Origin of the sequence: Streptomyces sp. NPDC032472, assembly GCF_040636955.1 — a bacterium.
In the GTDB taxonomy this organism is placed as follows: Bacteria; Actinomycetota; Actinomycetes; order Streptomycetales; family Streptomycetaceae; genus Streptomyces.
The window spans coordinates 1-55423 of record NZ_JBEZVK010000034.1 but is presented as its reverse complement, the minus strand read 5'-3'; the positions used below and the strand labels follow the sequence as shown (position 1 = coordinate 55423).

Below are 55423 nucleotides of genomic sequence, written 5' to 3'. Positions count from 1 at the left end.
ACCGCCCGCCACCACGGCACGGCCGCCACGGGCGGGGAGACGGCGGCGACCTCCTCGGAGAGGAAGGCCCCGAAGGTGAAGGAGAAGCCGAAGCGCTCGGCGTCGGTGGTGTGGCCGGTGGCCTTGACGAAGGTGGCGAACTGGGCGTTGGTCACCGTCGTGGCCGCGATCCGGAAGGGCTCCACGACCACCTCGCGGACCGGCCCCTCCACGTCCGCGGGGAAGCCTTCCGGGTCGTCGGTCCCCATGAGGAAGCGGCCGCCGGGCAGGCTGAGCAGCTGCCGTGCCGCGCGGGAGGGCGGGGACGAAGGGGGCGGCGGCGCGAGGGTGAGCGTCAGGGCGTGGCTGTGGCCGGGGGTGCAGCATGCGGGCATGGCGGCTCCGTCGGGACGATGGGCGGCCGGGCGGCCGTGCCTCGCGGTACGGGCGCCCGGCCGGCGGTTCGGTGGCACGGGTCAGGCCGCGCGGTCGGCGGCGAGCCGCGCGGCCAGGGCGGGGATGCCGAGGGCCTGCTCTTCGGCCTGGGTGGCCTGGTGGAGCTTGCCGGTCTGGTAGGGGTCGTTCACCAGGTCGTAGTACTCCGTGTACTGCTCGTCCTTGGCGACGTACGAGGACCAGGTCGGCAGTCCCCCGGTGGCCCGTTGTCGCCGATGTAGATGACAAGGGTGTTGTCCAGCTGGCCCACCAGGATTCCTGCTGCCATGGCGACGAGAGTAGGGGAAGCGGAACCGCGGCTCCATGTACGGCAGATGAAATGGTCGGCAGGTGGACCGCCAGCGACGGGTGCCACCCGCGTCGCCCCCGCCACACATTGCCTTCGCTGACAGTCATTGCAATGCGGTGTTGCGTTCGACTGCCTGCCATTGCATCAATTTACCGCTGTCTAACTGGAGATATGCACTCACGCGATTGACGGCATCCTGAACGCAACGTAGCGTTCAGCAAACATCAAACACGCAGTATCGCGAGACGAGGCATGATCATGAGCGAGTACGTCCACACCGTCACGGCGCTGCCGACGGAGCGTCAGCGCGGCTGTCCCTTCGACCCGCCGGCCGAGCTGACCGAGGCCCACCGGCACGGCCCGATCAGCCGCTACACCCACCCCGGCGGCAAGCCCGGTTGGCTGATCACCGGATACGACCTGGTCAGGTCGGTCCTGGCCGACCCGCGGTTCAGCTCGCGCAAGGAGCTGATGAACATCGCCGACTTCGAGCTTCCTCCGGCCCCACCCGGCGAGTTCCTCCTCATGGACGAGCCGCAGCACAGCCGCTACCGCAAGCCGCTGGTGGGCAAGTTCACCGTGCGGCGGATGCGGCTCCTGACCGAGCGCATCGAGCAGATCACCACCGAGTGCCTGGACGCCATGGAGAAGGCCGGTCCGCCGACCGACCTGGTGACCGCGTTCGCCAAGCCCATCCCCACCATCGTGATATGCGAGATCCTGGGCGTGCCGTACGAGGACCGCGCTTCCTTCCAGGAGCAGATCGACGCGTTCATGGGCGGGGAGGTGAGCGACGAGGAGCTGATCGCGGCCTACACCGCGACCCAGGAGTACCTCGCGGAGCTGGTGGCCGCCAAGCGCGCGAACCCCACCGACGACGTACTCAGCGAGCTCGCCGAAAGCGACCTGACCGATGAGGAGCTGAAGGGAATCAGCCTCATCCTGCTCGCCGCCGGCTTCGACACCACCGCCAACATGCTGTCCCTCGGCACCTTCGCGCTGCTGCAGAACCCGGAGCAGCTGGCCGCGCTGCGCGCCGACCCCGCGCTCACCGACGGGGCGGTGGAGGAGCTGCTGCGGTACCTCAGCGTCGCCAAGACGTTCCACAGGACGGCTCTGGAGGACGTCGAGGTGGGCGGCCGGACCATCGAGGCCGGCACGACGGTCGTCCTGTCGTACAACACCGCCAACCGCGACCCCCACCGCTTCGCCGACCCCGACGTGCTCGACCTCCGGCGGCCGTACGACGGGCACCTGGCCTTCAGCCACGGCATCCACCAGTGCCTGGGCCAGCAGTTGGCCCGTGTCGAGATGCGGGTGGCGTTCCGCGCCCTGGTCGACCGCTTCCCGAACCTGCGCCTGGCCGTACCTGCCGACGAGGTCCGCCTGCGCCCGGAGACCGCGGACATCTTCGGGGTGAAGAGCCTTCCGGTCACCTGGGACAAGAAATGAGCGCACCCCGCCTGAGCGTCGACCGCGAGCGCTGCATCGGCGCCGGGATGTGCGCCATGACCGCCCCCGAGCTGTTCGACCAGGACGCCGACGACGGCCTGGTACTCCTGCTGCACGCCGATCCGGCCGCCGACCGCCTCACGGCGGCACGGATGGCTGCCGGCGTGTGCCCCTCGGGGGCGATCACCCTCAACGAGCCGGAATCCCCTTGAGCCGGTATCCGGGGCGGGTGATCCCACCGTCCGCCCCGTCCGCGCAAGCCTGTCGGCAGCGAGTGCTCCGCACCACCCTTCACCCGGCCGGGTCCTTGCCGGCGACAGGAGCGAGGTAGGCGTACACGTCACCGTCCAGGTGCACCAGCTTCCAGGTGCGGGCATAGGACGGCGGCCGGCCGCCCCGGGCGGTCAGGATCGCGACCGGGGTCCGCTGGGCGGTCCGGGCGAGGGCGGTCGCGGTGGTGTTGGTGTTGGGACCGCTGGTGTCGGCGGAGGCGCACCCGGCGTAGAAGGCGATCGGGATGTCCGGCAGCTTCGCGTCGGCGCGGCTGAGGACGCACGGCGGCCGCACGCCGTGCCGGTGCAGCGCGGCCGCCGTCCGCGCCCAGCCGCCGTGATCCTCGACCGTGCGGTCCACCAGGCGCCACAGCACAGCGGACTGCACCGCCAGATGCCCGGCCAGCCCGACCGCCACTGCCGTCGCGACGAACGACCGCCAGGCCCCGCGCGGCGCGGTCACCGCGAAGAAGAGCGCGTCGGCGACCGGGATGGCCAGCAGGGCGTAGGCGGGCAACAGGAAACGGGGAGCGGCATAGCCGATGAGGAACAGGTAGGGGAAGGCGGCCGTCGCTGCGCACGCCAGTGGCAGCACGGTGACCGCCGCACGCCGGGCCTTGACCGCGACCGCCAGTGCGACCACGGCCAGTATCGGCAGCACGAACCACCAGGCGAACATCGCCACGGGCGGCATCCCGCCCGTGCACGGACGGCACAGCGTACGTCCGATCAGGCTGCGCATGTGGTCGTCGACGGCGATGTTCCAGCCCAGCCCGCCCTGGATCCGGGAGGCCTCGGACAGCCGCTCACCGAGGCCGCCGTAGCCGAGGTACGCCTCGATCACCCATTCGGCGGCTCCGGCCACCAGCCCCGCCACGAGCGCGGCCGGCAACCACCCGTGCCGCCACCGGCGGGCGACCGCCAGGACGACGAGCATGGGCAGACACACCCACACCGCATCGGTGGGCCGCATCAACGCCATCAGCGCCGCGCTCGCCGCCAGCCCCCACACGGGTCCGCGGTTCGTCCGGTCGGCCTGGGCACGCAGGAAGCAGCCGGCACCGGCCAGAGCGCAGACCGCCACCCAGTAGTTCGGCATGGCCTGCGAGCCGTAGAACACCGTCACCCACAGCGAGGCGAACAGCGCCCCGCCCAGCGCCACCACCCCCGCCGGAAACAGACCGCGCCAGGCCCGCAGGGCCAGGAACAGGGCGAGGCCGGACAGCAGCGCCAGATACACCCGCAGCAGCGCTGTGGACGACGACCAGGAGGCGATCGGCGCCACCAGCAGGGAGACGCCGCGAGCGCGCGGTGCGCTGAAGTACGCCGCCGGGGCGTGGCCGCTGACCTGGCTGACGTACACCGTCTCGTCCCAGCCCAGCCCCATACCGGGCCGTACGAGCACGAGCTGGGCCAGGACGAAGGCAGCCGCGACCGCCGCCGCCAGGACCTCGCCACCCCGATGGTCCGGCCGGGTGGTGACAGAGAACGGCGGTGTGGGGTGAGCGCGTGGGGTGCGCAGGGATCCGGTCGTCATCGCTCACCCTTGCCGAGAGGTCGGGTCAAACATGGTCAAACTAACCCGAACTCCTCAGGAGTGCAGTGCGGAAGCGGACACCTCGGCTCGGGTGACGGCGAGGGAAGGCGAGTGGCACCAGAGCCGCACAGATGCGTCGATTCCGGATGGGACGCCGCCCGCCGCCGCCATGCGTGCACGCTCAGGAAACCCCTGTACGACCATCCGTTCACCGGGCATTTGCCGATGGCTGTTGATCTGTCGCCTGTTGATGGCCGCATCCCCTCGCAAGCTGTTCCAAGGAGCCGTATCCATGCCCAGGCCCACGCGCCGCCACCTCACGATCGCCACTGCCCTGGTCGCCGCGACCGCGGCCGCCGCGGCCGTCACCTCCACCGCCGGCGCGTCCGACACGGCGCAGCTGGCGAACGGAGCGATCCAGGGCGGGAAGGCGAAGAACGTCATCCTGCTGATCGGCGACGGCATGGGCGACTCCGAGATCACTCTCGCCCGCGACTACACCGTGGGCGCCAACGGCCGCCTGAACATGGACAAGTTCCCGCTGACCGGCGCCTACACCACGTACTCGGTCCACGAGGACGGCACGCCCGACTACGTCACCGACTCCGCGGCCAGCGGCTCCGGCTGGGCCACCGGTGTGAAGACGGTCAACGGCCGCATCTCCAAGACGCCCGGCACCGACAAGGCCGTCCCCACCCTCCTGGAGCTGGCCCAGAAGAAGGGCTACGCCACCGGCAGCGTCACCACCGCCGAGCTGACAGACGCCACCCCTGCCGTGCTCGCCTCCCACACCACGGACCGCTCCTGCCAGGGCCCGACCGACATGGCCAAGTGCCCCACCGACACCATCGCGGCCGGCGGCCCCGGCTCCATCGCGGAGCAGTCGGTCAACCACAAGGTCGACGTCCTCTTCGGCGGCGGCAAGAAGCGGTTCGACCAGAAGGTCACCGACGGCACGTACAAGGGCCTCACCGTCACCGAGCAGGCGCAGAAGCTCGGCTACCAGGTGGTCACGGACAACGCCGGCCTGCAGGGTGTGAAGCCCGGCCAGCCGGTGCTCGGCCTGTTCGCCACGGGCAACGTGCCGGTGGAGTGGACCGGCAAGCCGGCCGCGGTCGGCGGCACGGACCCGCAGCGGTGCACCACCTCCAACCCGGGCCGTCCGGCGACGACGCCGAGCCTCGCCGACTCCGCCACGAAGGCGATCGAGCTGCTGGAGGCCAAGCAGAAGCAGAAGCACTCCAAGCAGGGCTTCTTCCTCCAGGTCGAGGGCGCCTCGATCGACAAGCAGGACCACGCCGCCGACCCGTGTGGCCAGATCGGCGAGACGGCCGCCTTTGACCGCGCGGTGAAGGTCGCCCGCGACTACGCCGCCAAGCACCCCGACACCCTCGTCGTCACCACCGCCGACCACGGCCACACCAGCCAGATCGTCCCGCTCGAGGCGACCCCGCCCGGCCTGTCGTCCACCCTGGTCACCAACGAGGGCCAGCAGCTGAAGGTCAACTACTCGACCAACACCCCGGGCCAGTCCCAGGAGCACACCGGCGTGCAGGTCCGCATCGCCGCCCAGGGCCCCCTGGCCTACCGCGTCCTCGGCGTCACGAACCAGACCGACCTGTTCACCACGATCAGCGAGGCGCTCCGCCTGCGCTGAACCCGTTGAACCGAGGGAAAGGGGAGTCCGGTGACGGACTCCCCCGACGCTTCAGATCCGGAGCCCGCCGGCCGCCAGGGCGTCCTTGACCTCCCGCGCCACACGGGCCGCGTCCTCGGCGTTGTTGACCACATCAGTGCGGTTCATGTCGATGACGAGGACTTCGCTGGCGGTGTAGTGCTTGTGCACCCAGTCGTCGTAGCCGGACCACAGGATGCGGTAGTACTCGACGAGGCTCTCGTCCTGCTCGAACGCCCGTCCCCGCAGGCCGATGCGGTGCAGCACCGTCTCGAAGTCCGCCTTGAGGTAGACCATGAGATCGGGTGCCTTGCGGTACGGCAGGCCGTCGATCTCGCGCATCATCTCGTCGAGCAGCCCCTCGTACACCTGCATCTCGAGGGAGCTGATCCGGCCCAGGTCGTGGTTGACCTTGGCGAAGTACCAGTCCTCGTATATGGACCGGTCGAGGACGTTATCGCCCTGCTTGTACGCCTGCTTGATCGATGCGAACCGCGTCTGCAGGAAGTAGAGCTGGAGCAGGAACGGGTAGCGCTTCGCCTGGATCTCCTCGGGGCTCGCCGTGTAGAAGAGCGGGAGGATCGGATTGTCTTCCACGCTCTCGTAGAAGACTTCGCTGCCCAGTTCCTTGGCCAGCAGTTCGGCAACGCTCGTCTTGCCGAGTCCGATCATGCCTCCGACGCAGATCACTGGCATACCTCACTTCTCCCTGGGGATCTTCTGTTCGCAGGCGGCCGGGCCGGGCGCCCAATGCCACGGAGAGGGCAGGTCGGCGGTCAGTCGATTCCCCAGGATCTTCAGATCAGCTTCATGCGGTCCCCGTCCAGACCGAGACCGATGCGGCCGCCTCCTCGGCAGGCCGGACTGGCCGCAGTGCCGCATACAGCGGGCCACCGTCCCGCGGCCGCCTCGAAGCATATCGGGGGAGGTCGGGGGCGCGGAATCGGAGGGCCGTCGTGGCCCCCTGCCTCGCCGAAGCGGGCGCCGGTCATCCAGTCCTCGGGGCTGGACGATCTCCTCGTGGCCTCCGGCCGAGGGGGCGTCTCGCCGCTGAGGAGCTCAGCGGAGGCGCTCGTCCTTCCCGGACCGAACAGGCGCCGACGAGGCCCTCGTTCGAGAAAATATGCGGCTCGGGTTCGCTGTCGCAGATGTTTTTGCAGTGATCCATTGACCGGGGCCGAGGCGCCCGGATAGAAAGATCGCGATCAGGACCGCGATCACGAGTCCGGTCCACACAGCTCTGCCCGGGGGATTTCGCTTTGCCGCACACAGATGCACTTCGTCCTGCCCGCGTCCTCGTGGTCGAACCCGCCTCCTCCGGGGGCGCCACCCTGATCGGCGTCGCGGCCGAAATGGGACTGCGGGTCGTCGTCGCCACCGCCGACGCCGGCGACCGCCGGCTCTCCGACACCGTGCGCGCGGCGGCCGACTCCGTGCTGACGGTGGAGACCAACGACCAGGCCGCCCTCGAAGCGGCCGTGCTCGAAATGCACCGGGCCGAGCCGTTCGAGGCGGTGCTGCCCGGCTCCGACATCTATGTGACGGCGACCGCGCGCGTCGCCGCGGCACTGGACCTGCCCGGCCTGCCCGTGGCGACCGTCGACCGGGTCCGGGACAAGAGCGTCATGCGGGCAGCCGTGGCGGAGGCCGGGCTGCGCACCCCGCGGTTCGCCCAGGCGACCACCGACGCCGAGCTGCGGGCCGCGGCCGAACGGGTCGGCTTCCCCTGCGTGCTGAAGCCCGTCGCCTGCTCCGGCAGCATCCACGTCAGCCGCGCCGACGACCTCGACCAGCTCACCGCCGCGTTCCAGCGGCTCGTGACCGACCCGGAGCCCGACATGGGCAAGCTGCACGAGCACCGGGTGCTCGTCGAAGAGTATGTCCGAGGCCCCGAGTTCAGCGCCGACGGCTACGTTCTGGAAAGCGGCGAGGTCACCGTCGTCGCCCTCAGCCGCACGCTGCTCGGCCCCGAGCCCGACTTCGTGGAACTGGGCCACCTCACCCCGGCCCTCGTCGACGACGCCACCCTGAAGAGCGTCGAGGCCTACGTCGGAGACGTCGTCCGCGCCGTCGGCATCACCAGCGGCCCCTTCCACTGCGAACTGCGCCTGGCCGCCGACGGTCCGGTGCTCATCGAGATCGGCGCCCGGCTGCCGGGCGACCGGATCGTGGAGCTGCTGCGGCTCGTGACCGGCGTCAGCCTGCCCAGGGTGGCCGTCGCCACCGCGCTCGGCCTCGACCTGGAGACGGTCGGCGCCTTCGCGCGACCGCAGGCCGAGAGCGCCGGCATCCGCTTCTTCTCCGCCGCGGGCCGCTCCTCGTACCGGGAGCTCTCCGGGTGGCCGGAGCTGGAGGCGATGCCGGAAGTCACCGAGACCGCCGTGTACTTCGCGCCGGGCGAGACCATCCCGGGCGTCGAGGACTGCCGCTCGCGCCTCGGCCACGCCCTGTTCACGGCCGACTCGCCGCAGGGCGCCCTCGACCGCTGGCAGGCACTCGGCGACCTCGTCGTCCCGGCCTGACCCGGCGGATCCCACCATGGACGCACAGATACTCGACTACGCGGCCGTCGGCATCGGCCCCGCGAACATGAGCCTCGCCGCGCTCGCGCATCCGGTCGACGGACTGCGCGGCGCCCACCTGGAACGCCGTGAGAGCTTCTCCTGGCACCCCGGACTCCTGCTGCCCGAGGCCACCCTGCAGGTCTCGCTGCTCAAGGACCTGGTGACCCTGGTCGATCCGACCAGTCCCTTCTCGTTCCTGTCGTTCCTCGCCAGTGAGGGCCGGCTCTACCGGTTCCTGGCCGCGGACTTCCCGGCCGTCCTGCGCGCCGAGTTCGACCAGTACCTCCAGTGGGTCGCCGGGCGGCTGCCGAGCCTGACGTTCGGGGCGGACGTACACAGCGTGGACTTCCACCACGGGGCCTTCCACCTCCGGACCGCCGAGCAGGAAGTGACGGCACGCCATCTCGTGCTCGGCACCGGGCTCACCCCGTCCGTCCCCGAGCCGTTCCGCCCCTTCCTCGGCCCCACCGTCTTCCACTCCGGGGAGTTCCTGCTGCGGGCCCCCGAGGTGACCGGACGGCGGGTCGTCGTGGTCGGCGGCGGCCAGAGCGGGGCGGAGATCGTGCGCCACTTGGCGGCCGGCGCGGCCCCCGAGAGCATCACCTGGGTCAGCCGGCGCTCATCGTTCCTGCCGATGGACGACTCGCCGTTCGCCAACGACCTCTACACGCCCGACTACGTACGCCGCTTCCACGCGCTGCCCGCCGACCACAAGGCCCGGCTCCTGGAGCAGCAGAAGTACACCAGCGACGGCGTCGACCTCCAAGTCCTCCAGGACATCTACCGGTTGAGCTACCGCGACGAGTTCATCGAGAACAACCCCGGCAGGCTGCGCTTCATGGCGGACTGCGCGGTCACCGCGATCGAGGGTGGCCCCGAGGAATGGAAGCTCCTCGTCGAGTCCTCGGGCCCGGACGCACCCGCCGTGCTCGCCGCCGACATCGTGATCCTGAGCACCGGATACGCCTACGCGCTGCCGGACTTCATGGCTCCGCTGGACGCGCGGCTGCGGCGGGACGGCGGCGGGATGCTCGTCGTCGGCGACGACTTCTCGGTCGCATGGGACGGGCCTGCGGAGAACCGGATCTACCTGCAGAACGGCGCCCGGCACTCCTGGGGCGTCGCCGATCCCAATCTCAGCCTGCTCGCCTGGCGCAGTGCGGTCATCCTCAACAGCATGCTCGGTGAGACGAGGTATCCGGTATGACCACTGGCCAGGTCCCGCAGTTCCAGGCCGACGCGGTCGGCGCCCTGGTCCCCTTCGGTCCCACCGAGGTGGAACCCGACGGAGTGACTGTCGCCGAGGCGGACTTCGCCCGCTCGGTCTTCCCCCGCGTGCCGTTCAAGGCGGCCCGCGTCACCGTGCCGCCGGGCGGGACCAGCTCGCCCGACCAGCACGCGGTCCAGGAGATCTGGGTGGTCCACGCCGGATCCGGCACCCTGGAGGTGGACGGCGAACGGTCGCCCGTCGGGCCCGGCTCCGTGGTGGGCTTCGCCTCGCAGGCCGTCCACGAGGTCTTCGCCGACCAGGGCGAGGAGCTGGTCATCTACTCCTTCTGGTGGTCGGCGCCCGATGAGTGAGCGCACCACCGGGGCCAGTGAGGCGCCCCACTACGACCTCGCCGTCGTCGGCGCGGGCGCGGTCGGCGCCCTCGCCGCCTACTACGCCGTGCGCCGGGACCCGGGCCGCCGCGTCGCCGTGATCACGCACGCCGGACGGGGGACGGGCGCGACCCGTCTCTCGGCCGGGTTCGACACGCCCACGGGGCACAACCCGGCCCAGCGCGCCCTGGCCGCCCGCAGCACCGCGCTCTTCGACGAGCTCGCCGCCGGACTCGGCGACGCCGGACGCGCGCCGGTCGACGTCCGCTGGCTGGTGGCGCGCGGGAACACGGCCGCGCTCGACGCGACCATGGCCGACGGCGGCCGCACCCGCCCGGTCACCGGGGAGCAGCGGGCCCTGCTCGACCGGACGTTCCCCGGGTTCGCCCACGGCGAGGACGAAGTCCTGCTGGCCACGGCCCCCATGACCGCGGGTCAGCCCCAATGGCTGGCCGACCGGCTCCTCGCCGAGGTCCTCGGCCGACCGGACAACACCCTCCTGGAGGGTTTCCGGGTCACGGAAGTACGCCGTACGGGCGGGCGCATCGAACTGGTCGGCGCCGACGGCAGCCGGATCACCGCCGCCAAGGCGGTCCTCGCGCCGGGCCCCTGGGTCCTCGACGGCCCGGTGGCGGCGGCGGCCCGCGAACGCGGGGCCCGGGTCAAGAAGGTGGTGGCGTTCCACATCATGACGCCGCCCCCGCCGGGCGCCCCGGCACTCGTCCTGGAGGACGCCGACGCCTTCCTGCTGCCCCACCGACCCGGCGGTCACTGGATCTTCAGCATCACCTCGCCCGACTGGGACCGCGGCCCCGACGAACCGCTCGCCATCGACGCCCGCGACCGGGAACTCGCCCGAGCCCTGCTCGCCCGGCACGTACCGGGATTCCTGCCCCACCTGCTCGGCGGCCGGGTCTTCAGCGACTGCTTCACCCCCGGCCATCTGCCGATCGTGGACACGGTCGGCGACGACGACGTGGTCATGGCCATCGGCGGCTCCGGATCCGGCTACCGACTCGCCCCGGCCATGGCCGAGGACGCACTGGACCTGCTCGACAGGAGAACGCGAATATGAGCCTGCTGACCGGGGACACGCACACCCCCCGGCACTACCTCCTGGTGCCGCCCGAGGCCACGCCCAACGGCCCCCTGCACCTCGGCCACATCGGCGGCCCCTTCCTGTGGTCGGACATGATCGCGCGGCACCTGCGGGTCCGGGGCGACCTGCCGTTGGTGATCACCGGCAGCGATGTGTACGAGTCGTACGTGACGCTCAGGGCGCACGCCGAGGACTCCACGCCCGGCGAGGTCGCCGCCCGCTACGGACAGCGCATCCAGGACGACTTGGCCGCGATGCGCATCGGCGTCGACGCGTTCATCGTCCCCGATCAGCAGCCCTGGCGAGAGCAGTTCGAGCAGGAGGTCGCCGCCTCGATCGAGCGGCTGACGGCCCGGGGCGCGGTGCTGACGCGCACCGAGCGCGTGCCCCACTGCGCGGCGTCGGACCGCTGGGTGGTGGGCGGCTGGCTCCAGGGCCGCTGCCCCGAGTGCGGTGCGGGCATCGCCAGTTACTTCTGCGAGGAGTGCAGTGCGCACTTCCTGCCCGAGTCGGTCGTCGAGCCGCGCCCGCTGCTCGACGAGGGGCCGCTGACCTGGCGGGAGATCTCCAGTCTCTTCCTGCGGCTGCCGGACCGCGACCTCCTGGACACCACGCTCGCGGACCTGGGCGTCGCCGACCGCTACCGGGCGACCGTGGCGCGCTTCCTGGAGCGCGACGGCCTGACCGTACGGCTGAGCGCCCCGCAGACGTGGGGGCTTCCGCTGCCCGCGCCCGAGCCGGACGTGCCGCGCGCCCTCTTCCCGTACGCCGGGATCTTCATGTTCGCCCGCCTCGCCGGCGCCGTCCACGGCCGGCTCTCCGGGACCGGCGTGAACGCCTTCGATCCGGACTCCGGGGTCACCACCATCACCACCCTGGGGATCGACAACGTGATCCCCACCCTGGTCTCGATCGTCGGCACCAGCCTGCTGCACGGCGACATGAAGCCGTACGACCGGTGCCTGATCAACAACTTCTACCAGCTGGCCGGGCGGAAGTTCTCCACCAGCGCCCGGCACGCCATCTGGGCGGCGGACATCGCCGCGTCGCCCGCCATCGGCGTGGACACCGTCCGGTACCACCTCGCCGGGGCCGACCTGGAGTCCGGGGCGGCGAGCTTCGAGACGGCGGAATTCCTTCGGACCGCGAACGCCGCGCTCGCCGACGGCCTCGGCAAGCGGATCGACGCCGCCTGGAGCCGGCTGCCCGAGGGGCCGCCGCAGGCGCCCGCCCCGGCCGTCGCCGACCTCCTGGAATCCCTGCTCGCCGAGCAGTCCGCGGCGCTCGACGGCGCCCGTGTCTCGACCCGGCGCGCGGTCGCGGCGCTCGACCGCTGGTGCGCCGACGACGCGGTCGCCCACGCGGCCGAGGACGGCGCCTACTGGTGGCTCAAGGGCCTGTCCCTGCTGGCGTTCCCGGTGATGCCGGACCTCGCCGAGCTCCTCTGGCAGCGCCTCGGCGGCGCCGGAGAGCCTCGCGCGGCGGCCTTCCTCGCCAGGACCCCGGCCCACCGGGACCGGCCCGCGCCCGGCTTCGGCCGGGTGAGAGCCGCCGATCTGGACGCCTGCCTGCCCGACACCCTGCGACCGGGAGCGGACGCGTGACCGACCGGACCACACCGCTGTACGTCGTCCTCAACCGCTCCGGCGACGAGTTCGGCGAATACCACCGCTTCCTCGACGGCCACCCCTGCCGGATGGTGTACCTCACGACGCCCGGCGGGCTGCCCGCGCTCGACCAGGACGGGGCGACCGAGGTCCACGTCCGCGACAGCCTCGCCCACGACGACCTGCTGCCCCTCGTACGAGAGGTCGCGGAGCGGCACGGCACGCCCGAGGCCGTCTTCGGCCAGTCCGAGTACGACATCCTGACGGCTGCCCGGCTCTCGGCCGCACTCGGCGTCCCCGGCGGCTACGGTCTCGACCTCGTCGAGCGGTTCAAGGACAAGCCCGCCATGAAGAGCGCGGTGGGCGCGGCCGGACTGCGGGTTCCCCGGTTCCTGCGCCTCGACGACGCACCCTCGGCGGAGGCGGTCGCCGACGCCCTCGGCGGTCTGCCCCTGGTCCTCAAGCCGCGCGCCGCGGCGGGCTCCCAGGGAGTCACGGTCGTCCACAGCGCCGGCGAACTGCGCGACGCGCTGAGGGGGGTCGACCCCGAGGCGTACGAGTGCGAGGAGTACGTCGAGGGCGACATCTTCCACGTCGACGGCGTCCGCCGCTCCGGCCGACTCCATTTCGTCACCGCGTCCCAGTACGTCCACACCTGCCTGGACTACGCGCACGGCCGCCCTCTCGGCTCGGTCCTGCTCGACCCGGGCCCCGAGCGCGACGAGCTCACCACGTTCGCCGACCACTGTCTGCAGGCGCTCGGGCTGCGCGACGGCGCGTTCCACCTGGAGGCGATCCGGCGGCCGGGGGGCGAGCTGGTGTTCCTGGAGGTCGGACTGCGGCCGGGCGGCGCGCAGGTGCCGTTCCTGCACGTCGACCTCTACGGCATCGACCTGTTCGCCGAGGCGTTCCGGGCGGCCCTGGGCCTGCCCCCGCTGTGGCAGCCGTCCGAACCGGTCGGGCCCCGGGCCGGCGGCTGGCTCATCTACCCCGCTCCGCGCGAGCTGCCCGGACGGGTCGTCGCGCGCACCTCGCCCCGGTCGGCCGTCCCCGAGGTCTACCACGAGGAACTGCCCGCGATCGGCCAGATCATGACCGGGCCGGGCAGCTACGACGAGGGCTGCGGGATCTTCCGGTTCCGGGGGCGGAGCGCCGCCGGGGTGCGCGCCGCCGTGCACACCGTGATGGAGGTGTACGGGCTGCGGACCGAGCGGGCCGAGGAAGCCGAGCTGCATGTCTGAGGCACGCCGGTACGGCGCCGTGCTGCGCGCGTGGTTCCGGGAGACCCTTCCGGCCGCCGGGAACGCGCGCAGGCTCGGCGTGCTCACGCTCGTCCAGTCCCTGGGGCTCGGGGTGTTCCTCACCTCCAGCGCCGTGTTCTTCACCCGGACCATCGGCATCCCCGCCCAGCGCGTGGGCCTCGCCCTGTCGGTCGCCGGGCTCTGCGGTCTGCTCTGCACCGTGCCCATCGGCCGACTCGCGGACCGGCTCGGCGCGGGTCGGGTGCTCACCGTCAACTTCCTGCTCGCGGCCGTCGGCTTCACCGCGTACTGCCTGGTGGACGGCTTCGCCGCGTTCCTCGCGGTCGCCTGCGCCATCGCGGTCCTGGAGACCTCGGCGGGCGCGCTCCAGGCGTCGCTCACCGATGCTCTGGTGGGCGAGGCGGAGCGGGTCAGGGTGAGCGCGCAGATGCGCAGCCTGTTCAACCTGGGCTTCCTCGGCGGCGCCGCGCTGGCCGGAGCCGCCATCGCGGCCGGCACCTCGACCGCCCTGTACGCCACGGTCCTCGCCAACGCCGCCCTCCAGCTGGTCTCCGTCGCCGTGCTGCTCGGGATGCGGCTGCCCGCGCGCCCCGGGCCCCGCGCCACGGCCGCCGAGGCGCCGGGCGGCGTGCTGCGCAGCGCCGCGCTGCGGGACGTGCGCTACGTGGCGGTCGCGCTGGTGTGCGGTGCTCTGGAGCTGTACCACCCGCTGCTGACGGTCGGTCTGCCGCTGTGGATCGTCACCGGCACCGACGCGCCCGCGCTGCTGGTGTCGGGGCTGCTGATCCTCGACACCGTCCTGGTGCTGTTGTTCCAGGTCACGGTCAGCAGGGGCGCGCAAACCCCGGCGGGAGCGGCACGTATGCTGCACGGGGCGGGGTGGGCGCTGGGGGCTTCCTGCCTGGTCTTCGCGGTGAGCGGGGGGCACGGCGCGCTCCTGGACAGCGCGGCCCTGCTGGGCGGCGCGCTGGTACTCGTCCTCGGCGAGCTGTACCAGGCGTCGGCGAGCTGGGGCCTGTCCTTCGGGCTCGCCCCGGCGGGCCGGCAGGGGGAGTACCAGGCGGTCTTCTCCCTGGGGCGCGGGCTCCAGCAGTTCGCCGGGCCGTGGCTGATGACCTCCCTGGTCGTCGGCGCGGCGGCCACCGGCTGGCTGGTCCTCGCAGCGCTCTTCGTCCTGCTCGGGCTCGCCGCGCCGCCGTTGGTGCGCGGCCTGGAGAAGGCCCGCGCGCGTACGGAGCCTGCGCCGGCCTGAGCGGACCGGCCGGCGGCCGTCCGGACCAGATGTGTCACACCCCTACGAACGAGACAAGTAAGCGAGCACCATGACCGTACAGCGACGACACGACCCGGACGAGCGCGGCTTCGCCAGCGACAACTACGCGGGTGTGCACCCCGAGATCCTTGAGGCGATCGCCGTGGCCAACGGCGGCCACCAGGTCAGCTACGGCGCCGACGTCTACACCGAGCGCCTGCAGGAAGTGGTGCGCGGCCACTTCGGCCCCACCGCGCACACGTACCCGGTCTTCAACGGCACCGGCGCGAACGTGGTCGCGCTCCAGACCATGCTCGACCGCTGGGAGGCGGTGGTCTGCGCGGAGTCCGCCCACATCAACGTCGACGAGGGCGGGGCGCCCGAGAAGGTCGCCGGGATCAAGCTCCTGACGGTGCCCGCATGGGACGGCAAGCTCACCCCTGAGCTGATCGACCGTCAGGCATGGGGCTTCGAGGACGAGCACCGGGCCCGGCCCAAGGTCGTCTCGATCGCCCAGTCCACCGAGCTCGGCACCTGCTACACGCCGGACGAGATCCGTGCGATCTGCGACCACGCGCACGACCTCGGCATGCTCGTCTACCTGGACGGCGCCCGGCTCGCCAACGCCGCCGCCACCCTCGGCGTGTCCCTGCGCAAGATGACCACCGACGTCGGCGTGGACGTCCTCTCGCTCGGCGGCACCAAGAACGGGCTGCTCTTCGGCGAGGCGGTGATCGTGCTCAACGAGGATGCGGTGCGCGGCATGGCCCACCTGCGCAAGACGAGCATGCAGCTGGGCTCCAAGATGCGCTTCATGTCGGTGCAGTTCGAGGCGCTGCTCGGCGGCGACCTCTGGCTGCGCTCGGCGGCCCGCTCCAACGCGATGACCCAGCGGCTGTACGAGGCGGTGCGCGACCTTCCGGGCCTGGAGATCCCCCGCCCGGTGCAGGCCAACCAGATCTTCGCCGTCCTGCCGCCGGCCGTCACCGAGCGTCTCCAGAAGCGTTTCCGCTTCTACACCTGGAACGAGCAGGCCGGCGAGGTCCGCTGGATGACCTCCTTCGACACCACCGAGGCGGACGTGGACGCGTTCGCGGCGGCGATCGCGGAGGAGCTGGCGGTGGAGCGAGGCGAAGCGCCGGCGGGCGCGCTGACCACGGCCGAGCGCGAGGAACTGGTGCAGCTGCGCCGCAAGGTCCGCGAGATGGAAGAGACCATCGAAGTGCTGGGGAAGGCGTCCGCCTTCTCCGCGAACCGCAAGACGAAGTAGCCGGCGGCAAAGGCCCGGGAGGTCGGGCGAGCGCCCCGGCCCCCGGGCAGGAGAAGCACGAAGAGGTCGTCCGGTTCCAGGACACCGGCACCGCAGGCTGCCGCACTGTGTCCGACGGGCTCCCCTCCGGAAGGAGGAGCGGAGGGTCGGGTGCGAGCGCCGCACCCAGCCGACGTCCGCACCAAGCAGCAGGTCAACGCATTCCTCTGGGCTTCAGGTGGGTAGGAGGCAGCTCCGGGGTAGGAATCGGAGGGCCGTCGTAGCCCTTCACCTCGCCGAAGCGGGCGGTGCCGACACGGTTGCGGTGGACGGAAAGTGTGCCCGCGGCTCGCGTCACGGTGCCGTCCCGGCTGTGCACCTGCTGGCCGCGATGACCGGCGAAGGACGCACCGTCAGCCAGTTGCCCGTGCCGGACAAGACGAACGAGATCACCTGCTCCGCCGCCCTGCTTGCACCGTTCGACCTGCGCGATGTCGTGGTGACCGCCGATGCCCTGCACACCCAGACCGCTCACGTCCGCTTCCTCATCGAGCAGAAGCAGGCGCATTTCCTCTTCCTGGTCAAGGCCAACCAGCCCGGCCTGGTCGCCGCCTTGCGCTCACCGCCGTGGAAGGAAATGACTGCCCGCCGCCACGACCGCGGAGCCGGACACGGCCGCCGGGAGATGAGAGCCACCCGGGTGCTGACCGTCACCGGCACGGGCCTGGACTTCCCCTATGTCGTCCAGGCCGCCCGGATCCTGCGCTACCGCGTGGACACCGCGAGCGGGACGTTGCACCCGCGAGACCGTCTACGCGATCACTAACCTGACCTCGGCTGAAGCCTCCCCGTAACGGAACGCCCAACTGCCCCGGTCGCAGTGGACGATCGAGAACCGGATCCACCACGTCCGGGACACCACCTTTGCCGAGGACACCTCGAAGATCGCACCGGCCACGGACCGGCCAACCTGGCCACCCTCCGCAACCTCGTGATCAACGCCCTCCGAGACGCCGGACACCGCAACATCGCCGCTGGACTCCGCGAAGCGTCCTACGAACCATTCACCCGACCGCTCAGGCTCCTGGGCATCCGCTGACCAGCACCACAAACGTGCGGGGTGCCCAGGCCCCATTCGCCGATCAGGGCGTGCAGGAACTCGCGTGCGCAAGGCGCTGATCGACGGAGCCCGCGAGATCCTCGCCGAGCGGGGGCACGAGCAGTTCAGCCTCACCCCGCACGGCCCACAAGCCCATGTTCGCTACCGACCTGGACGCCGCCGCACGCAGCGTGCGCACCATAGCCGCCCACACCCCGACCACCGTCTACATCGGCCATGGCGGCCCCCTCGCCGCGCAGTCCGTAGAACGCGCCTTCCGCTGACCCCACGAGCGTCCGCAGGGCCCGCCGCACCTTTACAACCGCGCCGAACATCAGCTGGCGCTGAAGTCGTACCAGCGTATGGGGCGCTTCCCGAAGCTGGACGAGTTCCCGGACATGGTCGTGGACTTCATACGCCGGCTCGTGGAGTTACCAGAGGGCACGAGGCTGTCGTACGCGGCGGACAAGACCGCGAAGAACCACCGCTCGCTGCTGCGCAAGGGCTCGGCACGAAGTACCACCAGGCCGGGGCGAGGCACGCGGCGTCGACGGTGTCCCACACGATCCCGAGCTCGCCGACTCGTCCACCCTGCTTGTAACGTTCGGCCGTTCGGCGGCACTGACGGGTATGAGCCATGAAAACTCGCGTGCGCTGTTCCTCAACCGCACGCTGAAGAAGAGCCCGGAGCGGAGCCATACGCAGGGCCTGATCGACCTCAGCTCGCAGATCACGCAGAAGCAGGGCGTGCAGGTCGAGCACCTGCGGCCGATCGACTATGAGATCGCCACCGGGTGTGGGTCGGACATGACCGAGCACGGCGGGGAGCGCGACGCGTGGCCGTCGATCCACCAGTGGTTGACGGCCGCCGACATCCTCGTCATCGCCGCGGTCGATCTGGCCGGGTGACTACAGCTCCGTCGCCACGCAGGTCATCGAGCGACTCTTCGCCTGTTCCGGCCTGCTCAACGAGAGCGGACAGCAGACCTACTGCGGGACGTGGGCGGCTGTCTGATCACCGGCAACGAGGACGGCGCCACGCACTGCGCCATGAACGTCCTCTACCGCCTCCGGCACCTGGCCCATGTCGTCCCGCCGCAGGCGGACGCCGGCTGCCGCTTTGACTTCCAGAACCCGCAATACCACTGACATCAGCAACGAAAGGCTGAAAATCATGACCGTCCAGACCGTCGAGACCGTTCCCACCTGCGCCTACCCGGGCTGCACCCACGCGCCCGAGCCGAAGGCGCCCGGCACGGAGGGCCCGGCCTCCCGCTACTGCGACCACCCCGACCACAACGCGCTCGGCGCGTTCCGGAAGTTCCGCGCCAAGCGGCAGCAGCGCAAGGAGGACAAGCGCGCGGTGGCCGAGGCCAAGGAGGAGGCGAAGGTAGCCGCTCAGGCTGCACCGGTCGCCGGGCAGTCGTGGCCCACCTCCTCCGTACCCGGGGCCGAGGTCGTGTCCCAGGAGCACGGACACGCCCCCGCCGCCGAGGCGTCCGCCCCCGCCCCCGCCCCGGCCCCGGAGGAGGCCGTGCACGGTGAGATGGGCTCGATGGAGGAGGCCATGGAGGCGATGGAGGCCGTGGCCTCCATCGCGATGGCCGATTGTGGCGACGGCGCCCAGTCCCGCGACACCGTCGTCGCGCTCATCAGGCAGCTCTCCGCCGATCTCCCCACCTACATCGAGGAGTTGGCGATCATCACCGACTCCGCAGCGGCCGAGGCGCGCATCGAGACTGTCACCCGCGCCTCCGCGCAGCGCATCCTTGCCGCCGAGGAGCGCACCACGCTCGCCGAGGAGGCGGCCGATATGGCCGTCGCCGCGCTCGACGCCGCGACCCAGAGGTTCGCCGAGGAGACCACCGCGATCCGCGAGGAGGCCGCGCACAAGGTCGCCGACGCCGAGTTCGTCCGGGCCGAGCTGGAGCGCTACCGCGAGCGCGTCGGCATGCTCGAAGTCCGGCTCGACGCTGTCCGCGACGAGGCCGACGAGCTGCGCCGCGCCCGCGCGGCTGCTCCCGCAGCCACGAGCTCCCCGAGCACCCCTGCTGAGCAGGCGCACCCCGCCGAGAACTGCTGAAAGTCGTAGACGGACCGGAGCGGCGGACGTTGATCTGTAACGTTCGCCGCTCCTTCCGTCTCTGAATGCCCAGTGCCCAGAGCGCCGGGGCAGTCGCCGATGCCGCCTCCGCGCCCACGAACACCGAGAAGAAACGGAAACCCTCATGTGCCGTAGCAAGCGCCGCAACGCCCTCTGGATCACCACCGCCGCCGTAGTCGTCGTGGCAGCCGTCGGGCTGTACCTCTTCCAGCCCTGGAAGCTGTTCACCACGGACCGCGTGGACGAGGCGCCTCCCGCGGCTGCCGGCCAGCAGGCGGGCACCGCCAAGCAGGTGGCGAACGGGACGTTCGTCTCACACGAGCACGAGACCAGTGGGTCGGTCGAGATCCAGCAGCTCGCCGACGGGAAGGCGACCCTGCGCCTGACGAACCTGCGCACCTCCGACGGCCCGGCCCTGCACGTGTGGCTCAGCGACCAGCCGGTCCACAAGGACGGCGGCGGCAACCTCGACGACGGCAAGCACATCGACCTCGGCGAGCTCAAGGGCAACGAGGGCAACCAGAACTACACGGTCCCCGCAGGCACCGACCTGAACAAGTTCTCCACGGTGACCATCTGGTGCGAGCGCTTCAGCGCCTCCTTCGGCGCGGCCGAGCTGAAGCGGCGCGCCTGACGGAGCCGGGTCGCACGGAAAAGCCGAGGAGCGGGTGGCAGATCGCCACCCGCTCCTCGGCTTTCCGGATCCTCCGGGGCCAACAGCCCTACGACACCAGGATCGGGATGAGCAGCGCCACGCACGCGGTCAGGCTCCACAGCGCGGGCGCCGCGCTCAGCGTCTGCTCGTGACGCGCCGCCGCCCGCGCCGCGGCGGCCTCGCTGCGGGACTGGTGCCACGGGCCGACCCGCTCCTCCAACCGCTGGTACACCAGGCCGAGTACGGCGCCGTAGGCGAGGTGGCCGACGAGCGAGGGGAAGGACCCGGCCAGCGCGGCGGCGTCCCACCGGGGCGCCTCGCCGAGCAGTACGGGAAGCAGCGTCAGATTGCCCAGGCACCACCACAGGAAGCCGTACGACACCCCCCAGCCGATCCCCGAGGCCGGGTCGAAGCTGCGCCGGCGGAAGAAGACCGCATACGTGACGCCTACGACCTGCGAGATCAGCAGGTGGATGACGAGGCCCACGGCCTCGGACTCCGAGCCGCCCAGAGCGGCGACGGTCGGCAGGAAGCCCACCGCGACCATGACCCCGGTGAAGACCGCGCCTCCGGCCAGGCCGGCGATGACGCCGTGCCAGACCGAGATCACCCGCCCACCGACCAGGCGTCCATCCAGCGCGTGCCGTACGTCGTCCGAGAACACCGCCCGCGACAGGCCGCCCATCCAGCCGGTGAGCAGGGCCGTACCTGCGCCCGACAGCAGGAAACCGGGCAGGGACACCACCGCGGTACGCACCGCGTCCGGCGTCCACTCCAGGCCCCGGCCGGCCAGCAGGGGCGCGACCGTCACCGACGCGAGCACCCACCACGCGAAGCCGAAGGCGGCGCCGCGCACCAGGGCAGGGCCACCGCCCTCGCCGGGGTCGCCGAAGACCACCGCGTACGAGGCGCCGAGCACCACCCCGACGATCAGCCCGTTCCAGCCGAGCCCCAGGACCGGGGCGACGACCAGCCCGGCGACCGACGCGCGCACCAGGATTCCGGGCCCGGTCCGGTGCTCCCCGCGTGCCATCAGGGCGAGGACGGCGGCCGTGACCGCTCCGTACGCCAGGTGGCCGAGCAGGCTGGGGATCAGCGCCTGCGCCGTCGACACGTCCCAGGCCACCGGCCTGCCGAGCAGGAGCGGCAGCAGCGTCAGCGGCCCGAGGAACCACCACAGCACGCCGTACGCGAGCCCCCAGAACAGCAGCTCGCGCTGGCGCGCCACGAGCAGCCCGAAGACACCCCCCACGATCGCGGCGATCAGCAGGTGAACGGCGAATCCCACGACGGACGAGTCGGTCCTGACGATGGCCGCGACGGTCGGCAGGAATCCGATCTGCACCATCACCCCGCCGAAGACCAGTCCTCCCGCGAGGCCGGCCAGGGCTCCGAATCCAGCGTTACGCACGACGGTCCTCCTTCTTCGACACAGTCGAGGTGGTCGACAGGGCGATGTCCCTGGGGAAGACGAGGTCGAGGGTCCAGTCGGCGAGGACCCGCAGCCGCTTCTCTGCACCGGGCAGCTTGCTCAGATAGACCCCTCGCCACAGGACCCAGGCGAGGAACCCGGAAACCCGCCGCCCGCCGATCTCGCCGGCGGCCGTGCGGTGCCCCAGCGAGACCAGCACGCCGAGCCCGCCGAAGCGGAACGGGACGGGACGGCGGCCACCGAGGACCGCGGCGATGTTCCGCGCCACCGCCTTGCCCTCGCGGATTGCGTGCTGAGCGGTCGGCGGGTAGAAGCCGCCCGCCTGGTCGGGGATCCGCGCGCAGTCGCCCAGAGCCCACAACCCGGGTACGCCGGGGACCTGCAAGGTGGGCTCCACGGCGAGCGGCCCACCAGGCCCACCAGGCCCACCAGGCCCACCAGGCCCCTGCACGACCTGCCGCACCAGCGGGTTCGGCCGGTTGCCCGCCGTCCAGGCCAAGGTGCGGGTCGGGATGGTCTCGCCGGAGTCGAGCGTGACGTCCTCGGCGGTGGCCCTGCTCACCCGCGCGCCGAGACGGAACTCGATGCCCCGCCCGCCCAGTTTGCGCTGGGCGTAGAGCCCGAGCTCCGGCGACAGCTCCGGCAGCAGCCGCTCCCCCGCGTGCACGATCACGAACCGGGGCCGCAGCCCGTGCAGCCGCGGATAGAGGTGGAGTACGTCATGCACCAGGTCGAAGAGCTCGGCCACCAGCTCCGTACCGGCGAAACCGCCGCCCGCCACCACGAACGTCAACAACCGGGCCTGCTCGGCCGGCTCCGGCTCCAGATCGGCCCGCTCCAGCGCGCCCAGGACCTGGTTGCGCAGCGCCGTCGCGTCCTCCACGGACTTCATCGCGAAGGCGTGCTCGCCCACGCCCGGAAGGTCGAAAAAGTGCGCCACCCCGCCGACCGCGAGGACCAGATGGTCGTACGGGACGCGGAGCATCCCCTCCTTGCCGGCGGAGACGTACGCGCTGCGCGCCTGCGTGTCGATCGAGGCCACCCGCCCGTGCAGGAAGGAGGCGTGGTCGAGCCCGACACGCAACGGGGCGCTGACATGCCTGGCCTCCACCGTGCTGGAGGCGACGCCGACGAGGAGCGGGGTGAAGAGCAGGAAGTTCGAGTCGCTGATCAGCGTCACATGGGCGTCGAGCCCACGGCCGATCCGCCGGTCCAGTTCGCGCGCGGCCCCCACCCCGCCGAAGCCACCACCGACGATCACCACGTGAGGTCTGGCCCGCTGGGGCGCCGGGCGGGGCGGGCGCCAGGCCGCCAGGGCGCGGAAGGCGAGCCCGGCGATCGCGCCGAACAGGGCGGCCCCGACGAGCTCGGGGAAGCGCGACACGGCCACCGCGATCGTCCACGACGGCGTGTCCCCCTCAAGGAGGGGAACGAGGGTGAGGGTCCAGGTCACCCAGTCGAGCAGGCCGATGAGCAGACCGACGGAGAAGGCCGAGCCGTTGCTCTGCCGGTGCTCGCCGAAGAGCAGGCCGAGCACGGCTCCCAGCACCGTCGTGTGCCCGGCCCACTGGATCCACGGCGGGTCGGTCACGACGGCGACGATCGCACCACCGGGCAGTCCGGCGACGACGCCGAACAAGAGTGTTCTGAGCAGAGTCATGCACGTTCAGTGTGGGCGCGCCACACGAGCGTTACACGTCGCTACACGTCCCGCTGCCAGTCCCGGAACGCGGAGAGGAGGTGCTGCCTGGCGTCCGACGAGATGCCGTCCGGGGTCAGTTCGCCCGTGGCGGCGATCGTCTGCCGGAACTGGTCGAGGTAGTTCTCGCACCCGGAGCACTCCGCCAGGTGCTCGACGAAACGCCGCTCGTCCCCTTCGGACAAGGCGCCGTCGAGAAACTCCGTCACCAGCTCCACGAAGTCGTTGCAGTTCACGCCCGTCCCCTCCCGCCCGCGACGTCATGGGCATCGGACAAGTACGACTCCAGCTTACTGCGCAGCAGGGCCCTGCCCCGATGGAGGAGGACGCGTTGGTTCCCAGGCGAGATCTCCAGCAGGGAACACACCTCCTCGGAGCCGTACCCCGCGACATCGCGCAAGGTGATCACGGTACGGAGGCGGGGCGGGAGCTCGTCGATCGCCTCCGCGATCACCTCGCGGACCTCGCCGCGCAGCACGTGGTCCTCGGGGATGTGCCAGGAACGCGGTTCCTGCCCGGCGACCCAGTGTCCGGCGTACCGCTCGCCGGGGGCGCGGAAGCGCTCGGCGTCGACCGTCGGCCCTTCCTCCTCCTCCGGCAGCAGACTGGCGAAGGGGACGGTCCTGCTCTCCTTCGTGGCACGCGCCTTGGCAGTGTTGACGAGGATCCGGTACACCCACGTCTTCAGGGACGCGCGGCCCTCGAAGCCGTCGATGCCCCTGATGACCGCCAGCCAGGTGTCCTGGACCGCTTCCTCGGCGGAGTCCTTGGTCGACACGAACGACATGGCGAGCCGGAGCATGCCGCCCGACCAGGAGTCCAGGACCAAGGCGAACGTCTCCTCGTCACCGTCGCGGAGGCGCTGCACCAGGACCTCGTCCGGAGGCAGTTCGCGTGGGCCCGCCATTGTTCTCTCCTTGCCGGACGTCAACTGGAAGCGCCAGCCTAGGGCAGCGGTACGAGTGCGGACATCCGGGGGTGCGTTCGTTCTTCTCTCGGTAAGAAGCTTCACGGCCGGCGGCCGCTGAGGTCAGTCGCGCGGCATGCTGCGGAACGCCCCGAGGAGTTGATCGCGTGCCGCAGCGGGCAGGCCCGGGCCGGGCAGCGCGCCCACAGCCGCGACGGTCTGCCGGAACTGGTCGAGGTACGTCTCGCAGCCCTCGCACCGCGCCAGGTGCACGAGACAACGCAGCTCGGTCGGCTCACCCATGCAGCCGTGGAGGAACTCGGTCACCAGCTCCACGAACTCGGCACAGTTCATGGCACCTCCTGTTCTCGTGCGGCCGACGAACGGTCGACTCCTCACCGGCTCATCCCGGTGAGGAGTTCGACGCCTATCATGCTCCTGTCGCGGCGCCGAACCACCGGGGCAGGGCATCGAGCAGCTCCGCCTGGTTCTCTCCGACCGAGGCCACATGGCCGTCCGCGCGCAGCAGGACGGCAGGGGCGCCCTCATGGGCTTCGTCAACCACGGACGAGGCGGGACCGGAGAGCCGGTAGCCGCGCTGCTGCGGCCCGGAAACGCGGGCAGCAACACCGCCGCCGACCACATCATCGCCACCCAGCTCGCCCTGGCTCAACTTCTGAAACGTCACCGGCGCGGGCGGAACATTCTGATTCGTACCGACTCCGGCGGCGGCACCCACGAGTTCGTGGCCTGGGTCGCGAAGCGGGGCCGGTGGCCGTTCGCCACCAACACCACCGACGTCCCGATCGCCGCCCTCGAACTGCGGCACCGCCAGCGGGCACGGGCCGAGGACCGCATCCGCGATGCGCGCGCCACCGGCTGCGCAACCTGCAGCACCACCCACCCCGGGACCGTGGAAACCGGCGCACACTCGACGCGACAGCCGGACCATCGGCCTACCCGTCACCGACCCGACAAGCGGAACCGGGCCCCGGAGAATGCGGCGACCCGTCACGAAAGACCGGGGCCAACACGGTGATCTTTCATCAGGCGGCCGACATCGCGATGGTGGTGCGCCACACGAACGGACCCAGCGTGGCCAGGTCCCCCGCCGATCTCGATCGGAGCCCGTGGCACCGCGCAGAGCGTGACGTCGTGGTTCGCAAGGTGGATGACTGAGCCGTCGAAACCGTCAGCTATCGCCGAGCAGGACGGGCACCCTGCCACTGCCACCAGGCCGTTGATCAGGACAAATGGAGAAGTCTCACTGGAGCACTAAGGCCTGAGGACGATCTTGCCGTGGGTGTGGCGGCGTTCGAGCTCGGTGTAGGCCTCGCGGACTTGCGTCAGCGGGTAGACGTTCGCGATGGGCACCTCGAGGTGTCCGTCGGCGATCAGGCCTGCGAGCTCGGCGAGCACCTCGGCGCCCGGCCCGGCCGCGACCCCTCCGTCGGTCTTCACCCCGTGCTTCTCGGCGGCCGCGAAATCGGCGATGGTGTCGATCCGATCGGTCGCGACGCCGAGGGCGAGGGCCAGCTCGACGTACCCGTCGCCGAAGGTGTCGATGAAGGCGTCCACCCCGCTGGGCGCGGCGGCCCTGATGCGGTCCGCGACGCCCTCGCCGTACGCGACCGGGATCGCGTCGTGGCTCTTCAGTCACTCATGGTTGCTCTCGCTCGCCAAGCCGATGACCGTGGCCCCGGTACGGCGCACGAGCTGGACGGCGTGTACCGCCCCCCATGCGGTGACGCCGACGACGTACAGGCTGCCGGCCACCTCCCATGAGACCTTCTCCGGCTTGTGCGTGAGGTCACCGGCCTCGACCAGGACCAGCTCGGCCTGGGAGGCCCGCTTCTGGTTGAATCCGATCACCTCGTCGCCGGGCGGGACTCTGGCTACCCCGGCGCCGACCTCCTCGATGACTCCGGCGAGGTCGCTGCCCTGCCCGGACGGGAACGTCGACGGGAACATGTCCGCCAATGCCCCCGTGCGGATGACCGCCTCACCGGGGTTGGTGCCGGCCGCTTTCACGCGTACGAGGACCTGCCCGCCCCCGGGCACCGGGCGTTCCACCTCGTCGACCCGCAACACGTCGATCCCGCCGAGCTCGTCGTACCTGACCGCCTTGGGCGTGATCTCTCTCCTTTGGCTTGCTGAAGCCGGCAGGGGTGTGGGCTAAGCCCGCCGGAGTTCGAGCACGGGAATGATGCGGATTCCGGCAGTCTGGCGTGCGTACTCGGCAAAGCCGACCTCGACGGGGGCCGGTCGTCGACCCGCAGTGACGTGTCGGGCGCCTCCGTCCCGGCGGTGATGCCGCGTCAGCCCAGCGCGCGGTCGAGGTTGAAGGCGGCGCTGATGAGCGAGAGGTGGGTGAAGGCCTGGGGGAAGTTGCCCAGCTGTTCTCCGGTCGGGCCGATCTCCTCTGCGAACAGACCGAGGTGGTTGGCGTAGGTGAGCATCTTCTCGAAGGCGAGCCGGGCCTCCTCCAGCCGGCCTGCGCGGGCCAGCGCCTCCACGTACCAGAAGGAGCAGATCGAGAAGGTGCCCTCGGGGCCGCGCAGGCCGTCCGGGCTGGCGGTCGGGTCGTAGCGGTATACCAGCGAGTCGGAGACCAGGTCCGTGGTGAGGGCGTCCAGGGTGGAGAGCCACTTGGGGTCGGTGGGCGAGACGAACTTCGCCATCGGCATCATCAGCAGCGAGGCGTCCAGTACGTGGTCGTCCAGCCCCTGGACGAACGCCCCTCGCTCGGCCGACCAGCCGCGCCGCATGATCTGCCGGTAGATCGCGTCCCGGGACTCCCGCCAGCGGGTCAGGTCGGCCGGCAGACCGCGGCGGTTCGCCATGCGCATCGCGCGCTCCAGCGCCACCCAGCACATCAGCCTCGAGTACACGAAGTTCCGCCGGCCCGCCCTGGTCTCCCACACCCCCTCGTCGGGCTGGTCCCAGTGCTCGCACAGCCAGTCCACCACGGCACCGACCTCGTCCCAGCGGTCACTGCTGATCGGCTGCCCCCACTTGTCATAGAGGTAGATCGAGTCGATCAGCGCACCGTAGATGTCCAGCTGGAGCTGGCCGGTGGCCGCGTTGCCCACCCGGACCGGTGCGGAGCCGAGGTACCCCTCCAGGTGCGGAAGCTCGTATTCGGGCAGCTCGGTGCGCCCGTCGATGCCGTACATGATCTGCAAGGGACCGGTCTCCCCCCTGCCCCGCAGGATCCCCCGCTCGGAGAGAAAGCCCATGAACGCCTCGGCCTCCGAGGTGAACCCCAGACGCAGCATCGCGTAGACACAGAAAGCGGCGTCGCGGACCCAGACATAGCGGTAGTCCCAGTTGCGCTCGCCGCCGATCTGCTCGGGCAGGCTGGTGGTCGGTGCGGCGACGATCGCACCGGTCGGCGCGTAGGTGAGCAGTTTCAGCAGCAGCGCGGAGCGGTTCACCATCTCCCGCCACCGCCCGTGGTAGCGCGAACTGGCCAGCCAGTGGCGCCAGAACCGGACGGTCGCCTCCGCCTGCTCCTGCGCCTCGGCGCGCGGGCACGCCCTGGGCGGGACGTCGTCGCGGATCTGGTCGAGGGCGAACACGTGGGACTCGCCCTCCAGGAGCTTGAAGTGCGACCACACGTCCAGGCCGTCGATCTCCAGGGGTGCGGTGGCGGTCAGCGCGAGCGTCAGCGACGGGGAGCGGAACACCGCCGTGTGGCCTTCGAGGTGCGTGGTGTGCGCCTCGGCGCCGTAGCCGAAGCGGGGGGCGATCCGCGCCCTGAACGGGAGGCTGCCGCGGACGCAGAGCACCCGCCGGATCAGCCGGTGCCGGGCCGCCTCGCGCGACTCGTCGACCACGGGCATGAAGTCCTGGATCTCCGCCACCCCGTCCGCGGCGAAGAACCGCGTGATCAGCACGTTCGTATCGGGGAAATAGAACTGCCTGGTCCGGGTCGGGACCTCGGCGGCCAACTCGAACGACCCGCCCCGGTCGGCGTCGAGGATCGACCCGAACACGCTGGGCGCATCGAAGCGCGGGCAGCAATACCAGTCGATGGTGCCGTTCGTGCCGACCAGGGCGGTCGTACGGAGATCCCCGATCAGGCCGTGATCGGAGATCGGGATGTACCGGCCGCCGTCGGCCTGCTCGAAACCAGTCGTATCGAACGCCATACCGGCCTCCCTGGCGCTGCGGCCCGGGCCTGGAGATGAATCCGTGCTTTTCATGCTAGACCGCCACCCGTTGCAGGACTCGGCGGCCGGCAATCCCCCGGGTCAGTGATCGGCGGCGGGCGCGGCCGGGCGAAGGCCTCGGCACTGTGCGCCGTCGCCACGCCGTCGGGTCACTCGGTCGCGCTGTTGAGGGTCGTTCTTCGACGTCGTGGTCACCCCGCAGGCCGCCGCAGGAACCAGGCTCGCCTCACCCGTCGACGTCGTCGACACCGCGCCGGCCGCCCTCGACCGCAGGGACCCGCCGCCCAGCGTCATCGCAAGGCGCATGAACCGGACGATGACCTCCCTCGGCCCTGACACGGCCGGGCCGCCCGGTACGGCAAGCCACCACCGTCCACCTGGGACTCGGACCGTTCACCCTCCAGGCTCGGCGCTCAAAGCAATGTCCAGGATCGTCTTGGCGGCTCGCCGGGCATCCGTGAACACCTGCGCGTCGTTGCAGGAGGCTGCCAGCGCATTGGCGCCTTCGAAGATCACGGCGAGTTGCCTGCCAAGGGCCTCCGGGTCGGCTGCTCCGGCCTCTGCGGCTGTGGCCACGAGGCGATCGCGGAAGGCTTGCTTGTGTCGTTGTGCCAGGCGGGCGACCTCCGGGAGTTCTCCGGCGCCCTCGATGACGGCGTTGTGGAAGGGGCACCCGCGAATGAGCGCCGACGGGTCCCCCTCCAGGGGGTTGAAGATCGCCAGCAGCCGCTGGGCCGGGGGGAGGCCGTCGCGCTCCAGCTCTGCTTCGGCGGCGATCGGCGTCTCGGATTCGAACCGGCGAAGGTACTCCTCCACCAGCGCGTTCTTGGTCGGGAAGTGAACATAGAAGGTGCGGGGCGAGACGTGCGCGGCTTCGATCAGCGCCGCTACCCCGGTGGCGTGGATGCCGCGTGTGTAGAAGAGCTCCTCCGCCGCCCGCAGGATGCGCTCACGCGCACCGCGCCCGCCGCGGACCGCCCCGCTGATTGGTGTCGTTGCCCCCATACCCATAAGTATAGCGAACGCTTTACATCCGACACCGAGCGGCGTAGCGTCGACAGTATGTAAAGCGATCGCTATACATCGATGGGGTTCAGTGGCCTACGACCAGCTCCTGCCCGCCCGAGCGTCGATCACGGGCAGGCCTGAAGGGAGACTCCTATGACACGGTCCTACGCGCAGGCGCCCATCACGACGGTGTCTGCCGCCAACGGCATCGAGTACGCGTACCGCGAGGTCGGCGAGGGCGGTGTGCCGCTGGTCCTGCTCATGCATTTCCGGGGCAACCTCGACAACTGGGATCCCTCCCTGGTCGACGCCCTGGCCCGGAGCCGGCGCGTCATCGCTTTCGACAACACTGGCGTCGGCCGGTCCAGCGGCAGGACACCGAGCACCGTCGCGCAGATGGCGTTGGACGCCATCGCCTTCACCGACGCCCTGGACCTGGCCCGGGTCGACATTCTCGGCTTCTCCCTGGGCTCCTTCGTGGCCCAGGAGATCGCGCTGATCCGGCCCGCGCTCGCACGGCGCATCGTGCTCGCCTCGGCGGCACCGCAGGGTGCACCCGGCATGCACGGGTGGGCGAAATGGGTCATCGACGCGGTGGGCGAGCCGGAGATCGTTCCCACTTCGGTGCTCGACGTCTTCTACACCCGTTCGCCGGAGAGCCGGTCGGCCGGCGAGAAGGCCATGGGTCGCATGTTCACCCGGGAAGAGCTGGACGCGCCCACGACGTGGCAGACGCGCCAGGCGCAGTACGACGCGGTCTCCGCCTGGGGCATCCCCGGCTTCTCGCTCCTGGAGCGGGTGACCGCGATCCAGGCACCGGTGTTCGTCGCCAACGGCGACAGCGACCCCATGATCCTCCCCCGCTACTCCCACCTGCTGGCCGGACTCATCCCCGGCGCGGAGATCAAGATCTACCCGGACGCGGCACACGGCTTCCTCTTCCAGCACCACGAACAGTTCGCCGGTGACGTCGTGCACTTCCTCGACCGCCCGTGAACAGCCTTGACGCCCACACCAACTACACGACCGCATGCCCTCACCGAAGGGAAGACCATGTCCACCATCACCGACATCGGCCATGACGTGTTCGTGGCGGACCCGCTGCCGATGAACGGTCCCGGGCCGCTGCCCAACGGAGAGCCCCGCACCTTCCAGCCCCTCGCGGTCACCCTGATCCACGGCCGCCAGGACGCCGTCCTTGTCGACCCGCCACTGGCCCTCGAGCAGGCGGAGCAGGTCGGAGACTGGGTCGAGGCGAACGGGAAGCGGCTGACGCACATCGTCGCCATGCACGGCCACGGCGACCACTGGTTCACCGCCGGGATGCTCGCCGAACGCTTCGGCGCCCAGGTCGTCACCACTGCAGGCTCCATCGCACAGATGCACAACAACGTGTACGCCCGGGAGGTGCTGTGGGACGTGATGTGGCCCGGCCAGATCCCCCCGTCACGGCCGTCACCGTGCCCGGCAACCGACTCACCCTCGAAGGGCACGACCTCGACATCGTCGAAGTGGGGCACGCGGACAGCGACGACAGTGCGGTGCTGCACATGCCCGACCTCGGCCTGGTCGTGGCCGGCGACGCGATCTACAACGGGGTCCACATGTACCTCGCCGAATCAGCCGACGGCGACTTCGGCCCCTGGCGCCAGGCCGTCGACACCATCGCCGCGCTGAAGCCGCGCCGCATCGTGGCAAGTCACCAGAACAAGAACCTCGACGACGACGCGGCACGGCTCATCGCCGAGACCCGCCGATACCTGGACGACGCCGAGGCCGCCCTGGCCGCGCACGACTCCCCCGCCGACTTCTTCGACGCGATGCTGAAGCGCTACCCGGAACACCTCGGCCCGACCGTCCTCTGGGTCAGCGCACGTGCCCTCTACCTCGCCCGTGAGGGCGGCGACCCGGTGCAGAACCTCGTCGCAGCTTGGACGCTGTAAGCCATCCGAAGCCGCTACCAGGATGGGCCGCCCGAGCTCAACGGTTCAGCGGAGCGCAGGCCCTGGCCGCTGCCCCACCCCGAGCCTGCGGCAGTCCCCTGCGGCCGTGCACCCCGTACACCCCGTACACCCCGTGCACCCCGTGCACCCCGAGCCTCCGCAGCGGACCCTGAAGACCGGGGTCAAGGGCAGGGACGCCTTCATCCAGAAGAGAGTTCGAATACAAGTCGGCAGTGAGTCCAACTACCGTGGAGCCCGGGCAGGGGTCGTACCAGCTAGTCGGGGCTACTCAGCCGTGGACACCCAGCCAACCCGGCCGTGGACGAAGGATTTGACCGAGCCAGGTTGCCGGGGCCGCGGAATCACCACCGCGCCCTCCGCGCTCGCCTCCGCCACACCGCTCGGCGAGGAGCTCCGATGCGCGCATGTTCATACGTATCTGCCAGTGCTGTGGAGCCCCGGGCCAGGGACCTGCCGTCCACCCACGAGCAGACGGAATCGCCTTGACGCTGTTGCGTGGCTGTCGAAGGCGTTGCGACACCACCCCGCATCACCAGGCCGCCGTCGACCGTGAGTACCTGGCCCGTCAGCGCGGCGGCGTCCTCGCCGACAAGCATCGCCACCACAGCTGCTGTGTCGTCGGGGGTGAGCGGCCGGGGCAGCGCCTGACGCGCCGCGACCTCCTCGAACTCCTCAGCCGGCACGACGCCGGTAGCCGGACTGCGAGTCAGCCCCGGGGCCACCGCCGTGACTGCGATCCCGTGGCCGCCGAGCCCGACGGCGAGGGCGTGGGTCATGCCGATCAACGCCCTTTGGGACGCCACGTACGCGAGCATGTGCGCGCCCGGGGGACGCCAGAACGTGTTGGAGACGATGAAGACCACCCTGCCGAAGCCCCGCTCACGCATCCCCGGCGCGAACGCCTGGGTGAGCAGCAGCGCCGACTCGACGTTCACGGCCTGGACCTGACCCCACAGGTCGAAGTCGAAGTCCTCGAACGGTCCGAAGGCGACCATGGCGGCCGAGTGGACCAGAACATCGCACCTGCCGTAACTCGCTGGCTCCCAACGGTCTCAGTAGACGCTGCTCAGCGCTCCTCTCACTGCCGAACCATCGGCACTCAGGCTGCCCACCTCAGCGACCTGCCGCCACAGAGAATCCGTCTGCCAGCACAGCCAGCCAAGTCTCTTCACGCACCATCGTCCAAGACCTGCTGCCGGCTTCAGCGATTGCCGCCCGCTATCAAGCTGTTCGGCGCGCAACCCGAGCTGGTCGTGCTCAGGTGGCCGTTTCGATGGGCTCGAGGACGGCCTCGACGTCGACCACGACATCGACCATGGGGCTGACGACCACGCCGCCGCGGTCGACCACATCGTCCCAACTCACCCCGAAGTCATGTCGATTGATACGCGTCGAGGCGGTGAAACCGGCGCGTCGCCGGGGCCCGAGGTCCCGCCCCTCCTCCCACCAAGGCGTATCCCACTGTCCCAAGTAGGTGACGTCGAAGGTTACGGGGCGCGTCACTCCACGCACCGTGAGATCTCCGGTCACCTCGAACTCGGTTCCGCTCACCTGATGAATGCGCGACCCGACGAACGTCCACGTCGGGTGGTGCTCGACATCGAAGAAATCGGCACTGCGGAGGTGGGCGTCGCGCTGGGGCTGACCGGTGTACACCTGGGTCGCGTCGACCGTCGCCTCGACGCGCGCCTTCTCCGGGTCGTCGGGATCGACCTCCAGACGGCCGTGCACGTTCTTGAGCTGCCCGCGCACGTAGGTGACCATCATGTGCCTGGCGCGGAACTCCGCCGCGGTATGACCGGGCTCGAAGAACCACTTGGTCATGGCCATGTGCGCCCCTGTTTTGCCCCTTCAACCAGGACGGATCCGATGGCGGTCACGGAGCGCGTACGGCAGTGCGGTGGGCCGACGTGTCCGCGGTGCGTCACCGGTGTTCGTTCACGCCCTCAACGATGAGGGAGACGCCGATGCCCAGCATCCAGACGTCCTTGGCCAGCGCGGTTCCCTGCTCGGTCGGGCGCAGGCTGCCTTCCTGCCGCATCCCCGGTGTGCGCACGTAGAGCCCGAGGGTGCCCACGGAGAACGCGGTGAGCGCAACCCCGGCGACAGCGGCAGGGACGACCGGCAGGAGCAGTGCGGTGGCAATGGCCAGCTCCCCGGCGGAGAGCAGCCGGACGAACCTCTGGGCGTCCTGCTTGCCCAGGAACGGGTAGGTCGTGGCGGCGAACTGCTGCATCCCCTCGGCGGTGGCCTCGTCCGCACCGAGTTTCGAGAGCCCGGAGTTCAGGAAGAACGCGCCGACCGTGAGCCTGAGCGGAAGTTGCCGTGCTGCGGAACATCGTGCCCAACCGAATGCCATGCCGAGCCTCCCAACATTGGCCCCGGATACAACCCTGCCATCCGTTCGAAGCATGTCAAACGGGGGCCGGTTCTCCCCCACCCGCTGGCCCCGGAGCCCCGGAGCCCCGGAGCCCCGGGCCAGGTCAGTGCAGGTGAAGCTGCCAGTCCGGCGGGACTTTGCCCTGCGGCCCCGGGGTCGGCTGTGAGGCCGGGTGTGAGGTCGGCGGCGCCAGTGGCGGACCCTCGTAGTACTGCTCGGTCTCGATGTTCCAGAACCAGGATTCGCCGGGCTCGAAGCTCGTCAGGAAGGCGTGCCCGGTCATCCGGGCATGCTTCGAGCCGTGCTGCGAGGGCGAGGAGTCACAGCATCCGATGTGCCCGCACGCTGCGCAGCGCCGGAGGTGGAACCACCAGCCCGGTCCATCGCCTGCCAGACACTCCACGCACCCGTCCCCACTCGGCGGCGCAGTGAGATCAATTCCTGGGATCTGCTCCTGAGGCATGCGCTGCCCCTCCCTGGCGAGGCTTCGCTCGAATGCCGTTTCGGACGGGTTTCGGCACTTGCAGCCGAAGTCGCGACGGTTGAACCCCTTCCTTCACCATAATCGGCATGGATCAGGCTCGCAGGTCATGGCAGCAGCTCAGTGCAGCGGACCCGCGCTCCCCATCGGTCGCAGGGCGCGGGCCCAGTGCGGGGCCCTCCCGTAGCGGGGCAGGTAGCGCGGCATCAGGTTCAGCAGGCCGGCCATCGCGGAAGCGCCGGCGAACCACAGGATCAGGATGGTCGAGACGTCGTAGACCGTGCCGAACGCGGAGCCGATGTACACGTGGGCCAGGTAGGCCAGGGCGCGGCCGTTGGCCTCGCCGCCGGGCTCGAACGGGGCCGGCGGGATCAGCAGCGTGGTGATGAAGCTGGAGGTGATCAGGAAGGCGCTCATGATGATGGCCGCGGTGGTCAGCAGCTTCTTCGCCCCTCGGATGGTCAGCCGGTCCGCGAGGCCCCCGATCACGACGCCCGCCACGACGACGGAGGTCACGCCCGACGCGTGCACCGCCTCGGCCAGGACGTACGCGGCGTACGGGGTCACCAGGGTGATGACGGTCTCCAGTACGGGGTCCTCGGTCCTGCGGCGGATCAGGGTCACCACCCCCGCGACCGCTCCTCCGATCAGGACGCCGCCGTCGGCGAGCAGAGCGAACTCGCCGCCCGCCGCCTGCCAGGAGAGGCCGGGGGAGGCTGTGGCGACGACGACCGCGACCCGGAAGAGGACGAGCGAGGTCGCGTCGTTGAAGAGGCTCTCGGCCTGCACGAGGACCTGGACCCGGGGAGGCAGGGCGAGGCGCCGGCCGAGCGCTGTCACGGCCACCGGGTCCGTACTCGCGAGGACGGCGCCCAGGACCATCGCCATCTGCCAGGACAGCAGGGTGAGCAGCGAGGCGACCGCGCCGACGGCGGCCGCCGAGGCCAGCACGAGCCCCACCGCGAGCACGCTCACCGGCTTCCACACCAGACGCATTTCCCGCCAGGGCAGTTCCTCGGCGCCGACGTACAGCAGGGGCGGCAGGACGACCAGGCCGATGGTCTCGGGGCTGACATGGATATCGGGAGTACCGGGCACCAGAGCGACGGCCATCCCTGCGACAACGAGCAGCGAGGGCGCGGAAATACGCCAGCGGCGGGCACCCGTGGCCACCACCGTGGCCAGCACCACAAGGATCAAGACCGTACCGACGCTGCGCATTCCGCCCCCACCCGAATCGACGCGGACCATGCGGTCCCACGACGCCGACCAGGCTTCCCGGCACACCGCCTTCACCCTATCGATGGAGCGGGCGTCAATACACCGTCAAAGTCCCGGCCGAGTGGCGTCAGGAGTCCGTAAGGGCCCTTTCGTTCAGGTCCTCGCTGCTGTTCGCTGGTGAGGTTGAGGACGCATGGAGGAGTCGGGGTCGGTTGAGAACGGAGAATGTCGTAGGCATCGTCGTCGCGGTCAGCATCGTCGGGTACCTGGTCCTGGCGTTGTTCTTCCCCGAGAAGTTCTGACATGACGACCACGAACGAAACGATCCCGGTGACCACACCGGGACAGCCGGTCCTGCCGCGAGGAAGACTCAAGGTCTTCCTCGGCGCGGCTCCCGGAGTCGGAAAGACCTACCGGATGCTCGACGAGGCGCACCGCCGGGTGGCCCGCGGCGCGGACGTGGTGGCCGGCTTCGTGGAGTGCCACCGACGCCGGCACACGGAGGCGAAGCTCCACGGACTCGAACGCCTCCCCCTTGCCGATTGCACTTACCGGGGTGGACGGTGCCCGGAGTTGGACCGGGAGGCACTCCTTTCCAGGCGTCCGCAGGTGGTGCTGATCGACGAACTCGCCCACGCCAACGTGCCCGGGGGCGACCGGCACGTGAAGCGCTGGCAGGACGTCGAGGAGATCCTCGCCGCCGGGATCGACGTCGTCACGACCCTCAACATCCAGCACCTCGAGTCGCTGAGCGACGTCGTCGAGAAGATCACCGGGGTACCGCAACGGGAGACCGTCCCCGAAGAGTTCGTGCGCCGCGCCCACGAGATCGAGCTGGTCGACATACCTCCCGAGGGGCTCAGGCGCCGGATGGCGCACGGCAACATCTATCCCCCGGAACGGATCGACGCCTCCCTCGCCAACTACTTCCGTCCCGGCAACCTCATCGCGCTGCGGGAGCTGGCCCTGCTGTGGCTGGCCGGCCGCGTGGACGAGGCCCTCCACAAGTACCGGGCCGAGCACGGCATCGGGACCGTCTGGGAGACCCGGGAACGGGTCGTGGTCGCCCTCACCGGCGGGCCCGAGGGCGAGACCCTGATCCGTCGTGCGGCGCGCATCGCCGGCCGGTCGGCGGGGGGCGAGCTGCTCGCCGTGCACGTCGCACGGAGCGACGGGCTCGCCGCCGGCGTCTCCCACGCGGCACTGGCCGGGCAGCGGGCCCTCATCGAGGGCCTCGGCGGCAGCTACTACTCGGTCGTCGGGGACGAAGTGCCCATCGTGCTGGTGGACTTCGTGATGGCGGAGAACGCCACCCAGCTCGTCCTCGGCACGAGCCGCCGGCGTCGGCTGGAACGTTTCCTCACGGGTCGCGGGATCGGCGAGACGGTGGTCGCCCTGTCCGAGGACATCGACGTCCACATGGTCACGCACGAGCACGCCGGCCACGGCCGCCTCCTGCCGTCCCGTCGCCGCACGCTCCCCACCTCACGGCTCGTCGCCGGACCCGTGGCCGCGCTGGTGCTCCCTGTACTGCTCACGCTCGTCCTCGACCGCATGCGCGGCACGCTGAACCTCACCAGCGAGGCCCTGCTGTTCCTGGTGACCGTCGTGGCCGTGGCATGCATCGGCGGAGTGACCTCCGCCCTGCTCGCGGCGCTGACCGCGGCCCTGCTCCTCAACTACTGGTTCATGCCGCCCATAGGCGAATTCACCATGAGCGACCCCGACAGCGTGCTGGCGCTGGTGGTCTTCGCCGGTGTGGCCGCCACCGTGGCCGCCGCAGCCGACAGGTCCCTGCGGCTGTCCCGCCGCTCCGCACGCGCCACGGCCGAGGCGGAGACCATGTCCTCCCTCGCCGGAAGCATCGTCCGCGGCGACCAGACCATCCCGGCCCTGCTGGAACGCACCCGGGAAACCTTCGGCATGACCACCGTCGAACTGGCCCCGCAAGCTCCCGACACCGACGGCTCGCCGGATCCCGCCCTGGTGGTCGCCGCCGGGCCCGGGGCCTTCCTCGTCCTGCGCGGCCGTACGCTGCCCTCCTCCGAGCGCCGGGTCCTGGCCGCCTTCGCCGCCCACGTCGGCGCTGCCGTCGAACGGGCCCGCCTGGCCGAGGTCGCCGCCGAGGTCGAGCCGATCAAGGCCGCCGACCGGCTGCGCACCGCCCTGCTCCGGGCCGTCGGCCACGACCTGCGGACACCACTGGCCGGGGCACTGGCCGCCGTCACCTCCTTGCGCGCCCCGGACGTCGACTTCTCCGCCGAGGACCGGGCCGAACTGCTGGGCTCCGCCGAAGTGTCCCTGAACCGGCTGAACCGCCTCGTCGAGAATCTGCTCGACCTCAGCCGCCTGCAGGCCGGCGCCCTCACACTCGACCTACGGGCGACCACCCTCGAGGAAGTCCTGCCTGCCGCCCTGGACTCCCTGGACCCGATATCGGAGGACCGGCCGCCCCTCGATGTCCAGGCCCTGGAAGCCGTACCGGCGCTGCTGGCCGACCCGCCCTTGCTCGAACGCGTACTGGCGAACCTCGTCGGCAACGCGGTCCGCCACGCGCCCGCCGACCGCCCCGTGCTGGTCACAGCCAGTGCGCTGGCCGAGCGGGTCGAGATCAGGATCGCCGACCGGGGACCCGGGATCGACGCCGACGACCGCGAGCGTGTCTTCGAGCCCTTCCAGCGCCTCGTGCGACCGCGACAACACCGCCGGACTCGGCCTCGGGCTCGCTCTGGCCCGGGGCCTCACCGAGGCGATGGACGGCACACTCACCCCCGAGGACACGCCCGGCGGGGGCCTGACCATGGTCCTTTCGCTGCCCGTCGCCACCACCGATGTGCCCGCAGGACGGCGCTGATCCGCGATGTCCTCGACCCTCCACCTCCGAGCAGGACTCGGGCAGCGCTCCCAGCACTTGGTCATCTGCGGCAACGCCGGGCTCGTACACCGCCTGGCGCAGGAACTCGACGCCGTGAGCGGCGAGGCCGTCACCGTCGTGCTGGACGGGTCCTGCGCCATGAGGGCCGCGTCGTGCGGTCACCACCCGCCGCGGTCTCGACGTCCTGATGACCGGCGTCCAGCCCCGACCGGCGGAGCGCCGGCCTCGCCCGGACAACTGAGCTCGTGCCTGCAACACCACTTTCACCATGGGGGATCAATGTCATTCGATGAGGAATGGGCGGAGCTCAGGTCAGCCGCGGCCGAGAAGCAGACCGCGATGCGACTCAATCAGCTCGATCCCGGAGGCGGCGGCGGACCGGGGCCGCAGGGGGACCTTGTGGTCACCCAGAAGGATCTGGCGGCCGTCGGCGACGCAGCGTTCAAGCTCCGTCAGAGGCTCGGCACCGACGGGGACCACGCCAAGGCCAGTACGTACGAGGCGGCAGGCTCCCTGAAGAAGGACTTCGCACTGGGTGCGGCCCTCTCGACGGTTGCAGACAAGTGGCACGACCAGGAGGGCACGTTGTTGGACGCCTGCGCCCACATCTCCCAGGACGTCTTCCGCCTCCGAGAGAACCAGCTGAGAGCCCTCTCCGAGGAGTGGGCCAAAGCCAACCCCGGGCACAGCAACGACCCCTACACTCTGGAGAACGAGATCGACTTGGCGGCCGTGAACGGCAACAAGCGCGCCAAGGGACTGGCGGGCACCCCGTGAGGCGCCCCATGGCGGCGGTCGCCACTGCGGCTGCCCTCCTCTCCGTGGCAGGCTGCTCGAATCCCTCGAAGTACGCGATGCCCCATGACGTGTGCGGGGTCCCGGTCAAGGCCGCTGTCCTCGAACCCTTGCTCCTCCCGGGCGAGAAGCTGGAGCAGTCGACGGCCCTTTCCAGGCCGGACGCCCCTCACTGTTTCGTGCAGGTGGACCAGGAGAGCATCTTGAGTGTCCAGGGGGAGGTCATCCCGGCAGATCAGGATCCGAGCGTGCGGAGAGAATGGCAGATTCCCCATGCCACGAAGATCGACGTCGGAGACGACGCCCGCGTGAGCGACATCAACGTGGTCGCGGTCGCCTCGTGCACCTACCAGGGCGGGAACCGCAAGTTCGTGGTCCAGGCCGAGCGGTTTTACCCCGAGCGTGACGACGCCACGAAGCGCCGGGAAGCCCTCACCCATTTCATGGAGGCGTACTTCCCGGCCGCCGAGAAGGCGGTGGGATGCACCTCCTGACCATAGAGACCAGCCCGCTGAGGCAGAGCGGGCCCCCGCGAACCTCCAACCCAGGACGCAGCCTGTGCATCACGACGACGAACCGGTCTTCAAGCGGAGCAAGTGGGGTACGAACCGCTACTACTACAACTCTCGCAACCCCATCGGGCTCGCCCTCATCGTCATCACCCTGCTCTTCGGCGCGATCATGATGATCGCCATGGCCAACCGGGCCGGACCGTTCAAGCCAGCCCCCGACCCCAAGCCGTGGAGCCCGCCGGCGTACGACTACTCCTGGCCGTCGCCCTCGAGTAGCCCGCCAGGCCACTGAAGCCGACGGGGTTCCCGCCGAGTGGGAACCCCGTCAAGATCCCGTAGCCGCGACATCAGCAGCGCGTCAGGGTCCGGTTCCGAGGCCTCTTCCCGCCCTAACGTCACCCTCATGGAACGACGTTTCACACAGGACACCCACTGGGCCGGTGAGCGACGCTCGGCGATCGGTGTCGCGTTCCTCCTCTTCACGGCCCTGTTCACCATGGACGCGGGCCTCGGCGAGCTCGACGTGCCGCGCGGCCTCACGTGGACCGGCCTGGCCGGCCTGCTCTTCGCGATCCTGCTGCCGCCCCGGGTCTCGGTACGGCCGGGCCGGCTCAGTACCCGAGGTCTGCTCGTGAAGGACACCGTCCGTACCGACGCCCTCGTCTCGGTCCGCTGGTACGGCGCGGTGGCCCAACGAATGGTCCTCCGGGACACCGAGGGCAGCCAGGTCGAGATCGATCCGACCGTCCCGGTCCGGAACCCCGCCACGTGGCACCGGCTCGACGTGGACGCCCGCACCTCGATCCAGCGCGGCACCCTGCTGAGCGGCACGACCGCCCTGCGCGAGCTGTCGGAGCGCATCGACCGTGAGACGGCCCAGACGGTCTTCAAAGTCTCCGGCCTGGAGTGGCCCTCCGCCGGTCACTGACTGGCTGTTCGGGGGCCGCTGTCGGAAGGGTGAGCCTCACCGCGAACCCGGGGCCGGTGGCCACGGTTTCGAGTGTGCCTCGCCTCCCATGGTTTCCGTGAGATCGCGGGACATCCGCAGGGTCAGGCTGTCCGCTGCGACGCCTCGGCCCAGGCCCGTCTCGTGCTCCGGACCTCTGGCTCCACCGTCGGTGCCGTCCGTCACCCGGATCTCCACCTGGCCGGACCGCGCCTCGGCCGTGAGCAGCGGGCTGCGTTCCGTCGGGCTGCGCCGCTGGGCTTCGGCTGCCAGCGCAGTCATCACTCGGGTGCGCGCAGGCCCGTTTCGGCGTCGTGGGCTGCGAGCCTGCCGTGGGAGTAGGCCATGCCCAACTGGGCCGCGCACGCGCCCAGCACACGCTGGTCGTCAGCGCTCAGCGGGTGGCCGCATGCGGCGAGCGTGAGGTTGTCGCCCGCGGGGCTTTCGACGTCGGCGTCGTACGGCCGCTCCGGCGCGTCCGTTCCGGTACTGGCGGCGACGAACCAGCGGGGGTCGACGGCATGCCCGTCGTCCCTCTCCAGCAGGCTCACCGCGTCCGGGCCGAAGTCCTCCTACCTGTTCGAGGAGGGCGGGCAGGTCCTGGCCGTGCATCATGGCCGTGGCCAGCCGGCTCAGCGTCCGGGCCTCGGAGCTCGCCCGGACCGCCTGGTACGTGCGGCGCGCGGCCATGCCGGCGGCGGTGCCGACGACGGCCGTGACGACGTACACCACCAACGCGAAGACGTCGGCGGGGCGCTCGACGCGCAGCGAGTGGACCGGCGCGGTGAAGTAATAGTCGGCGAGCAGTCCTGCGGCAAGTGCGGCCAGCAGGGCGGGGACGAGGCCGCCGACCAGGGCGATCACAACGACGGCCAAGAGGTAGAGCACCAGGGCGAGGGCGAGGTCCACGTGTTCGCCCAGGAGGACCAGCAGGAGGGTGAGGGCCGGGAGCGTGATCGCGGCGAGCGCGATCGCCGTCCAGAAGCGGCGCGGGCCGGTGGCACGGCTCGGGCGCGGTGTGATCGCCGCTGGAGACCGCCACGACCCGTGGATCCAAGGCACGGTCCGCCCACCAGCGGCCGTTGCCGGTGGCGAGGACGTGCTCGGGGAGGGCCGCGACTCCGGGCGCCCCGCCGGGGAACCAGCGGGCGAGAGCGGGGAGACGGGGCGGAAGGAGCTCGATCACGACGGATGCCGCCTAGCTTCAGGGGAAGGGGAGCGGGGGCGGCCCTGGACGGTGGGCCGCCCCCGCGGGGCACCGGCGCCGGTGAGCGTCAGCGCCGGTCGGCCTTGCGGCCGCGGTTGGCTTGCTGTCAGGCCGAGTGGCCGACGAGTACGTCGGCCAGCTTGTTCAGCCGCTTGACGGTGCGCTCCTCGGTCGCGCAGGGAGCCGGGTCCATGCGCGCGTTCCGGTCGTAGTAGGCGCCGTTGACGATCTCGACCGCCGGGTCGCAGAGGCGGACGACGTGGGCTGCGCCCTCGGAGGGCGTCGCGCCCTCGTGCCCGTACAGCGGCCGCAGCGCGGTCTCGCACACGCCCGGGTTGACGGACACGGCGGTGACCCTGGGGTCGGCGGCGAAGACGGTGAGGGCCAGCTGTGACTGCGCGTAGGCCGCCAGGCGTGAGTAACGGCGGGTGCGGTTGGGGTCGTTCCACATGATCGAGGCGGTGCGGTGCATCGAGGAGGAGACGTTCACGACGCGTCCTCCCGGGGAGGTGGTGAGTACCGGTGCGAGCAGGTTCGTCAGCAGGTAGTGGGCGAGGAAGTTGACCTGGAAGGAGAGCTCGTTGCCGTCGAGGGTGACCGTGTGGCGCTCGGGGGCCGCTACCGCGGCGTTGTTGACGAGGACGTCGAGGTGCGGGGGCCTGACGATGATCCGGCTGGCGAGCCGCTCGACCTCGTCGCGGTGCGCGAAGTCCGCCGCGCACGGGCGCAGGAGTTCGGCGTCGACGTCGGCGGTGGGCCGGGCGGGCAGCGACCGCCTGGGCCGAGACGCTCAAAGCGTTCCACCTCAGCGAGGTGGATGGGCGAATCGTCGGCCGCCGGCCTCTGGAACAGGCAGCAACGCTCGTATCCGACATCAGCAGCGCCATGCTGACCACCGACGGCCTGCGATGGCTCGCAGCTCCCGACCGGGACAGCCAACTCGTACGTCAGCTCCACGCGTACCTCGACGACGCCCGCATCGCCTATGACCGGCGTCCCACGGTGGAACTCCCCCGCGCCGCCAAGGTGCGCCCCACCGCCCGCATCAACCTGCCGAAACGAACGGTGCTGGTTCAGGCCGTCGGCGGCTCGGAGCAGGGCCTGGAGCACGCCCTGTCCCTGGTGCAACGCATCGAACGCGCGGACTACGCATTCGACCAGCGCCTCGTACTGCTGAAGGGCAATCCCCAGGCCTGGCCCGCCGACCATCTCGACCTCTTGGCGGACCACACACCGGTCGGGTTCTCCGACCGCATGGACGTGGTCACCCGGTTCCTCAAAGAGGGCACTCCCCTGGAACGTCCAGTCACCCCCGAGGCTTAGACCTCCCGAGCCCATACAGGCTTCCGCCACCGCCTGGTGGTCGGGACCGGACCAGCGAGGCTGTTGTCACCTATCCACAAGGTCTGCCAGGTGCCACGCTCACAGTCCACCGACGGATCACACGCCTTGGCCGGTCCGCTGGCCAGGTCGCAGGCGCCAGCGGCCCCATGGCATGCTCCGCTGCCCATTGCGGGCAACGGAAACTCGGCACGGCCTACCTGCAGACCTAACTACTCGTCAGTAAAGTCAGCAAAAGGTCAGCATTCGTCCGACCAAAGCTGATTACAGCCCGCGACACCTGAGACTCGACCACCGGCACCAGCGGCTGTCGAACCACGTCCGGGAGCCTCCCCTCCGCAAGCAGAAGCGGAGGGTTGGGTCCGAGCACCTCACCCCATCCGGATACAAGCAAAACAGCAGGTCAGCGCACCCTTCCCCTGGGCTTCAGGTGCGTCGGCGGGAGCTCGGGGGACGGAATCGGAGGGCCGTCGTAGCCCTTCACCTCGCCGAAGCGGGTGCCGGTCATCCAGTCCTCGCGGGCCTGGGCGATCTCCTCGTGGCTGCGGCCGATCCAGTTCCAGAACATGACGATCTCCTCCTCGAACGGCTCGCCGCCGAGGAGCATCAGGTCGGCGTCCGAGATGGCGCGGAGCGGGAGGTCGGTGCGGCCGCAGCCGAGGTAGAGCATCGAGCCCGGCAGGACCGGGACGCCGTCGACGTGTGCCTCGCCCGACATCGACAGCACGGCGTACTCGAAGTCCGGCTCCAGCGGGAGCCGGGTCTCGGTGCCCGCCGCCAGGGCGATGTCCGCGCCGACGATCGGGCTGTACGCCGTGCCCGGCGAGGTGGCGGTGTCCAGGGTGCCGAGGATCACCGTCGCCGACAGGCCGGGGGCCGTGACGTGCGGGAGCTCGGCGTGGTGCTGGAAGTGCGGCTCCACGTTGCGGTGGGCGTCCGGGAGCGCGACCCACAGCTGGGCGCCGTGCAGGAGGCGGCCGTGGGAGCGGGGGCTCTCCTCGGAGTGGCTGATACCGCGGCCGGAGGTCATCAGGCCCAGCTCGCGCGGCCGAATGGTCTCCAGGCTGCCCACGCTGTCGCGGTGCAGCACCTCCCCGTCGTGCAGCCAGCTCACGGTCTGGAGCCCGGCGTGGGGGTGGGGGGCAACCTGCATGCCGGGCTCGCCGGCGATGTCGTCCGGGCCGTAGTGGTCGACGAAGCACCAGGCGCCCACCATGCGGCGGCCCAGGTTCGGCAGGAGTCGGCGGACCTCGGTGGACTCACCGAGCTTGACCTTGCGCGGGGACAGGAGCTCCCGCACGGGCTCGGCCACGACGAATCCGCGGCCGCCGCAGGCGGAGAGTGCGGGCTGGCGATCGAGATTGCTCATACCGCACAACTTAGTACCGCAGCGACCTCCGCGTTCCGTGGAATGCGCTGCTCCTGTCACGTGTTGGAGGGGGCGGACGCAGCACCCGAACGGCGGAAGGGACACGATGGACGCGCCGACGGCGTACCACGAGCACGGGACGGCGGCCGAGCGCTGGGCGCGCGCCCGGCTCTTCTTCGACGCGAAGGAGTACGCGGCGGCCGCCCGCATCCTGGAATCGGTGACGGCCGAGGCCCCCGAGCAGCTGGCGCCGCGGCTGCTGCTGGCCCGTGCCTGTTACCACTCGGCGCAGCTCGGCCGCGCCGAGCGGGAGCTGCGCGCCATCCTGGAGCGCTGGCCGGTGGAGGACTACGCCCAGCTGATGCTGGGCCGCACCCTGGAGCGCCAGGGCCGGGCCGCCGAGGCGGCGCCGTACCTGCGGCTCGCCGCGGCGATGGCCGGCGAGTTCCCGGAGTAGGGCGGGTCCCGGAGCAGGCCGGGGGCCCCGCACGCGCGAGGTGGCGCCGCCCCCGCTCCCGGCTGTGCGGGCGCGGGGCCCGGCTCGGATAGCCTGGGGGCACGATGAACCGTCTGACCACGCCTTTCGGCTCCTACGAGCTCACCCGCTTCCCCGAGGACCCGCGCGACCGGCTCCGCGCCTGGGACGCCGCCGACGAGTACCTGCTGCGCCACCTGGACTCCGGTACGGGCGAGCGCGGCCCGGTGGACCTGGCCGCGGCCGGGCAGATCACCGTGCTCGGGGACCGCTGGGGCGCACTGGCGACGGCCCTGGCCGCCCACCGGCCGACGCAGATCACCGATTCGTACCTCACGCGCGCCGCCACCGAGGCCAATCTGAAGCGCGCCGGGGCGGCCGAGGACGCGGTCACCCTGCTGACCACGCAGGACGCCCCGCCGGAGCGGATCGACGTGCTGCTCGTACGGGTGCCCAAGAGCCTGGCGCTGCTGGAGGACCAGCTGCTGCGGCTGGCCCCGCACGTGCACGCGGACACCGTGGTGGTCGGTACGGGCATGGTCAAGGAGATCCACACCTCCACGCTGAACCTTTTCGAGCGGATCCTCGGGCCGACCAGGACCTCGCTCGCCGAGAAGAAGGCCCGGCTGATCTTCTGCACGCCGGAGGTGGCCGCGGGCGGCGCGGCGCCCGAGGCGCCGGTCGGCGGCGGCTGGCCGCTCACGTACACCCTGGACCGGGACGCCGGCTCGGGCGCCGGCCTGACCGCGGTGAACCACGCGGGCATCTTCTGCGCGGACCGCCTCGACGTCGGCACCCGCTTCTTCCTCCAGAGCATCCCGAACAACACGGCCGGAGCCCGCGTCGTGGACCTGGGCTGCGGCAACGGCATCGTCGGCACGGCGGTCGCGGTCGCGGACCCGGACGCGGAGGTGGTGTTCGCGGACGAGTCCTACCAGGCGGTCGCCTCCGCGCGGGCCACGTACGAGGCGAACGTGCGCAGCGGCCGCCGCGACCGGGCCGAGTTCCTCGTCGGCGACGGGCTCGCGATGCTGCCCGCCGGGTCCGTGGACCTCGTCCTGTGCAACCCGCCCTTCCACTCCCACCAGGCGACGACGGACGCGACGGCGCTGCGGATGTTCGCACAGGCGCGGCGCGCGCTGCGGCCCGGCGGCGAGCTGTGGATCGTCGCCAACCGCCACCTCGGCTACCACACGCACCTGCGCCGCCTCTTCGGCAACAGTGAAGTCGCCGCGAGCGAACCGCGGTTCGTGGTGCTGCGGGCCGTCAAGCAGGAGAAGCGTCCGCGGCCCATGTGACCTGCCGGTACGTCCTACACTCGGCCGCGTGAGCAGCCTGGTGCACGACGATGCGGCGGACGACGGCACGAGCGGCGGCCCGGATACCGGTGCCGGCACCGGCCGATACCGCCGGGAGGACCTCGCCCGCGCGGCCGGCGTCAAGGTGCGCAACCTGCGCTACTACCAGGAGCGCGGGCTGCTCCCGCCGCCGCGCCGCGAGGGCCGGATCGCCTGGTACTCCGAGGACCACCTGACCCGGCTGCGCCTGATCAGCGACCTGCTCGGCCGCGGCTACACCGTCAACGGCATCGGCGAGCTGCTGCACGCATGGGAGGCGGGCGGCGGCCTGTCCCAACTGCTGGGCCTGGAGCGGGCGATGACCCGGGACTGGGTCCAGGAGGAGCCGGTCACCATGAGCCTGGCCGAGCTCGGCGAGCTCTTCGGCCCGGCGGCCACGGCCGAGGACACCCGCCGGGCGGAGCGGCTCGGGTACGTACGCATCGAGGGCGACCGGGTCACGCACCGCAGCCGGCGGCTGCTGGAGGCGACGCTGACGCTGGTGCGCCAGGGCGTGCCGCTCGCGGAGATCCTGGACGCGGGGGACTTCGTACAGATCCAGGCGGCCGCGCTCGCCGACCGGTTCGTCGGACTGTTCCGGCGGCATGTGATCGGGGCGGACGGGCTGGAGCACCTTTCGGCCACGCAACTGGATCACATCGGCGCGGCCGCGGCAGCGCTGCGGCCCGTGGCGCGCGAGGTCGTGGCCGCGGAATTCGCGAAGGCGATGGCCTTGCGGGTGGAGGCGGAGGTTGCCGAACTGCTGCGCGCGGAGCAGTGACCGATCGGTAGGAGTCGGCCGAAAAGGCACGCTCGAACAACCTTGCCAACCGCCATTGGCACTCTTACATTCAACTCGTCGGTAACAACGGTGCACAGCCGAAATAAGGGACGATCTCATGACGGACTCCCCTTCCTCCGACTTATCGGATGTATCCGGCCCGCCCGGCAGAGACGCAGACGCCGGCGGCGGCCGGGTCCGCTGGCGTCGCTTCGCCGTTCTGACCCTCCCCGCCGTGGCCGTGACCGCAGGCCTCGGCATCGCCCTCGCGCAGGGCGCGCTCGCCGCCTCCTTCGCCGTGTCGGGGCAGCAGTTCAAGGTGTCGGCCAGCAGCCTGGAGGGCGAGGGCTTCGCCCAGTACGGAAGCATCGACGTCAACGCCCGCCAGGAACTGATCCCGGTGGCGGTCACCGCCATCAAGGAAGCCAAACTCCACCACCTGTGCCAGTCGGTGGTGACCTCGCTGCCGGTGGTCGGCGACATCTCCCTCAACCTCACCGCCGGCAAGAACGCCCCCGTCGAGGCAAGCAACCTCTTCGTCGACGCCACCCAGCTCTCCGGCAACGCCGTCTTCACCAACATCGAGATCGGCCGCGACGCCTCCACCCTCGACAAGGGACCGGCCGAAGCCGTCGGCATGCAGGACCTGTTCGCCCAGCAGGCCGACAGCGTCAGCATCACCGATCTCCAGCAGACGGCCTGGGCCACCAACGCGGGCACCTTCAAGCTCTCCGGCCTCAGCATGAACATCAGCAAGGGCAAGAAGGAATGCTTCTGAACCGCTGGCGGCGGTGGCGGCGCAGCAGGCCGTTCTGGGGCGGGCTCTTCGCCGTCCTCGCCGGGGCCGAGATCTGCGCCCTGCCGCTGGCACCGCTGAAGGTCATGCTCCAGCAGGGCGTGGCGGGCATCCCGTCCGTCCTCATGGGCATCGTGATGATCGTGCTCGGCCTCACCGCCTGGTTCGCCCCCGCCCAGCGCGGCCTCGCCGGGGTCCTGACCACGCTGATCGCCACCGCCGCGCTGGTGCTGTCCAACCTCGGCGGCTTCCTGATCGGCACCCTGCTCGGGATCCTCGGCGGCGGCCTGATGTTCGCCTGGCAGCCGAACGCCGCCCCGGTGCCTACCCGTTCCCCTGCTCGTTCCCCTTCTCCTTCCCCCGCGCCTTCCCCCTCCCCCACGCCGTCCCCCACCCCACCGCACCCCGATCCCCAAGGAGCACAGCCATGAGCAGAAGGCGCACCGCGCTCGCCCTCGGGTTGGCAGCCGCCGGAGTGCTGTCCGCGGCCTCGGCCACCGCCACCGCCTCCCCCGCGGCCGCACCCGCACCGCTGGCCGGGTCGACCACCGTCACCCCGGCCGGGCACGCGTTCAAGGCCACCCTCAGCGGCAAGGCCACCCTCAAGGCCGGTTCGGTGACCGTGACCTGCACGGTCTCCGTCTCCACCGGCGCCGTCCCGGCCGCCCCCGGCAACCAGAACGCCGCCGGAGCCGTCTCCTCGCCGATCACCCCGCCCACGTACACCTCGTGCACCTCCAGCATGCCGGGCGTGACCCCGACGGTCACCACCAGCGGCTCCTGGTCGGTGTCCATGCAGGACGGCTCCCCGATCACCGCCACCATGACGGTGCCGACCGGCGGGCTCGTCGTGCACACCACCGGCCTGGCCACCTGTACGGTCACCGCCGCGCCCGCCGGCCCGGCCAACGTCAGCGGGAGCTGGGTCAACGGCGCCCCGCCGAGCCTGACCTTCACCAACGCCTCCGTGCCGGTGACGGTCACGGGCGGCTTCGGCTGCCCGACGAGCGCGACCTCGTCCGTCTTCAACGCCGTCTACAAGGTCACCGACACCACCGACCCGGCGCAGCAGATCACCGTCGGCCCCTGACCCCGGCCGACGCCGGTCGCCCCGCGCCGACCGGCCTGCGCCGATCGGGCCCGCCGCGCCCGGGCCACGCCGGGCCCGGCGGGCCACCCGCGGGCTACCCCCGGTACGCCTCCAGCAGCCGCAGCCAGATCTCGCTCATCGTCGGGAACGCGGGGACCGCGTGCCACAGCCGGCCGATCGGGACCTCCCCGGCGACGGCGATCGTGGCCGCGTGCACGAGCTCGGCCGCGCCCGGCCCGACGAAGGTGGCTCCCAGCAGCACCTCCCGGTCCAGGTCGACGACCATCCGGGCCCGGCCCCGGTAGCCGTCGGCGTACAGGCCCGCGCCGGAGACCTTGCCCAGGTCGAAGTCGACCGCGCGGACGCGGTGCCCGGCCCGCTCCGCCTCGGCCAGGGTGGGGCCCACCGCCGCGGCCTCCGGGTCGGTGAACACGGCCTGCGGCAGGGCCCGTACGTCGGCGGTCGCCGCGTGCGCGCCCCACGGGCCGGTGTCCGGCTCCGGGGTGCCGGCCGCGCGGGCGGCGATGGCGGCGCCCGCGATCCGGGCCTGGTACTTGCCCTGGTGGGTCAGCAGCGCGCGGTGGTTGACGTCACCGACCGCGTACAGCCAGTCGTGCGCTTCGCTGCGGCAGCTGTCGTCCACGGCGATCCAGTCGCCGGGCATCAGTCCGACCGTGTCCAGCCCGAGGTCCTCGGTGCGCGGCGTACGGCCGGTCGCCATCAGCAGCTCGTCGCCCTCCACGATCTCGCCGCCCTCCAGCACCACCCGGACGGGCCCGCTGCCGCCGTCCCGTACGACCGCCTCGGCCGCCACGCCCGTACGGACCACCGCACCGGCCTCGCGCAGCGCCTCGGCGACCAGCTCCCCCGCGAAGGGCTCCATCCGCGGCAGCAGCCGGGAGCCGCGGACGAGCACGGTGACCCGGGAGCCCAGGGCCTGCCAGGCCGTGGCCATCTCGGCTGCCACCACGGAGCCGCCGATGATCAGCAGCCGCCCCGGCACCTCCCGGGCGGAGGTGGCCTCGCGGCTGGTCCAGGGCCGGGCACCGGCGATGCCGGGCAGCGGGGGGACCACGGCGCGCGAGCCCGTGGCGACGACGACCGCGTGCCGGGCGGCGAGGACGTGGTGCTCGCCCTCGGGGCCGGTGACGACGACCCGGCGCGGCCCGTCGAGGCGGCCGTGTCCGCGGTGGAGGTGGGCGCCGATGGACTCCAGCCAGTCGGCCTGGCCCTCGTCCTTCCAGTGGCCGGTCCAGTAGTCGCGGTGCGCGAAGACGGCCGGCGTGTCCAGGGGGCCGCCGACGGCGCCCGCGAGCCCGGGCACCCGGCGGGCGTCCGCCCGGGCCAGCGCCGGGCGCAACAGGGCCTTGCTGGGGATGCAGGCCCAGTACGAGCACTCCCCGCCCACCAGCTCGCTCTCCACCAGGGCCGTGCTGAGCCCGGCGGCGCGGGTGCGGTCCACGACGTTCTCGCCGGCCGGGCCGCCGCCGACGACCACGACGTCGTACTCCACCGCTTCCGACATGCGCGCCCTCCAGGGCCAGGGGGTCGACCGGGGCGAGCCTCCGGGGGGCTCAAGGGCTCCCCGGGGCTCGTGTCCCCGTCACCTTAGCCACGGTTCAGCCGCGGTCCTGCTCCGCCGCGGCGATCTTCGCGCGGACCTCGTCCATGTCGAGCGCGCGGGCCTGGCCGATGAGGTCGGTCAGGGCCGCCTCCGGCAGCGCGCCGGGCTGGGCGAAGATCGCCACCTGGTCCCGGACGATCATCAGGGTCGGGATCGAGGTGATCTGGAAGGCCGCGGCCAGCTCCTGCTGGGCCTCGGTGTCGACCTTGGCGAAGAGCAGGTCGGGGTGGGCCTCGGAGGCCTTCTCGTACACGGGGGCGAACGACAGGCACGGCCGGCACCAGCCCGCCCAGAAGTCGATCAGCACGAACGGGTTCTCGCTGACCGTCTGGTCGAAGTTCTCCTTGGTGAGCTCGACAGTAGCCACGGTTCAGACCTCCTGATTGCCTCGTATGGTCTCTGAAACGATCGGCCGGCCGCCGGCATTCCGGGCGGCGCACTCCGACGACGGCGTGTCGGCTAGAAGGGGTGTCCGGCGGGCGTGGACCGCAGGGTCGTCCAGCGCAGCTCCGTGAAGGCCTCCAGGTTCGCCTCCCCGCCGAACCGGGCCCCGGTGCCGGAAGCCCCGACCCCGCCGAAGGGGGCCACGGCCTCGTCGTTCACCGTCTGGTCGTTGACGTGCGCGATCCCGGTCGGTATCCGCTCGGCCAGCTCCAGCCCGCGCGCTGCGTCCCGGGTCACGATCCCGAGGGAGAGCCCGTACGGGCCGGCCGCGGCCAGCGCCACCGCCTCCTCCTCCGTCGCGAAGGAGCGTACGGGCGCCACCGGCCCGAACACCTCCTCCGTGTAGGCGGGCGTGTCGTCGTCGACGCCGGCGAGCACGGTCGGCCGGTAGAACAGCTCCTCGTGGGTACCGCCGGCGACGAGCTTGGCCCCCTGTTCGGCGCTGGCCTCGACCAGCGCACGGACCCGGTCCCGCTGCGCCGCGTCGATCAGCGGGCCCAGGTGGACCCGGCCGCGGTACGGGTCCCCCACCGCCAGCGACTCGGCCCGGGCCGCGAGCCGCTCCACGTACTCGTCGTACAGCGAGGCGTGGACGAGGTGCCGGCCGGCGGTCATGCAGATCTGGCCCTGGTGGAAGAAGGAACCCCACGAGGCCTGTGCGACGGCGGCCTCGACGTCGGCGTCCCGCAGGACGACGAGGGCCGAGTTCCCGCCCAACTCCAGGTGCAGCCGCTTGAGGTGACGGCCGCCCAGCTCGGCGACGGACCGGCCGGCCGCCGTGGAACCGGTGAACGACACCACCCGCACCAGCGGTTCGGCGACCACCGCGGCCCCCGTCTCGGCTCCGCCGGGCAGCACGTGCAGCAGCCCGCCCGGCAGCCCGGCCGCGGCGAACACCGCGGACAGCGCGAGCCCGCCGCACACCGCGGTCCGCCGGTCCGGCTTGAGCAGCACCGCGTTGCCGAGGGCCAGGGCCGGGGCGACGGAGCGGATCGCCAGGATCAGCGGGGCGTTGAACGGGGCCACCACGCCCACCACCCCGGCCGGAACCCGGCGGGTGAAGGAGAGCCGGGGCGCCTCGCTCGGCAGCACCTGCCCGGCGGGCCGGGAGGCCAGCGCGGCGGCCTCGTAGCACTCCTGGGCGGCGACGTGCAGTTCGAAGTCCGCCTTGCCGGGGATCGAGCCGGACTCCCGCACCAGCCACTCGCGCAGCTCGGCGGCGTGGGCGGTGAACAGGTCGCCGGCGCGGCGCAGCACGGCGGCACGGTCCAGGTGGGTGGCCCGCGCCCAGTCCTGCTGGGCGGCCCGGGCACGTACGGCGGCCTCGGCCACGTCGGCGGGCGCGGCGAGGTCGAGGGTGGCGAGGGTGCGGCCGGTGGCGGGCTCGACGACGGGCGCGGTACCGCCGGTGAGGGTCGGTCCGTCCTGCCAGAGCGTCGGGTCGAGGAGCGGCATGGCGCGGGGCCTCCGGGAGGGATGGGCGGGCGGGGCGGGGGGCGGCAGCACGCGCCATCGTGCCAGACCGGAGGCACCAACCTCTGTTCAGTTATTGGGCAGTTGGCGGCCCGCAGTGACCGGAAACGATCGCCGCGACGACCCGGGGCCGTCGCGGCGATGGGGTGGGGCGGGCGGGGCGGGCGGGGCGGGCAACGCTCCGGCCGCAGTGCTCCCGGCCGGTCAGTGCTCCCGGCCGGTCAGCGCTCCAGCACCAGGGCGATGCCCTGCCCGACGCCGATGCACAGCGCCGCCATGCCGGTGCCCGAGCCGGCCGCGGCCAGCTGGTGCGCGACCGCACCGGCGAGCCGGGCGCCCGAGGCGCCGAGCGGGTGCCCGATCGCGATGGCCCCGCCGCGCGGGTTGACGACCGCCGGGTCCAGCTCCGGCCAGGCGGCCAGGCAGCCCAGCGCCTGCGCCGCGAAGGCCTCGTTCAGCTCCAGCACGTCCAGGTCGGCCAGGGCGGTGCCCGCCTTGGCGAGCGCCCGCTGCACGGCCTCGACCGGGCCCAGCCCGAACAGCTGCGGCTCGATGCCCGTGACCGCGGAGGCGCTGATCCGGGCCAGCGGCTCCCGGCCGGTGGCCGCCAGCCCCTCCTCGTCGGTCAGCAGCAGGGCCGCCGCGCCGTCGTTGAGGGGCGAGGCGTTCGCGGCGGTGACCGTACCGGTGCCGTCCGTCCGGAACACCGGCTTCAGGCGGGCCAGCGCCTCGGGGGTGGAGCCCTCGCGGATGCACTCGTCGCGTACGAGCTCGATGCCGGGGTAGGGCACGACCTCGTCGTCGTACAGGCCGGCGGCCCAGGCGGCGGCCGCCTTGCGGTGGCTGTCGAGGGCGAAGAGGTCCTGCGCCTCGCGGGTGATGCCGTGCTTCTCGGCGATGAGTTCGGCGCCCTCGCCGAGCGAGACCGTCCAGTCGTCGGGCATGCGCGGGTTGGTCATCCGCCAGCCCAGCGCGGTGGACCACATCTGCTGGTGCGTGGCGGGGAAGGCGCGCTCCGGCTTCTGCACGACCCACGGGGCCCGGGTCATCGACTCGACGCCGCCCGCGATGGCGACGGAGGAATCGCCGAGGGCGATGGACCGGGCGGCCTGGATGACCGCTTCCAGACCGGAGCCGCACAGCCGGTTGACGGTGACGCCGGGGACGGTCACCGGCAGGCCGGCGAGCAGCACGGCCATGCGGGCCACGTCGCGGTTGTCCTCGCCGGCGCCGTTGGCGTCGCCGAAGACGACGTCGTCGATGCGGGCGGGGTCGAGGGAGGGCGTACGGTCCACGAGCGAGCGGACGACGTGCGCGGCGAGGTCGTCGGGGCGGACCCCGGCGAAGGCTCCGCCGAACTTGCCGATCGGGGTGCGGACGGCGTCGACGACGTACACGTCGCGGACGGTGCGGATGCTCATCGCGTCTCTCCTGGGCGGATCCGTACGGGCGGCGCCGCGGCCCGTGCCGCCGTCGGCACCGGGTACGACGCCGGGCGCGCCCGGTGGGGCGCGCCCGCAGTCTCCGCCCGCCGGTCACCGCCTGTCAACGGGCTCCTGGTGGGGGTGGGCGGGGGTGGGGCAGGCAGTGCGGCGGGGCGGGAGGCTCAGGTCGACTCGCGGTGGACGACCGTGGCGGCCATCGGCCCGTGCTGCTCGGTGATCTCGGACGGCTCCCGCACCGCCCGGTCCACCAGCTCCGCCAGGTGCTCCGCGGTCGGCAGCTCGATCCGTACGGTGCTCAGCCGGGGCCGCAGCAGCCTGCCGACCAGCAGGTCGTCCGCGCCGATGACGGCGACGTCCTCGGGGATCCGCAGCCCCTCGTCCAGGAGGGCGCGCATCAGCAGCATCGCGTACTCGTCGTTGTACGCGTACACCGCGCGCAGGCCGAGGGAGCGCCAGCGGGAGGCGAGCGCCGCGGCCGACTCCTCCGTGTAGGCCATCACGAGCGGCTCGGTCCCGGCGCCGGCAACGGAGCGGGCGCCCTCCAGCCGCGGCCCGGCGAACAGCCCGAGCCCCTCCTCCTGCGGGACGACGACACCGATCCGCCGGTGGCCCCGCTCGGCCAGGTGCGCCGCGGCCCGGGCGCCGACCTCGGCCTGGTCCATCACCAGGGCGTGGGCCCCGGGGACGCGCGTCGGCCCCACCGTGATCACCGCGCGGGCGCCGGCCCGCTTGAGGGTGTCGATGTTGTGCCCGGCCAGGGCGGTCTCCCCGAGGGAGATCACGGCGACGGGGCGCAGCTCGGCCCAGGCGCGGGCGGCCTCGTCACCGCTGAGGCCGAGGCTGCCGTACTGCACGACGGTGTAGTCGAGGCGGCGCAGCGCCCGCTGGAGGTCGTCGAGGAAGCCGCTGTGCAGCGGCCCGATCGGGACGTGCGCGGTGGGCAGCAGCACGATCCGGGTGTGACCGGCCCGAAGGCTCCGGGCGGCGGCGTGCGGGACGTACCCCAGCTCCTCGGCGGCCCGCCGGACCTTGCGGCGGGTCGGCTCGCTGATGCGGACGGCTTCGGCGTTGTTCAGCACGTACGACACGGTCGCCCGCGAGACCCCGGCGAGCCGGGCCACGTCGGCGCTGGTGGGCGGGTTGAGGGGGCCGGGGGGGTTGGGGGGCTTCGGCGGCTTCGACATCGCCGTGGCATCCTTCCAGACCGGGAGGCCCCGGGGTGCGGGGGTTGGCCGGAATCCAATGCCGGTGCTCAAGGCGGCGACCGGGACACTGCCGGACCCGACGATCTCCGGAAACCACTGCACGGGCCGGTCCGCTTCGGCGTGATCACGGCGGTGCACCGGCGCGGGGGACGGGGCAGGGCGGGGTCACGGTGGCCCGGGGTCGGAGTGCGCTCGGGGGCGTCCCGGCCGCCCATTGTCCTTTCGGTTCGCGCCGGCTCGTCAAGGGCGCTCCTGCGTCGCGTCGCTTCGCGATCGCCTTCGGCGACC

The 55423-nt window shown here is 71.5% G+C and carries 54 protein-coding genes and 6 pseudogenes (1 of these 60 cut by a window edge); 33 read left to right on the top strand and 27 right to left on the bottom strand.

All coding sequences use genetic code 11. The annotated features are described in order from the left end of the window. On the bottom strand, nucleotides 1-374 hold the 5' portion of the coding sequence (locus tag AB0F11_RS23140) for a formylglycine-generating enzyme family protein (protein ID WP_362176829.1). It extends 520 nt beyond the left edge of the window; 374 of the gene's 894 nt are visible here — the first part of the coding sequence; the start codon lies at nucleotides 372-374; its stop codon lies off the left edge, out of view. 81 nt (nucleotides 375-455) lie between these two features. After that, complete coding sequence (locus AB0F11_RS23135; RefSeq protein ID WP_362176826.1) at nucleotides 456-740, bottom strand: hypothetical protein; 285 nt, start codon at nucleotides 738-740, stop codon at nucleotides 456-458. A 242-nt stretch (nucleotides 741-982) separates the two neighbouring features. Here AB0F11_RS23135 and AB0F11_RS23130 point away from each other — a divergent pair, with 242 nt between their 5' ends. Both AB0F11_RS23130 and AB0F11_RS23125 read left to right on the top strand, forming a co-directional pair. Then, nucleotides 983-2176: a cytochrome P450 gene (locus tag AB0F11_RS23130; RefSeq protein WP_362176823.1), complete on the top strand. Its 1194-nt coding sequence runs from the start codon at nucleotides 983-985 to the stop codon at nucleotides 2174-2176. After that, complete coding sequence (locus AB0F11_RS23125; protein WP_362176820.1) at nucleotides 2173-2388, top strand: ferredoxin; 216 nt, start codon at nucleotides 2173-2175, stop codon at nucleotides 2386-2388. The genes AB0F11_RS23130 and AB0F11_RS23125 overlap by 4 nt, the downstream gene beginning before the upstream one ends. A 79-nt stretch (nucleotides 2389-2467) precedes the next feature. On the opposite strand, the gene AB0F11_RS23120 is transcribed toward AB0F11_RS23125, so the two are convergent. Next, a complete protein-coding gene (locus AB0F11_RS23120) occupies nucleotides 2468-3835 on the bottom strand; it encodes a hypothetical protein (protein ID WP_362176895.1) in 1368 nt (455 codons plus the stop codon). A 442-nt stretch (nucleotides 3836-4277) separates the two neighbouring features. Here AB0F11_RS23120 and AB0F11_RS23115 point away from each other — a divergent pair, with 442 nt between their 5' ends. Beyond that, the gene (locus AB0F11_RS23115) at nucleotides 4278-5642 is read left to right on the top strand and encodes an alkaline phosphatase (protein ID WP_362176817.1); all 1365 of its coding nucleotides are present in this window, start codon (nucleotides 4278-4280) and stop codon (nucleotides 5640-5642) included. Nucleotides 5643-5693: 51 nt separating this feature from the next. Here the strand turns inward: AB0F11_RS23115 and AB0F11_RS23110 are convergent, their stop codons facing one another. Then, nucleotides 5694-6356 carry a deoxynucleoside kinase gene (locus tag AB0F11_RS23110; RefSeq protein ID WP_362176815.1) on the bottom strand — a complete coding sequence of 221 codons (663 nt, stop codon included), beginning with the start codon at nucleotides 6354-6356 and terminating at the stop codon, nucleotides 5694-5696. A gap of 563 nt (nucleotides 6357-6919) precedes the next feature. Here AB0F11_RS23110 and AB0F11_RS23105 point away from each other — a divergent pair. The 14 genes from AB0F11_RS23105 (at nucleotide 6920) to AB0F11_RS23040 (ending at nucleotide 20132) form a co-directional block, all read left to right on the top strand. Then, entirely contained in the window at nucleotides 6920-8182 is a 1263-nt protein-coding gene (locus tag AB0F11_RS23105) for an ATP-grasp domain-containing protein (RefSeq protein WP_362176812.1), read from the top strand. A 16-nt stretch (nucleotides 8183-8198) separates the two neighbouring features. Further along, the gene (locus AB0F11_RS23100; RefSeq protein ID WP_362176809.1) at nucleotides 8199-9431 is read left to right on the top strand and encodes a SidA/IucD/PvdA family monooxygenase; all 1233 of its coding nucleotides are present in this window, start codon (nucleotides 8199-8201) and stop codon (nucleotides 9429-9431) included. Further along, nucleotides 9428-9805 (top strand): cupin domain-containing protein, encoded by a 378-nt coding sequence (locus AB0F11_RS23095; protein ID WP_362176807.1) that lies wholly within the window; start codon nucleotides 9428-9430, stop codon nucleotides 9803-9805. Before AB0F11_RS23100 ends, AB0F11_RS23095 begins: the two co-directional genes overlap by 4 nt. Further along, nucleotides 9798-10901 carry an FAD-dependent oxidoreductase gene (locus AB0F11_RS23090; protein WP_362176804.1) on the top strand — a complete coding sequence of 368 codons (1104 nt, stop codon included), beginning with the start codon at nucleotides 9798-9800 and terminating at the stop codon, nucleotides 10899-10901. The genes AB0F11_RS23095 and AB0F11_RS23090 overlap by 8 nt, the downstream gene beginning before the upstream one ends. After that, complete coding sequence (locus AB0F11_RS23085) at nucleotides 10898-12529, top strand: class I tRNA ligase family protein (protein WP_362176801.1); 1632 nt, start codon at nucleotides 10898-10900, stop codon at nucleotides 12527-12529. Before AB0F11_RS23090 ends, AB0F11_RS23085 begins: the two co-directional genes overlap by 4 nt. Beyond that, nucleotides 12526-13773 (top strand): hypothetical protein, encoded by a 1248-nt coding sequence (locus AB0F11_RS23080; RefSeq protein ID WP_362176799.1) that lies wholly within the window; start codon nucleotides 12526-12528, stop codon nucleotides 13771-13773. Before AB0F11_RS23085 ends, AB0F11_RS23080 begins: the two co-directional genes overlap by 4 nt. Continuing rightward, entirely contained in the window at nucleotides 13766-15046 is a 1281-nt protein-coding gene (locus AB0F11_RS23075; RefSeq protein ID WP_362176796.1) for an MFS transporter, read from the top strand. Before AB0F11_RS23080 ends, AB0F11_RS23075 begins: the two co-directional genes overlap by 8 nt. 70 nt (nucleotides 15047-15116) lie before the next feature. After that, nucleotides 15117-16316 carry a low specificity L-threonine aldolase gene (locus AB0F11_RS23070; protein WP_362176793.1) on the top strand — a complete coding sequence of 400 codons (1200 nt, stop codon included), beginning with the start codon at nucleotides 15117-15119 and terminating at the stop codon, nucleotides 16314-16316. Between the two features lie 217 nt (nucleotides 16317-16533). Continuing rightward, nucleotides 16534-17121: an ISAs1 family transposase gene (locus AB0F11_RS23065; protein ID WP_362176790.1), complete on the top strand. Its 588-nt coding sequence runs from the start codon at nucleotides 16534-16536 to the stop codon at nucleotides 17119-17121. A gap of 428 nt (nucleotides 17122-17549) precedes the next feature. Continuing rightward, on the top strand, nucleotides 17550-17678 hold the full coding sequence (locus tag AB0F11_RS23060; RefSeq protein WP_362176787.1) for a hypothetical protein: 129 nt from the start codon (nucleotides 17550-17552) through the stop codon (nucleotides 17676-17678). Nucleotides 17679-18024: 346 nt separating this feature from the next. Next, complete coding sequence (locus tag AB0F11_RS23055) at nucleotides 18025-18303, top strand: hypothetical protein (RefSeq protein ID WP_362176784.1); 279 nt, start codon at nucleotides 18025-18027, stop codon at nucleotides 18301-18303. Nucleotides 18304-18393: 90 nt separating this feature from the next. Further along, nucleotides 18394-18543: a hypothetical protein gene (locus AB0F11_RS23050; protein ID WP_362176781.1), complete on the top strand. Its 150-nt coding sequence runs from the start codon at nucleotides 18394-18396 to the stop codon at nucleotides 18541-18543. A 25-nt stretch (nucleotides 18544-18568) separates the two neighbouring features. Further along, nucleotides 18569-19477, top strand: coding sequence for a hypothetical protein (locus tag AB0F11_RS23045; protein ID WP_362176778.1), 909 nt, complete (start codon nucleotides 18569-18571; stop codon nucleotides 19475-19477). Nucleotides 19478-19622: 145 nt separating this feature from the next. Then, complete coding sequence (locus AB0F11_RS23040) at nucleotides 19623-20132, top strand: DM13 domain-containing protein (RefSeq protein WP_362176775.1); 510 nt, start codon at nucleotides 19623-19625, stop codon at nucleotides 20130-20132. Between the two features lie 88 nt (nucleotides 20133-20220). Here the strand turns inward: AB0F11_RS23040 and AB0F11_RS23035 are convergent, their stop codons facing one another. The 5 genes from AB0F11_RS23035 to AB0F11_RS23015 form a co-directional block, all read right to left on the bottom strand. Further along, nucleotides 20221-21564 (bottom strand): hypothetical protein, encoded by a 1344-nt coding sequence (locus AB0F11_RS23035; protein WP_362176773.1) that lies wholly within the window; start codon nucleotides 21562-21564, stop codon nucleotides 20221-20223. Beyond that, nucleotides 21557-23245 carry an NAD(P)/FAD-dependent oxidoreductase gene (locus AB0F11_RS23030; protein ID WP_362176770.1) on the bottom strand — a complete coding sequence of 563 codons (1689 nt, stop codon included), beginning with the start codon at nucleotides 23243-23245 and terminating at the stop codon, nucleotides 21557-21559. The genes AB0F11_RS23035 and AB0F11_RS23030 overlap by 8 nt, the downstream gene beginning before the upstream one ends. Before the next feature lie 41 nt (nucleotides 23246-23286). Continuing rightward, the gene (locus tag AB0F11_RS23025; protein ID WP_362176767.1) at nucleotides 23287-23520 is read right to left on the bottom strand and encodes a zf-HC2 domain-containing protein; all 234 of its coding nucleotides are present in this window, start codon (nucleotides 23518-23520) and stop codon (nucleotides 23287-23289) included. Further along, on the bottom strand, nucleotides 23517-24191 hold the full coding sequence (locus AB0F11_RS23020; protein WP_362176764.1) for a sigma-70 family RNA polymerase sigma factor: 675 nt from the start codon (nucleotides 24189-24191) through the stop codon (nucleotides 23517-23519). The genes AB0F11_RS23025 and AB0F11_RS23020 overlap by 4 nt, the downstream gene beginning before the upstream one ends. Before the next feature lie 123 nt (nucleotides 24192-24314). Next, on the bottom strand, nucleotides 24315-24545 hold the full coding sequence (locus AB0F11_RS23015) for a hypothetical protein (RefSeq protein WP_362176761.1): 231 nt from the start codon (nucleotides 24543-24545) through the stop codon (nucleotides 24315-24317). Between the two features lie 199 nt (nucleotides 24546-24744). Between AB0F11_RS23015 and AB0F11_RS23010 the strand changes: the two are divergent. Then, nucleotides 24745-25071, top strand: a pseudogene (locus AB0F11_RS23010) (transposase); the annotation flags it as partial. A 131-nt stretch (nucleotides 25072-25202) separates the two neighbouring features. Here the strand turns inward: AB0F11_RS23010 and AB0F11_RS23005 are convergent. From AB0F11_RS23005 to AB0F11_RS22985, 5 genes are all read right to left on the bottom strand, one after another. Next, the gene (locus AB0F11_RS23005) at nucleotides 25203-25418 is read right to left on the bottom strand and encodes a DUF899 family protein (protein ID WP_362176892.1); all 216 of its coding nucleotides are present in this window, start codon (nucleotides 25416-25418) and stop codon (nucleotides 25203-25205) included. Between the two features lie 48 nt (nucleotides 25419-25466). Then, nucleotides 25467-25793 (bottom strand): zinc-binding dehydrogenase, encoded by a 327-nt coding sequence (locus tag AB0F11_RS23000; RefSeq protein WP_362176889.1) that lies wholly within the window; start codon nucleotides 25791-25793, stop codon nucleotides 25467-25469. 54 nt (nucleotides 25794-25847) lie between these two features. Further along, a complete protein-coding gene (locus tag AB0F11_RS22995) occupies nucleotides 25848-26279 on the bottom strand; it encodes an alcohol dehydrogenase catalytic domain-containing protein (protein ID WP_362176759.1) in 432 nt (143 codons plus the stop codon). Between the two features lie 230 nt (nucleotides 26280-26509). After that, entirely contained in the window at nucleotides 26510-28345 is a 1836-nt protein-coding gene (locus AB0F11_RS22990; protein ID WP_362176756.1) for a glycoside hydrolase family 15 protein, read from the bottom strand. Nucleotides 28346-28759: 414 nt separating this feature from the next. Next, entirely contained in the window at nucleotides 28760-29371 is a 612-nt protein-coding gene (locus AB0F11_RS22985; RefSeq protein ID WP_362176753.1) for a TetR/AcrR family transcriptional regulator, read from the bottom strand. Nucleotides 29372-29527: 156 nt separating this feature from the next. Between AB0F11_RS22985 and AB0F11_RS22980 the strand changes: the two genes are divergently transcribed. Next, nucleotides 29528-30370 (top strand): alpha/beta hydrolase, encoded by an 843-nt coding sequence (locus AB0F11_RS22980; RefSeq protein ID WP_362176750.1) that lies wholly within the window; start codon nucleotides 29528-29530, stop codon nucleotides 30368-30370. Nucleotides 30371-30427: 57 nt separating this feature from the next. Beyond that, a pseudogene (locus tag AB0F11_RS22975) lies at nucleotides 30428-31317 on the top strand (MBL fold metallo-hydrolase). A 362-nt stretch (nucleotides 31318-31679) separates the two neighbouring features. On the opposite strand, the pseudogene AB0F11_RS22970 reads toward AB0F11_RS22975, so the two are convergent. From AB0F11_RS22970 to AB0F11_RS22950, 5 genes and pseudogenes are all read right to left on the bottom strand, one after another. Continuing rightward, nucleotides 31680-32360 (bottom strand): annotated as a pseudogene (locus AB0F11_RS22970) (SDR family oxidoreductase); the annotation flags it as partial. Between the two features lie 235 nt (nucleotides 32361-32595). Continuing rightward, nucleotides 32596-33168, bottom strand: coding sequence for a YceI family protein (locus AB0F11_RS22965; RefSeq protein ID WP_362176747.1), 573 nt, complete (start codon nucleotides 33166-33168; stop codon nucleotides 32596-32598). 94 nt (nucleotides 33169-33262) lie between these two features. Then, nucleotides 33263-33697, bottom strand: coding sequence for a MauE/DoxX family redox-associated membrane protein (locus AB0F11_RS22960; RefSeq protein ID WP_362176744.1), 435 nt, complete (start codon nucleotides 33695-33697; stop codon nucleotides 33263-33265). Nucleotides 33698-33821: 124 nt separating this feature from the next. Continuing rightward, complete coding sequence (locus AB0F11_RS22955; protein WP_362176741.1) at nucleotides 33822-34181, bottom strand: UBP-type zinc finger domain-containing protein; 360 nt, start codon at nucleotides 34179-34181, stop codon at nucleotides 33822-33824. Nucleotides 34182-34343: 162 nt separating this feature from the next. After that, nucleotides 34344-35420, bottom strand: a pseudogene (locus AB0F11_RS22950) (cation:proton antiporter); the annotation flags it as partial. A gap of 212 nt (nucleotides 35421-35632) precedes the next feature. Between AB0F11_RS22950 and kdpF the strand changes: the two are divergent. The 6 genes and pseudogenes from kdpF (at nucleotide 35633) to AB0F11_RS22920 (ending at nucleotide 40530) form a co-directional block, all read left to right on the top strand. Further along, entirely contained in the window at nucleotides 35633-35722 is a 90-nt protein-coding gene (kdpF, locus tag AB0F11_RS22945; protein WP_362176738.1) for a K(+)-transporting ATPase subunit F, read from the top strand. Between the two features lies 1 nt (nucleotide 35723). After that, nucleotides 35724-38274: pseudogene (locus AB0F11_RS22940) on the top strand (ATP-binding protein). 300 nt (nucleotides 38275-38574) lie between these two features. Next, on the top strand, nucleotides 38575-39072 hold the full coding sequence (locus AB0F11_RS22935) for a hypothetical protein (RefSeq protein ID WP_362176735.1): 498 nt from the start codon (nucleotides 38575-38577) through the stop codon (nucleotides 39070-39072). Between the two features lie 8 nt (nucleotides 39073-39080). Beyond that, the gene (locus tag AB0F11_RS22930; protein ID WP_362176732.1) at nucleotides 39081-39584 is read left to right on the top strand and encodes a hypothetical protein; all 504 of its coding nucleotides are present in this window, start codon (nucleotides 39081-39083) and stop codon (nucleotides 39582-39584) included. 64 nt (nucleotides 39585-39648) lie between these two features. Then, nucleotides 39649-39894 carry a hypothetical protein gene (locus AB0F11_RS22925; RefSeq protein WP_362176730.1) on the top strand — a complete coding sequence of 82 codons (246 nt, stop codon included), beginning with the start codon at nucleotides 39649-39651 and terminating at the stop codon, nucleotides 39892-39894. Between the two features lie 111 nt (nucleotides 39895-40005). After that, entirely contained in the window at nucleotides 40006-40530 is a 525-nt protein-coding gene (locus AB0F11_RS22920; protein WP_362176727.1) for a hypothetical protein, read from the top strand. Between the two features lie 405 nt (nucleotides 40531-40935). Here AB0F11_RS22920 and AB0F11_RS22915 read toward each other — a convergent pair whose 3' ends face one another. Next, on the bottom strand, nucleotides 40936-41610 hold the full coding sequence (locus AB0F11_RS22915; RefSeq protein ID WP_362176724.1) for a DUF4118 domain-containing protein: 675 nt from the start codon (nucleotides 41608-41610) through the stop codon (nucleotides 40936-40938). A 251-nt stretch (nucleotides 41611-41861) separates the two neighbouring features. After that, nucleotides 41862-42509, bottom strand: a pseudogene (locus AB0F11_RS22910) (SDR family NAD(P)-dependent oxidoreductase); the annotation flags it as partial. A 131-nt stretch (nucleotides 42510-42640) separates the two neighbouring features. Between AB0F11_RS22910 and AB0F11_RS22905 the strand changes: the two are divergent. Next, nucleotides 42641-43078 carry a hypothetical protein gene (locus AB0F11_RS22905; RefSeq protein ID WP_362176721.1) on the top strand — a complete coding sequence of 146 codons (438 nt, stop codon included), beginning with the start codon at nucleotides 42641-42643 and terminating at the stop codon, nucleotides 43076-43078. Between the two features lie 421 nt (nucleotides 43079-43499). Here AB0F11_RS22905 and AB0F11_RS22900 read toward each other — a convergent pair whose 3' ends face one another. After that, on the bottom strand, nucleotides 43500-44465 hold the full coding sequence (locus tag AB0F11_RS22900; protein ID WP_362176718.1) for a pirin family protein: 966 nt from the start codon (nucleotides 44463-44465) through the stop codon (nucleotides 43500-43502). Nucleotides 44466-44571: 106 nt separating this feature from the next. On the opposite strand from AB0F11_RS22900, the gene AB0F11_RS22895 reads away from it, so the two are divergent. The 6 genes from AB0F11_RS22895 (at nucleotide 44572) to AB0F11_RS22870 (ending at nucleotide 48944) form a co-directional block, all read left to right on the top strand. Further along, nucleotides 44572-44922 (top strand): tetratricopeptide repeat protein, encoded by a 351-nt coding sequence (locus AB0F11_RS22895; RefSeq protein WP_362176716.1) that lies wholly within the window; start codon nucleotides 44572-44574, stop codon nucleotides 44920-44922. 104 nt (nucleotides 44923-45026) lie between these two features. Beyond that, entirely contained in the window at nucleotides 45027-46238 is a 1212-nt protein-coding gene (locus AB0F11_RS22890) for a methyltransferase (protein ID WP_362176713.1), read from the top strand. 28 nt (nucleotides 46239-46266) lie between these two features. Next, nucleotides 46267-47058: a MerR family transcriptional regulator gene (locus AB0F11_RS22885; protein WP_362176711.1), complete on the top strand. Its 792-nt coding sequence runs from the start codon at nucleotides 46267-46269 to the stop codon at nucleotides 47056-47058. 220 nt (nucleotides 47059-47278) lie between these two features. Next, nucleotides 47279-47836 carry a DUF6230 family protein gene (locus AB0F11_RS22880; protein ID WP_362176886.1) on the top strand — a complete coding sequence of 186 codons (558 nt, stop codon included), beginning with the start codon at nucleotides 47279-47281 and terminating at the stop codon, nucleotides 47834-47836. Next, nucleotides 47827-48285 (top strand): DUF6114 domain-containing protein, encoded by a 459-nt coding sequence (locus AB0F11_RS22875; protein ID WP_362176708.1) that lies wholly within the window; start codon nucleotides 47827-47829, stop codon nucleotides 48283-48285. Before AB0F11_RS22880 ends, AB0F11_RS22875 begins: the two co-directional genes overlap by 10 nt. Further along, complete coding sequence (locus tag AB0F11_RS22870; protein ID WP_362176705.1) at nucleotides 48282-48944, top strand: hypothetical protein; 663 nt, start codon at nucleotides 48282-48284, stop codon at nucleotides 48942-48944. The genes AB0F11_RS22875 and AB0F11_RS22870 overlap by 4 nt, the downstream gene beginning before the upstream one ends. Before the next feature lie 94 nt (nucleotides 48945-49038). On the opposite strand, the gene AB0F11_RS22865 is transcribed toward AB0F11_RS22870, so the two are convergent. From AB0F11_RS22865 to AB0F11_RS22845, 5 genes are all read right to left on the bottom strand, one after another. Next, nucleotides 49039-50469, bottom strand: a complete 1431-nt coding sequence (locus tag AB0F11_RS22865; protein WP_362176702.1) for an NAD(P)/FAD-dependent oxidoreductase — start codon at nucleotides 50467-50469, stop codon at nucleotides 49039-49041. 94 nt (nucleotides 50470-50563) lie between these two features. After that, the gene (locus AB0F11_RS22860) at nucleotides 50564-50935 is read right to left on the bottom strand and encodes a thioredoxin domain-containing protein (protein ID WP_361916621.1); all 372 of its coding nucleotides are present in this window, start codon (nucleotides 50933-50935) and stop codon (nucleotides 50564-50566) included. Between the two features lie 92 nt (nucleotides 50936-51027). Continuing rightward, a complete protein-coding gene (locus tag AB0F11_RS22855; RefSeq protein WP_362176699.1) occupies nucleotides 51028-52467 on the bottom strand; it encodes an aldehyde dehydrogenase family protein in 1440 nt (479 codons plus the stop codon). Between the two features lie 239 nt (nucleotides 52468-52706). Beyond that, nucleotides 52707-53906, bottom strand: a complete 1200-nt coding sequence (locus tag AB0F11_RS22850; protein ID WP_362176696.1) for a thiolase family protein — start codon at nucleotides 53904-53906, stop codon at nucleotides 52707-52709. 185 nt (nucleotides 53907-54091) lie between these two features. Beyond that, a complete protein-coding gene (locus AB0F11_RS22845; RefSeq protein WP_362176693.1) occupies nucleotides 54092-55114 on the bottom strand; it encodes a LacI family DNA-binding transcriptional regulator in 1023 nt (340 codons plus the stop codon). Nucleotides 55115-55423 lie beyond the last annotated feature (309 nt).

What these genes read in the sequence shown, in the direction of transcription:
- AB0F11_RS23135 (WP_362176826.1), bottom strand. Translation starts at nt 740, where the DNA reads ATGGAGCCGCGGTTCCGCTTCCCCTACTCTCGTCGCCATGGCAGCAGG.
- AB0F11_RS23130 (WP_362176823.1), top strand. Translation starts at nt 983, where the DNA reads ATGAGCGAGTACGTCCACACCGTCACGGCGCTGCCGACGGAGCGTCAG.
- AB0F11_RS23125 (WP_362176820.1), top strand. Translation starts at nt 2,173, where the DNA reads ATGAGCGCACCCCGCCTGAGCGTCGACCGCGAGCGCTGCATCGGCGCC.
- AB0F11_RS23120 (WP_362176895.1), bottom strand. Translation starts at nt 3,835, where the DNA reads ATGGGGCTGGGCTGGGACGAGACGGTGTACGTCAGCCAGGTCAGCGGC.
- AB0F11_RS23115 (WP_362176817.1), top strand. Translation starts at nt 4,278, where the DNA reads ATGCCCAGGCCCACGCGCCGCCACCTCACGATCGCCACTGCCCTGGTC.
- AB0F11_RS23110 (WP_362176815.1), bottom strand. Translation starts at nt 6,356, where the DNA reads ATGCCAGTGATCTGCGTCGGAGGCATGATCGGACTCGGCAAGACGAGC.
- AB0F11_RS23100 (WP_362176809.1), top strand. Translation starts at nt 8,199, where the DNA reads ATGGACGCACAGATACTCGACTACGCGGCCGTCGGCATCGGCCCCGCG.
- AB0F11_RS23095 (WP_362176807.1), top strand. Translation starts at nt 9,428, where the DNA reads ATGACCACTGGCCAGGTCCCGCAGTTCCAGGCCGACGCGGTCGGCGCC.
- AB0F11_RS23090 (WP_362176804.1), top strand. Translation starts at nt 9,798, where the DNA reads ATGAGTGAGCGCACCACCGGGGCCAGTGAGGCGCCCCACTACGACCTC.
- AB0F11_RS23085 (WP_362176801.1), top strand. Translation starts at nt 10,898, where the DNA reads ATGAGCCTGCTGACCGGGGACACGCACACCCCCCGGCACTACCTCCTG.
- AB0F11_RS23075 (WP_362176796.1), top strand. Translation starts at nt 13,766, where the DNA reads ATGTCTGAGGCACGCCGGTACGGCGCCGTGCTGCGCGCGTGGTTCCGG.
- AB0F11_RS23070 (WP_362176793.1), top strand. Translation starts at nt 15,117, where the DNA reads ATGACCGTACAGCGACGACACGACCCGGACGAGCGCGGCTTCGCCAGC.
- AB0F11_RS23060 (WP_362176787.1), top strand. Translation starts at nt 17,550, where the DNA reads ATGTTCGCTACCGACCTGGACGCCGCCGCACGCAGCGTGCGCACCATA.
- AB0F11_RS23055 (WP_362176784.1), top strand. Translation starts at nt 18,025, where the DNA reads ATGAGCCATGAAAACTCGCGTGCGCTGTTCCTCAACCGCACGCTGAAG.
- AB0F11_RS23045 (WP_362176778.1), top strand. Translation starts at nt 18,569, where the DNA reads ATGACCGTCCAGACCGTCGAGACCGTTCCCACCTGCGCCTACCCGGGC.
- AB0F11_RS23040 (WP_362176775.1), top strand. Translation starts at nt 19,623, where the DNA reads ATGTGCCGTAGCAAGCGCCGCAACGCCCTCTGGATCACCACCGCCGCC.
- AB0F11_RS23030 (WP_362176770.1), bottom strand. Translation starts at nt 23,245, where the DNA reads ATGACTCTGCTCAGAACACTCTTGTTCGGCGTCGTCGCCGGACTGCCC.
- AB0F11_RS23020 (WP_362176764.1), bottom strand. Translation starts at nt 24,191, where the DNA reads ATGGCGGGCCCACGCGAACTGCCTCCGGACGAGGTCCTGGTGCAGCGC.
- AB0F11_RS23015 (WP_362176761.1), bottom strand. Translation starts at nt 24,545, where the DNA reads ATGAACTGTGCCGAGTTCGTGGAGCTGGTGACCGAGTTCCTCCACGGC.
- AB0F11_RS22990 (WP_362176756.1), bottom strand. Translation starts at nt 28,345, where the DNA reads ATGGCGTTCGATACGACTGGTTTCGAGCAGGCCGACGGCGGCCGGTAC.
- AB0F11_RS22985 (WP_362176753.1), bottom strand. Translation starts at nt 29,371, where the DNA reads ATGGGGGCAACGACACCAATCAGCGGGGCGGTCCGCGGCGGGCGCGGT.
- AB0F11_RS22980 (WP_362176750.1), top strand. Translation starts at nt 29,528, where the DNA reads ATGACACGGTCCTACGCGCAGGCGCCCATCACGACGGTGTCTGCCGCC.
- AB0F11_RS22965 (WP_362176747.1), bottom strand. Translation starts at nt 33,168, where the DNA reads ATGGCCATGACCAAGTGGTTCTTCGAGCCCGGTCATACCGCGGCGGAG.
- AB0F11_RS22960 (WP_362176744.1), bottom strand. Translation starts at nt 33,697, where the DNA reads ATGGCATTCGGTTGGGCACGATGTTCCGCAGCACGGCAACTTCCGCTC.
- AB0F11_RS22955 (WP_362176741.1), bottom strand. Translation starts at nt 34,181, where the DNA reads ATGCCTCAGGAGCAGATCCCAGGAATTGATCTCACTGCGCCGCCGAGT.
- AB0F11_RS22935 (WP_362176735.1), top strand. Translation starts at nt 38,575, where the DNA reads ATGTCATTCGATGAGGAATGGGCGGAGCTCAGGTCAGCCGCGGCCGAG.
- AB0F11_RS22930 (WP_362176732.1), top strand. Translation starts at nt 39,081, where the DNA reads ATGGCGGCGGTCGCCACTGCGGCTGCCCTCCTCTCCGTGGCAGGCTGC.
- AB0F11_RS22920 (WP_362176727.1), top strand. Translation starts at nt 40,006, where the DNA reads ATGGAACGACGTTTCACACAGGACACCCACTGGGCCGGTGAGCGACGC.
- AB0F11_RS22905 (WP_362176721.1), top strand. Translation starts at nt 42,641, where the DNA reads ATGCTGACCACCGACGGCCTGCGATGGCTCGCAGCTCCCGACCGGGAC.
- AB0F11_RS22900 (WP_362176718.1), bottom strand. Translation starts at nt 44,465, where the DNA reads ATGAGCAATCTCGATCGCCAGCCCGCACTCTCCGCCTGCGGCGGCCGC.
- AB0F11_RS22895 (WP_362176716.1), top strand. Translation starts at nt 44,572, where the DNA reads ATGGACGCGCCGACGGCGTACCACGAGCACGGGACGGCGGCCGAGCGC.
- AB0F11_RS22890 (WP_362176713.1), top strand. Translation starts at nt 45,027, where the DNA reads ATGAACCGTCTGACCACGCCTTTCGGCTCCTACGAGCTCACCCGCTTC.
- AB0F11_RS22875 (WP_362176708.1), top strand. Translation starts at nt 47,827, where the DNA reads ATGCTTCTGAACCGCTGGCGGCGGTGGCGGCGCAGCAGGCCGTTCTGG.
- AB0F11_RS22870 (WP_362176705.1), top strand. Translation starts at nt 48,282, where the DNA reads ATGAGCAGAAGGCGCACCGCGCTCGCCCTCGGGTTGGCAGCCGCCGGA.
- AB0F11_RS22865 (WP_362176702.1), bottom strand. Translation starts at nt 50,469, where the DNA reads ATGTCGGAAGCGGTGGAGTACGACGTCGTGGTCGTCGGCGGCGGCCCG.
- AB0F11_RS22855 (WP_362176699.1), bottom strand. Translation starts at nt 52,467, where the DNA reads ATGCCGCTCCTCGACCCGACGCTCTGGCAGGACGGACCGACCCTCACC.
- AB0F11_RS22850 (WP_362176696.1), bottom strand. Translation starts at nt 53,906, where the DNA reads ATGAGCATCCGCACCGTCCGCGACGTGTACGTCGTCGACGCCGTCCGC.
- AB0F11_RS22845 (WP_362176693.1), bottom strand. Translation starts at nt 55,114, where the DNA reads ATGTCGAAGCCGCCGAAGCCCCCCAACCCCCCCGGCCCCCTCAACCCG.